This is a genomic window from Flavobacterium sp. Sr18 (genome assembly GCF_011064265.1).
Classification (GTDB): Bacteria; Bacteroidota; Bacteroidia; order Flavobacteriales; family Flavobacteriaceae; genus Flavobacterium; species Flavobacterium petrolei.
Genome location: NZ_CP049329.1, coordinates 1,614,797 through 1,672,467, shown reverse-complemented (window position 1 = coordinate 1,672,467; position 57,671 = coordinate 1,614,797). Strand labels below are relative to the sequence as shown.

37 protein-coding genes (2 of these 37 running past the window's edge) are annotated in these 57,671 nt (G+C 34.4%); 32 read left to right on the top strand and 5 right to left on the bottom strand.

Translation table 11 applies throughout. The annotated features are described in order from the left end of the window. From G7A72_RS07400 to queG, 9 genes are all read left to right on the top strand, one after another. Positions 1 to 1,832: the 3' portion of a TAT-variant-translocated molybdopterin oxidoreductase gene (locus tag G7A72_RS07400; RefSeq protein WP_165151998.1), read on the top strand. Its footprint begins 1,225 nt before the window's first position; only the last 1,832 of its 3,057 coding nucleotides appear in the window; its start codon lies off the left edge, out of view; it ends in the stop codon at positions 1,830 to 1,832. Between the two features lie 38 nt (positions 1,833 to 1,870). Further along, positions 1,871 to 3,274 (top strand): NrfD/PsrC family molybdoenzyme membrane anchor subunit, encoded by a 1,404-nt coding sequence (nrfD, locus tag G7A72_RS07395; protein WP_113665010.1) that lies wholly within the window; start codon positions 1,871 to 1,873, stop codon positions 3,272 to 3,274. Further along, entirely contained in the window at positions 3,267 to 3,791 is a 525-nt protein-coding gene (locus G7A72_RS07390) for a DUF3341 domain-containing protein (protein ID WP_091165797.1), read from the top strand. Before nrfD ends, G7A72_RS07390 begins: the two co-directional genes overlap by 8 nt. A gap of 8 nt (positions 3,792 to 3,799) precedes the next feature. After that, on the top strand, positions 3,800 to 4,345 hold the full coding sequence (locus tag G7A72_RS07385; protein WP_113665011.1) for a cytochrome c: 546 nt from the start codon (positions 3,800 to 3,802) through the stop codon (positions 4,343 to 4,345). A 27-nt stretch (positions 4,346 to 4,372) separates the two neighbouring features. Beyond that, a complete protein-coding gene (locus G7A72_RS07380) occupies positions 4,373 to 5,848 on the top strand; it encodes a quinol:cytochrome C oxidoreductase (protein WP_165151997.1) in 1,476 nt (491 codons plus the stop codon). 19 nt (positions 5,849 to 5,867) lie between these two features. Next, positions 5,868 to 7,025 (top strand): cytochrome c oxidase subunit II, encoded by a 1,158-nt coding sequence (locus G7A72_RS07375; protein ID WP_165151996.1) that lies wholly within the window; start codon positions 5,868 to 5,870, stop codon positions 7,023 to 7,025. Positions 7,026 to 7,053: 28 nt separating this feature from the next. Beyond that, positions 7,054 to 8,850 carry a cbb3-type cytochrome c oxidase subunit I gene (locus G7A72_RS07370; RefSeq protein WP_165151995.1) on the top strand — a complete coding sequence of 599 codons (1,797 nt, stop codon included), beginning with the start codon at positions 7,054 to 7,056 and terminating at the stop codon, positions 8,848 to 8,850. A gap of 156 nt (positions 8,851 to 9,006) precedes the next feature. Continuing rightward, complete coding sequence (ruvB, locus tag G7A72_RS07365) at positions 9,007 to 10,029, top strand: Holliday junction branch migration DNA helicase RuvB (RefSeq protein ID WP_113665015.1); 1,023 nt, start codon at positions 9,007 to 9,009, stop codon at positions 10,027 to 10,029. Positions 10,030 to 10,166: 137 nt separating this feature from the next. Then, positions 10,167 to 11,090 (top strand): tRNA epoxyqueuosine(34) reductase QueG, encoded by a 924-nt coding sequence (queG, locus tag G7A72_RS07360; RefSeq protein ID WP_165153699.1) that lies wholly within the window; start codon positions 10,167 to 10,169, stop codon positions 11,088 to 11,090. Between the two features lie 11 nt (positions 11,091 to 11,101). On the opposite strand, the gene G7A72_RS07355 is transcribed toward queG, so the two are convergent. From G7A72_RS07355 to G7A72_RS07335, 5 genes are all read right to left on the bottom strand, one after another. Next, positions 11,102 to 12,133 carry a LacI family DNA-binding transcriptional regulator gene (locus G7A72_RS07355; RefSeq protein WP_165151994.1) on the bottom strand — a complete coding sequence of 344 codons (1,032 nt, stop codon included), beginning with the start codon at positions 12,131 to 12,133 and terminating at the stop codon, positions 11,102 to 11,104. Positions 12,134 to 12,364: 231 nt separating this feature from the next. Further along, complete coding sequence (locus G7A72_RS07350; RefSeq protein WP_165151993.1) at positions 12,365 to 13,384, bottom strand: LacI family DNA-binding transcriptional regulator; 1,020 nt, start codon at positions 13,382 to 13,384, stop codon at positions 12,365 to 12,367. A gap of 209 nt (positions 13,385 to 13,593) precedes the next feature. After that, positions 13,594 to 14,478, bottom strand: a complete 885-nt coding sequence (locus G7A72_RS07345; protein WP_165151992.1) for a carbohydrate kinase — start codon at positions 14,476 to 14,478, stop codon at positions 13,594 to 13,596. A 2-nt stretch (positions 14,479 to 14,480) separates the two neighbouring features. Then, a complete protein-coding gene (locus G7A72_RS07340) occupies positions 14,481 to 15,809 on the bottom strand; it encodes a sugar porter family MFS transporter (RefSeq protein WP_165151991.1) in 1,329 nt (442 codons plus the stop codon). 48 nt (positions 15,810 to 15,857) lie between these two features. Next, positions 15,858 to 17,447, bottom strand: a complete 1,590-nt coding sequence (locus G7A72_RS07335) for a glycoside hydrolase family 32 protein (protein WP_165151990.1) — start codon at positions 17,445 to 17,447, stop codon at positions 15,858 to 15,860. A gap of 196 nt (positions 17,448 to 17,643) precedes the next feature. Here G7A72_RS07335 and G7A72_RS07330 point away from each other — a divergent pair, with 196 nt between their 5' ends. The 23 genes from G7A72_RS07330 to G7A72_RS07220 all read left to right on the top strand — a co-directional run. Further along, positions 17,644 to 19,650, top strand: coding sequence for a glycoside hydrolase family 65 protein (locus G7A72_RS07330; protein ID WP_241258596.1), 2,007 nt, complete (start codon positions 17,644 to 17,646; stop codon positions 19,648 to 19,650). A gap of 700 nt (positions 19,651 to 20,350) precedes the next feature. Beyond that, positions 20,351 to 23,320 carry a SusC/RagA family TonB-linked outer membrane protein gene (locus G7A72_RS07325; protein WP_241258595.1) on the top strand — a complete coding sequence of 990 codons (2,970 nt, stop codon included), beginning with the start codon at positions 20,351 to 20,353 and terminating at the stop codon, positions 23,318 to 23,320. Between the two features lie 11 nt (positions 23,321 to 23,331). Next, positions 23,332 to 24,915 carry a RagB/SusD family nutrient uptake outer membrane protein gene (locus tag G7A72_RS07320; protein ID WP_165151989.1) on the top strand — a complete coding sequence of 528 codons (1,584 nt, stop codon included), beginning with the start codon at positions 23,332 to 23,334 and terminating at the stop codon, positions 24,913 to 24,915. Positions 24,916 to 25,072: 157 nt separating this feature from the next. Then, the gene (locus G7A72_RS07315; protein WP_165151988.1) at positions 25,073 to 28,390 is read left to right on the top strand and encodes a VCBS repeat-containing protein; all 3,318 of its coding nucleotides are present in this window, start codon (positions 25,073 to 25,075) and stop codon (positions 28,388 to 28,390) included. After that, positions 28,383 to 31,643: a VCBS repeat-containing protein gene (locus tag G7A72_RS07310; protein WP_165151987.1), complete on the top strand. Its 3,261-nt coding sequence runs from the start codon at positions 28,383 to 28,385 to the stop codon at positions 31,641 to 31,643. The genes G7A72_RS07315 and G7A72_RS07310 overlap by 8 nt, the downstream gene beginning before the upstream one ends. 34 nt (positions 31,644 to 31,677) lie before the next feature. Continuing rightward, on the top strand, positions 31,678 to 33,033 hold the full coding sequence (locus tag G7A72_RS07305; RefSeq protein WP_165153693.1) for a vanadium-dependent haloperoxidase: 1,356 nt from the start codon (positions 31,678 to 31,680) through the stop codon (positions 33,031 to 33,033). A gap of 161 nt (positions 33,034 to 33,194) precedes the next feature. After that, complete coding sequence (locus G7A72_RS07300) at positions 33,195 to 33,950, top strand: GyrI-like domain-containing protein (RefSeq protein ID WP_241258594.1); 756 nt, start codon at positions 33,195 to 33,197, stop codon at positions 33,948 to 33,950. A gap of 134 nt (positions 33,951 to 34,084) precedes the next feature. Continuing rightward, complete coding sequence (locus G7A72_RS07295) at positions 34,085 to 35,389, top strand: MFS transporter (protein WP_113665027.1); 1,305 nt, start codon at positions 34,085 to 34,087, stop codon at positions 35,387 to 35,389. A gap of 16 nt (positions 35,390 to 35,405) precedes the next feature. Continuing rightward, positions 35,406 to 36,332 carry a carbohydrate kinase family protein gene (locus tag G7A72_RS07290; RefSeq protein WP_165151985.1) on the top strand — a complete coding sequence of 309 codons (927 nt, stop codon included), beginning with the start codon at positions 35,406 to 35,408 and terminating at the stop codon, positions 36,330 to 36,332. 6 nt (positions 36,333 to 36,338) lie between these two features. After that, positions 36,339 to 38,075 (top strand): alpha-amylase family glycosyl hydrolase, encoded by a 1,737-nt coding sequence (locus tag G7A72_RS07285; protein WP_165151984.1) that lies wholly within the window; start codon positions 36,339 to 36,341, stop codon positions 38,073 to 38,075. A gap of 95 nt (positions 38,076 to 38,170) precedes the next feature. Beyond that, positions 38,171 to 39,385 (top strand): sugar MFS transporter, encoded by a 1,215-nt coding sequence (locus G7A72_RS07280; protein ID WP_165151983.1) that lies wholly within the window; start codon positions 38,171 to 38,173, stop codon positions 39,383 to 39,385. Continuing rightward, on the top strand, positions 39,382 to 41,247 hold the full coding sequence (locus G7A72_RS07275) for a trehalase family glycosidase (protein WP_165151982.1): 1,866 nt from the start codon (positions 39,382 to 39,384) through the stop codon (positions 41,245 to 41,247). The genes G7A72_RS07280 and G7A72_RS07275 overlap by 4 nt, the downstream gene beginning before the upstream one ends. A 72-nt stretch (positions 41,248 to 41,319) precedes the next feature. Next, complete coding sequence (locus G7A72_RS07270; RefSeq protein WP_113665031.1) at positions 41,320 to 41,745, top strand: CBS domain-containing protein; 426 nt, start codon at positions 41,320 to 41,322, stop codon at positions 41,743 to 41,745. A gap of 156 nt (positions 41,746 to 41,901) precedes the next feature. Continuing rightward, positions 41,902 to 44,190 carry an NADP-dependent malic enzyme gene (locus G7A72_RS07265; protein WP_165151981.1) on the top strand — a complete coding sequence of 763 codons (2,289 nt, stop codon included), beginning with the start codon at positions 41,902 to 41,904 and terminating at the stop codon, positions 44,188 to 44,190. A gap of 89 nt (positions 44,191 to 44,279) precedes the next feature. Next, a complete protein-coding gene (gene ruvA / locus G7A72_RS07260) occupies positions 44,280 to 44,861 on the top strand; it encodes a Holliday junction branch migration protein RuvA (RefSeq protein ID WP_113634012.1) in 582 nt (193 codons plus the stop codon). A gap of 25 nt (positions 44,862 to 44,886) precedes the next feature. Continuing rightward, positions 44,887 to 52,032 carry a cell surface protein SprA gene (gene sprA, locus G7A72_RS07255; protein ID WP_165151980.1) on the top strand — a complete coding sequence of 2,382 codons (7,146 nt, stop codon included), beginning with the start codon at positions 44,887 to 44,889 and terminating at the stop codon, positions 52,030 to 52,032. 94 nt (positions 52,033 to 52,126) lie between these two features. Next, positions 52,127 to 52,507 (top strand): glycine cleavage system protein GcvH, encoded by a 381-nt coding sequence (gene gcvH / locus G7A72_RS07250; protein WP_113634010.1) that lies wholly within the window; start codon positions 52,127 to 52,129, stop codon positions 52,505 to 52,507. Positions 52,508 to 52,586: 79 nt separating this feature from the next. Further along, positions 52,587 to 52,877 (top strand): VanZ family protein, encoded by a 291-nt coding sequence (locus G7A72_RS07245; protein WP_241258593.1) that lies wholly within the window; start codon positions 52,587 to 52,589, stop codon positions 52,875 to 52,877. A 223-nt stretch (positions 52,878 to 53,100) separates the two neighbouring features. Beyond that, positions 53,101 to 53,844 carry a deoxyribose-phosphate aldolase gene (gene deoC / locus G7A72_RS07240; RefSeq protein ID WP_165151978.1) on the top strand — a complete coding sequence of 248 codons (744 nt, stop codon included), beginning with the start codon at positions 53,101 to 53,103 and terminating at the stop codon, positions 53,842 to 53,844. After that, positions 53,816 to 55,987, top strand: coding sequence for a gliding motility protein RemB (locus tag G7A72_RS07235; RefSeq protein WP_371807561.1), 2,172 nt, complete (start codon positions 53,816 to 53,818; stop codon positions 55,985 to 55,987). Before deoC ends, G7A72_RS07235 begins: the two co-directional genes overlap by 29 nt. A 105-nt stretch (positions 55,988 to 56,092) precedes the next feature. Further along, positions 56,093 to 56,995, top strand: coding sequence for a heme o synthase (gene cyoE / locus G7A72_RS07230; RefSeq protein WP_113665036.1), 903 nt, complete (start codon positions 56,093 to 56,095; stop codon positions 56,993 to 56,995). A 2-nt stretch (positions 56,996 to 56,997) separates the two neighbouring features. After that, the gene (locus G7A72_RS07225) at positions 56,998 to 57,585 is read left to right on the top strand and encodes a cytochrome c oxidase subunit 3 (protein ID WP_165151977.1); all 588 of its coding nucleotides are present in this window, start codon (positions 56,998 to 57,000) and stop codon (positions 57,583 to 57,585) included. Between the two features lie 42 nt (positions 57,586 to 57,627). Then, positions 57,628 to 57,671, top strand: the start of a protein-coding gene (locus G7A72_RS07220) for a cytochrome c oxidase subunit 3 (protein ID WP_113665038.1). It continues 934 nt past the right edge of the window; the window shows 44 of its 978 coding nt (coding positions 1–44); its start codon is at positions 57,628 to 57,630; the stop codon falls past the right edge of the window.

The window sequence follows — 57,671 nt, the reverse complement described above, 5'->3', positions numbered from 1 at the left end:
GAGTTAATCCAGTTTATACTTTATCCGATAGTACTTCTTTCCTTGAAGGACTTAAAAAGGTAAAAACATCAGTGTCGTTTTCTTTAAAAGAAGACGAGACTGCGTTAGTGAGTACTGTTGCTGCAGCTGTTCCTCATTATTTAGAATCGTGGAATGATGTAAGTATCACAAAAGGTACTTATGGAATCACTCAGCCTACAATTCGACCACTATTTAATACAAAACAATTTCAAGATGTATTGTTGTCGTTAAATGGATCAACAGGGACATTCTACGATTATATCAAAGCGAATTCATCAACAATAATAGCTGGTTCTTCTTGGAACAAGGTTTTACATGATGGTATTTATGTTGGAGCTATTCCGGCTGCGACTGGTGGTTCTGCCGATTTTAGTGCTGCTGCAAATGCTTTATCAAAATCAAAAGTTGCTCAAGGATTAGAACTTGTTTTATACACTAAAACGGGTATGGGAGATGGACAACAGGCTAATAATCCTTGGTTGCAAGAGTTTCCGGATCCAATTACAAGAGTATCGTGGGATAATTATGTTACTGTTTCGAATGCAGATGCTAAGAAATATGAACTTTCTAATGAAATCGTTGCAAATGGTGGTTTAAACGGAAGTTATGCTACTATTACTACTGCTGATGGACTAAAATTAGAAAATGTTCCGGTAATTGTTCAGCCAGGTCAAGCTGTGGGTACTATTGGTTTAGCATTAGGTTACGGTCGTAAAGCGGCTTTGAAAGAAGAAATGATGGTGGGTTTAAATGCCTACTCTTTATATAAAGGTTTTAATAATGTACAGTCTGTAACATTGGTGAAAGCTGGAGGAGAACATGAGTTTGCTTGTGTTCAAGGGCAGAAAACATTGATGGGAAGAGGCGATATCATAAAAGAAACTTCTTTAGAAATTTTCAATACAAAAGATGCTCAATTTTGGAATGAACAACCAATGGTTTCATTGGATCACAAAGAAGTTGAAGCAACTAAAGTAGATTTATGGGAGTCGTTTGATCGTTCAACAGGTCATCATTTTAATCTTTCGATTGACCTGAATGCTTGTACCGGTTGTGGTGCTTGTGTGATTGCTTGTCATGCTGAAAACAACGTTCCTGTTGTTGGAAAATCAGAAGTAAGAAGAAGCCGTGATATGCACTGGTTGCGTATTGACAGATATTATTCTTCTGAAAGTACTTTTGAAGGAGATAACGAAAGAAAAGAAAATATCGCAGGATTATCAAGTTCATTGTCTACATTTAATGAAATGGAAAAAGCGGGTGATAATCCACAAGTATCTTTTCAACCTGTAATGTGTCAACATTGTAATCATGCACCTTGTGAAACGGTTTGTCCAGTTGCTGCAACTTCACACTCTCGTCAAGGTCAAAACCATATGGCTTATAACAGATGTGTTGGAACGCGTTATTGCGCTAACAACTGTCCGTATAAAGTGCGTCGTTTTAACTGGTTCTTGTACAACAAAAACAGTGAATTCGACTATCATATGAATGACGATTTAGGACGTATGGTATTGAATCCAGATGTAAATGTTCGTTCTCGTGGAGTTATGGAGAAATGTTCAATGTGTATTCAAATGACACAAGCGACAATTTTGAAAGCAAAAAGAGAAGGAAGAGCAATCGTTGATGGTGAATTCCAAACCGCATGTTCAAATGCTTGTTCAACTGGAGCAATGAAATTTGGAGATGTAAATGATTCAGAAGCAGAAATAACTAAATTAGCTGCTGACGAAAGAATGTATCATTTATTGGAGCATGTTGGAACAAAACCTAATGTGATTTACCACGTTAAAGTTAGAAATACCTAGTACAAAAAATAATTAATTAAGAATCAATATAAAGGATTATGTCGTCTCACTACGAAGCAACCATTAGAAAACCCTTAGTTATAGGTGATAAATCTTATCACGATGTAACTGTAGATGTAGCTGCGCCTGTTGAAGGTAAAGCAAACAAACATTGGTGGATTGTGTTTTCAATCGCATTAATAGCCTTCCTTTGGGGACTTGGCTGTATATTTTACACCGTATCTACAGGTATTGGAACTTGGGGGTTAAATAAAACTGTAGGATGGGCTTGGGATATTACGAACTTTGTTTGGTGGGTTGGTATTGGTCACGCGGGAACACTTATTTCAGCGGTATTATTACTTTTCCGTCAACGTTGGAGAATGGCGATTAACCGTTCTGCAGAAGCAATGACAATTTTCTCTGTTATTCAAGCTGGTTTATTTCCAATCATCCACATGGGGCGTCCATGGTTAGCGTATTGGGTTTTACCAATTCCGAATCAATTTGGTTCTCTTTGGGTAAACTTTAACTCGCCATTACTTTGGGACGTATTTGCAATTTCAACATATCTTTCGGTTTCATTAGTATTCTGGTGGACTGGTTTATTACCTGATTTTGCGATGTTACGTGATAGAGCTATTACTCCTTTTAACAAAAGAGTTTATTCTATATTAAGTTTCGGATGGAGCGGTAGAGCAAAAGACTGGCAACGTTTTGAAGAAGTATCTTTGGTGCTTGCAGGTTTAGCTACGCCACTTGTACTTTCTGTACATACTATTGTATCTATGGACTTTGCTACCTCTGTTATTCCAGGATGGCATACTACAATTTTCCCTCCTTACTTTGTTGCTGGAGCTGTTTTCTCAGGATTTGCAATGGTAAACACTTTGCTTATCATTATGAGAAAAGTTTCTAATCTAGAAGCTTATATTACGGTTCAACACATTGAATTGATGAATATCGTTATTATGATTACTGGTTCTATTGTTGGGGTTGCCTACATAACTGAATTGTTTGTTGCATGGTATTCTGGTGTAGAATACGAACAATATGCTTTCTTGAACAGAGCTACTGGACCTTACTGGTGGGCATATTGGTCAATGATGACATGTAATGTTTTTTCTCCACAATTCATGTGGTTCAAAAAATTAAGAACAAGTATTATGTTCTCCTTTATAATTTCGATAGTTGTAAATATTGGAATGTGGTTTGAGAGATTTGTAATTATCGTAACTTCATTACATAGAGATTATTTACCATCTTCTTGGACAATGTTTTCACCTACATTTGTTGATATTGGAATTTTCATCGGAACAATAGGTTTCTTCTTTGTATTGTTCTTATTGTATTCAAGAACATTCCCTGTAATTGCACAAGCAGAGGTAAAAACGATTTTGAAAGGAACTGGAGATAATTACAAAAGAGAAAGAGAAGCAAATAAAGATTCACATCATGAGTAATAAAGTAATATACGCCATTTATAATGACGATGATATATTGATGGATGCGGTTAAAAAAACCAGAGCAGCTCATCATCATATTGAAGAAGTTTTTACTCCATTCCCGGTTCACGGTTTGGATAAAGCTATGGGTATCGCACCTACGAGATTAGCAATTTGTGCTTTTCTTTATGGATGTGTTGGAATCTCGGTAGCTACGGCTATGATGAATTACATAATGATTCAGGATTGGCCACAAGATATAGGGGGGAAGCCAAGTTTTAGTTATATTGAAAACATGCCGGCTTTCGTTCCAATTATGTTTGAACTTACTGTATTTTTTGCAGCTCACTTAATGGTTATTACTTTTTATATGAGAAGTAAATTATGGCCTTTTAAAGAAGCAGAGAATCCAGATGTAAGAACTACAGATGACCATTTTTTAATGGAAGTTGCTGTAAATGATAATGAAGAAGAATTGATTTCTTTTTTTCAAAGTACAGGAGCTGTAGAAGTTAAAGTAATAGATAAGCATTAATTATAGATATGAAAAGCGTATATAAAATAACACTTTTATTTGGTATAACTATTTTAGTTTCATCATGCCATAATAATGCGGCACCAAACTATCAATATTTTCCAAATATGTACGAATCAGTAGGGTATGAAACTTATGCTGAATCGAATGCATTTAAAAACGGTAAAGAAGGTCAACTTCCAGCTGAAGGAACCGTAAACAGAGGATTCGAACCTTTTGAATATGAAAATTCAACAGCGGGATATGAGTTAGCTAAAGCAAACCTTAAATCTCCTTTAGATTCTTTAAGTAGAAATCCTGAGAAAGGAAAAGAACTTTTTGAGATTTATTGTATCAGTTGCCATGGTGCTTCTGGAAATGGTAAAGGTAAACTGGTAGAGAGAGAAAAATTCTTAGGTGTCCCTAGTTATAAAGATAGAGTGATCACTGAAGGAAGTATTTTTCACGTAATCACGTATGGTTTGAATTCAATGGGTTCACATGCAAACCAATTGAGTGCCCAAGAACGTTGGTTAGTTACTGACTATGTTCTGAAACTAAAAAGCGAATTATAATTGTTGAACAAACTGATCGTAATAGATATGTATACATTTTCAAGTAAATTAAAAACTCTTTCTTTCATCTTAATGGCCGTAGGTGTATTAGGAATTGGATATGGTTTTTTAACTGCACCAAAAGATATTCAAGACGTTGAAAAACTTCTTGCAGCGGAAAGTCACGGTGGACATGGCGAAGCAAAACACGAAGCCTCAACTACCGCTGAGTCTGAGCATGAATCGGATGCTACTCATAACTTAGGTAGTGAAGAAAAAAATGTGGAGGGTTCGACAGCAGTTGTAACTCCAACTGGTGATTCATCTAAAGTTGATACAGCTAAGGTTGTTGAAGACGTTCAAGTTGAACCGGTAGTAAAAAAAGAAGCTCACGTGGTTAGTGAAGAAGCTGAACATACAGAACATTTAAATCATGTTTTACACCAATTACAAAACAAACCTTGGTCTGCCTTGTACGTTGCTTGTATTTTCTTTATGCTTGTTTCTTTAGGAGTTTTAGTTTTTTATGCGATTCAACAAGTAGCTCAAGCGGGATGGTCTCCAGTTTTATTTAGAGTTATGCAAGGTATAACGGCTTATTTGCCTGTTGGTTCATTTATATTTTTTATTGTATTATTGTTAAGTGGTTTTCATTTAAATCATCTTTTTATATGGTTAGATCCTGAAGTTGTAGCTTCTGATAAACTAATTGCTAATAAAGCAGGATATTTAAATTTTCCTTTTTGGATAATTAGAGCTGCTATATTTTTAATTGGTTGGAATCTTTACCGTTATTATTCGAGAAAAAATTGTTTAGCGCAAGATGAATCAAATGATAATCTTAATTACAAAAAGAACTTTAAGCTTTCAGCTATGTTTCTTGTGTTTTTTATTGTGTCTGAGTCTATAATGTCTTGGGACTGGATTATGTCTATTGATCCACATTGGTTTAGTACTTTGTTTGGGTGGTATGTTTTTGCAAGTTTCTTTGTGAGTTCAATTACTACAATTGCATTGGTAACTTTATATTTAAAAGCTAAAGGTGTTTTGGAGCATGTAAATACTAGTCATATCCATGATTTGGCAAAATTCATGTTCGGTTTTAGTATCTTTTGGACTTATTTATGGTTTTCACAGTACATGTTAATATGGTATGCTAATATTCCAGAAGAGGTTACTTATTATATTACAAGAATAGAGTTGTATAACCTTCCATTCTTTGGTGCTGTAGTGATGAATTTTGTTTTTCCTTTATTAATATTAATTAATACTGATTTCAAAAGAATTACGTGGGTTTTAGTGATGGCAGGAGTTGTAATACTTGGTGGACATTATATTGATTTCTTTAATATGATTATGCCAGGAACCGTTGGTGACAGATGGTTTATTGGAATTTCAGAAATAGCTTCTGTTCTTTTCTTCCTTGGATTATTTATTTATGTTGTTTTCACAGCAATGACTAAAGTTCCTTTATTGGCAAAAAGAAATCCTTTCATAGAAGAAAGTAAACATTTTCATTATTAATATTTAAAGAAAAAAACAGATGACAAGTTTGTTGGTAATTATAGTTTTAGTTTTATTAGCTGTTGCTTTATGGCAATTGACTAAAATATTCGACCTGACGCAAGTTGGTTCTAATACAGATAGTTCAGAAATCGCTACAGATAACGACAATAACGTTCAGGGTTATTTGATGTTTGGTTTTCTTGCTTTCATTTACATTTTTTCAATTTACGGATTGTTTAAATGGGGACCTCTTGTTCTTCACACACCAGCTTCTGCACATGGAGGTGAAGTTGATAATTTAATGAATATCACTTGGGTTCTTATTTTTATTGTTCAAGCTATAACTCAAGTATTATTGCACTATTTTGCCTTTAAATACAGAGGTAAAAAGGATCAAAAAGCGCTTTATTTCGCTGACAACAATAAGTTAGAAGCTATTTGGAGTGTTATACCAGCAGTAGTTTTAGCAGGTTTAATTTTATACGGACTCTACGCTTGGACTAACATCATGTTTGTTGATGAAGATGAAGATACAGTAGTAATTGAATTGTATGCGCAACAGTTTAACTGGAAAGCTAGATATTCAGGTGAAGATAATGTTCTTGGTAAAGCTAATGTAAGATATATTGAAGGTGCTAATGCCGTTGGTGTTGATTTAGCAGATCCTTATGCACAAGATGATATTGTTGTAACTGAATTACACATTCCAAAAGGGAAAAAGATTCTTTTCAAAATGCGTTCTCAGGATGTTTTACACTCAGCTTACATGCCGCATTTTAGAGCGCAAATGAACTGTGTTCCTGGTATGGTTACTCAATTTGCTTTCGAGCCAATTTACACTACAGCTGAATATAGAGAATTACCTTTTATGGTTGAGAAAGTAGCAAATATCAATGCTCTTAGAGCTAAGAAGAGTGCTGCATTGGTTGCTAAAGGTGAAACAGCTTTGGATCCTTACACTTTTGATTACTTATTGCTTTGTAACAAAATTTGTGGTGCTTCTCATTATAACATGCAAATGAAAATTATTGTAGATACTCCTGAGGACTACAAAGCTTGGTTAAAAGATAAGGCTACTGTTGTAAATGAAGTAAAAGCTGCTTTGGCTGAGCCAGCTGCTGTAGATGGAGCTTCAGGTTCAGACTCTATTAAAGCTAAAGATACTGTAGGAGTTGCTGTAATGGCAATGAAATAATTAATAAGAAAATTTAAAGTAAACATATATGTCAGCAGAAGGTCACGATCACGCAATAGATCACGAACACGAACATCATCATAAAGAAACTTTTATTACTAAATATATTTTTAGTATTGATCATAAAATGATTGCCAAACAATACCTTATTACTGGTATTTTTATGGGGATTATTGGGGTAGGAATGTCTATGCTTTTTAGAATGCAATTAGCATGGCCAGAAGAGTCTTTTAAAATTTTTAATATTTTATTAGGTGATAAATTTGCTCCAAACGGAGTTATGGCAAATGATATTTACCTGGCTTTAGTTACCATACATGGAACCATAATGGTATTCTTTGTGTTAACGGCTGCTCTTAGTGGAACATTTAGTAACTTATTGATACCGCTTCAAATTGGTGCTCGAGATATGGCATCTGGCTTTATGAATATGATTTCATACTGGTTGTTTTTCTTGTCAAGTGTTATTATGATTGGTTCGCTTTTTGTTGAAGCTGGACCAGCATCTTCAGGTTGGACAATTTATCCTCCATTAAGTGCTCTACCACAAGCTATTCCTGGTTCTGGAATGGGAATGACATTATGGTTAGTTTCTATGGCTATTTTTATCGCATCTTCATTAATGGGATCTTTAAACTATGTAGTTACAGTAATTAACCTTAGAACAAAAGGAATGTCTATGACAAGATTGCCTCTTACAATTTGGGCTTTCTTTGTAACAGCGATTATTGGTATTGTTTCGTTTCCGGTTCTTTTATCTGCTGCGTTATTACTTATTTTTGATAGAAGTTTTGGAACTTCATTTTTCTTATCTGATATTTATATTGCTGGAGAAGTTTTACATTACCAAGGTGGTTCGCCAGTATTGTTCGAACACTTATTTTGGTTCTTAGGACACCCTGAGGTTTATATCGTTTTATTACCTGCTTTGGGTATTACTTCCGAAGTTATCGCAACAAACTCACGTAAACCGATTTTTGGTTACAGAGCGATGATTATGTCAATTTTGGCTATTGCTTTCTTATCAACAATTGTTTGGGGTCACCATATGTTTATCTCGGGTATGAATCCATTTTTGGGATCCGTATTTACTTTTACAACGTTATTGATTGCCATCCCTTCTGCTGTGAAAGCGTTTAATTATATCACAACACTTTGGAAAGGTAACTTGCAGTTGAATCCGGCTATGTTATTTTCAATTGGTTTAGTTTCAACATTTATTACTGGTGGTTTGACAGGAATTATTCTTGGAGATAGTACGCTTGACATTAATGTTCATGATACTTATTTCGTTGTAGCTCACTTTCACTTAGTAATGGGTATTTCTGCCCTTTACGGAATGTTTGCTGGAATTTATCATTGGTTCCCAAGAATGTTCGGAAGAATGTTAAACAAGAATTTAGGATATGTACACTTTTGGGTAACTGCAATTTGTGCTTACGGTGTTTTCTTTCCAATGCATTTTATTGGATTAGCAGGTTTGCCAAGACGTTATTATACAAACACAAACTTCCCATTATTTGATGATTTACAAAACGTAAATGTTTTGATAACTACATTTGCATTAATTGGTGGAGCTTTTCAATTGGTTTTCTTATACAACTTTTTCGTTAGTATTTTCTACGGTAAAAAATCTGTTATGAATCCTTGGAAATCGAATACATTAGAATGGACAGCACCTGTTGAACATATTCACGGTAACTGGCCAGGTGAAATTCCTCACGTATATCGTTGGCCTTATGACTACAGTAATCCAGCTCACGATGTGGATTTTGTACCTCAAAACGTTCCAATGAAAGAAGGTGAAGAAGTTTTACACCACTAAAATATAATTTAAAGCCTCTGCGAAAGTAGAGGCTTTTTTTGTGTTTTTTATTTTGGTTTATCAAAATGATATTCTTTCACTTGGCGTCGTTTTCAATTTTTATTTCATTTTAAATTTAAAAATTATATTTCGAAATTGCTTTGCTATCTTTGTTACATGAATGAAAATTTAGACCCAACATCAAACGGTTACAATTCGGAAGAACTGGATCTTGAAAAAAAATTAAGACCACTTTCCTTTGACGATTTTGCTGGACAAGATCAGATTTTGGAAAACTTGAAAGTCTTTGTTCAAGCTGCTAATCAACGTAATGAAGCACTTGATCACACACTTTTTCATGGTCCTCCCGGTTTAGGAAAAACTACTTTGGCTAACATTCTTGCTAATGAACTTCAAGTCGGAATCAAGATTACTTCTGGTCCTGTATTGGATAAACCTGGAGATTTAGCTGGATTATTGACTAATCTTGAGGAAAGAGATGTTTTGTTTATTGATGAAATCCATCGCTTGAGTCCAATTGTCGAAGAATATTTGTATTCTGCCATGGAGGATTTTAAAATTGATATCATGATTGAATCAGGACCAAATGCAAGAACCGTCCAAATTAATTTGAATCCGTTCACCTTAATTGGTGCGACCACGCGTTCCGGTTTATTAACCGCTCCTATGCGAGCTCGTTTCGGAATATCTTCCCGTTTACAATATTATACGACAGAGTTGTTAACTACTATCGTGGAAAGAAGTGCTACAATCTTTAAAATGCCAATTTCCATGGAAGCAGCCATTGAAATTGCAGGAAGAAGTCGCGGAACACCTCGTATTGCTAACGCATTGTTGCGTCGTGTGCGTGATTTTGCTCAAATAAAAGGAAATGGTACAATTGACATTGAGATTGCCCGTTATGCCTTAAAAGCGCTTAATGTTGACGCTCATGGTTTGGATGAAATGGACAATAAAATCTTAACCACAATCATAGATAAGTTCAAAGGTGGACCGGTTGGATTGACTACTTTGGCGACAGCCGTATCCGAAAGCAGCGAGACAATTGAGGAAGTCTATGAACCGTTTTTGATTCAAGAAGGATTTATCATGAGAACGCCGCGAGGTCGTGAAGTTACCGATAAAGCTTACAAACATTTGGGCAAATTAAATACAAACATTCAAGGCGGTTTATTCTAATTTTTAGGAGCTATTTCCTGTTATCCGCTGTATTCCCCATTAACAAAAACTACAGCTAAAAAGCCTTGTTTTTCTAAATCGGGAGATGCCGCTTCTATCAGGGCTAACGTATTTCGTTTATTAACATCAATTTCTTAATTATCAACCTTAAGGCTACATACACGGAATTTATCAAAACCGAAGCAAGACGTCTCGGCTTCATTTCTTGTGGAATATCCAAAGCTGGTTTTTTGGAAGAAGAAGCGCCACGTTTAGAAAACTGGTTAAAGAACAACCGAAATGGACAAATGTCCTATATGGAAAACCATTTTGACAAGCGTTTAAATCCAACTTTACTAGTCGATGATGCTAAAAGTGTTGTGTCGCTTTTGCTAAATTATTACCCTGCAGAACTGCAATCCACGGATTCTTATAAAATTTCAAAATATGCATACGGACAGGATTATCATTTTGTAATCAAGGAAAAACTCAAAGAATTTTTATTCTCTATTCAGTCAACAATTGGAGAAGTTTCTGGTCGTGCCTTTGTAGATTCTGCACCTGTACTCGATAAAGCGTGGGCTGCAAAAAGTGGTTTGGGTTGGATAGGCAAAAACAGTAATTTATTGTCACAAAAAGTAGGTTCATTTTACTTTATAGCGGAACTCATTATCGACTTAGATTTAGATTACGATAATCCTACAACGGATCATTGTGGAACTTGTACCGCCTGCATCGATGCTTGTCCTACTGAGGCAATTGTTGCGCCTTACGTTGTTGATGGTAGCAGATGCATTTCTTATTTTACGATTGAATTAAAAGAAAATATTCCTCACGAAATGAAAGGGAAATTTGATGATTGGGCTTTTGGATGTGATGTATGTCAGGATGTTTGTCCTTGGAATAAGTTTTCAAAACCGCATAATGAACCATTATTTGATGCAAATCCTGAACTAATGTCAATGTCAAAAAAAGATTGGATTGAAATAACCGAAGAAACATTTAAAGCAGTTTTTAAAAATTCGCCACTCAAAAGAGCTAAGTTTCAAGGAATAAAAAGAAATATTAATTTTCTTGAATAAGTATTTAAATTCTAATTTTTCAATCGAATCGATGATTCTCTAATGATAACGGTAGTTTCTAATTCAAGTGTTTTTGGCGTAAAAGGAACTCCTTCTTTATGACAATTCATTTCTTCAAGTAATAGGTTGAAAGATGCAATTCCCATTTCGTGGCTCGGCTGATCAATGGTACTTAATTTCGGTGTCAGCACTTGTGACATAAACCAATTACTAAAACCAATTATTGCTACTTGCTCCGGAACATTAATTTTGTTTTCATTAAAATAAGCCAAAACACCTACAGCAACTAAATCCGTTATTGCAAATATCCCGTCCACATCAGCGTGTTCCTCAATAATTTGTTTGGCAAATGCTCTTCCTTCTTCAAAAGTCACATTTTCGCAACTATAAACTAATTTTGCGTCAAACGGAATGTTGTTTTTCTCCAGCGCTTTTTTATAACCAATGTAACGGTCTATTGAATTTTGAGGATTTAATGGGCCGCGAATATGAACTATTTTTTTGCACCCATTATCAATTAAATGCTGAACGGCATTGAAAGCTGCTTTTTGGTCGTCAATGATTACTTTGGAACATTTTGAAAGCTTGGCAATTTTGTCAAACATCACAAAAGGAATCTTCCTATTCATAATTTCCTTTATGTGATCATCATTATTAGATTCATTAGATAAGGACATGATGATACCATCTACTCTCTTGTTTATTAGTAATTCCACTTGCTTTTTTTCTAAAGCCAGCGTCTCATTTGACTGTAATATGATTACCAGGTATCCACTTTTTTCGGCCTGATCAATAATAGCATTTACTACATTTGAGAAAAAGTGATGAACTACTTCAGGAATTATTAAGCCTATAGTTTTAGATTCTTTAGTTCTTAAATTTACGGCAAAACTGTTTGGGGTATAATGTAAATGTTGCGCAAGTTCAATTACTGACTTTTTAGTTTTCTCACTAACATCTGGATAATTTTTAAGCGCTTTAGATACAGTAGTTATTGAAATCCCTAATTTTGTTGCAATTTCCTTAAGAGTGATGTCTTTCATGAATCGAATTTCTACGGATTTAATTTTAAGAAAATATTTTAGAAATAATGATATTCTACGATTTCGTTATTTAGTTTATGTCTTTAAAAAACGACTTAACATTAAAATATTCCTTACCAAGGTATTAATTTTTATCTTATATCTTTATTTTTTATCTAAATAAACAAATTAATATCGATTCGTTAAATTAAGTAAAGGTGTGCACGTATTTTGTTGAAAGATTCAAATTTTTTATGTTGATTCTCTTTCAATTATGTTTGTTTCCAGTTCAATGGATTGGAAAACTACTGGTAAGTTGTTCTTTTTTAGATTGATTTCATCAAAAAGAATAGCCGCTGACCTTCTTCCAATTTCAAAACCGGGTTGGTTAATCGTAGAAAGTTTTGGGGATATTACGCTTGACATAAACCAATTACTGAAACCTAAAACTGCAATTCGTTCTGGTATTGAAACCCCAATTTCATTAAAGTATTTAATGATTCCGATGGCAACTAAATCGGTAACGGCGAAAATAGCATCAATTTCTGGATGTTCATCCATCACTCTTTTAGCATTTTCGTAACCGTCTTGAAAATCCGCATTGTTTTCACATACAAAAACTAGAGAAGAATCGTATGTTAGATTGTTATCTTCTAATGCTTTTTTGTAGCCTAAAAATCGGTCAATAGAATTTTGGGGCATATAAGAACCTCTAAAATGGGCTATTTTTTTGTATCCCTTTTTTATAAGATAGCAAACGGCATCATAAGCCGCTTTTTTGTCATTAATAGTTACTTTAGAACAATTGACAAGTTTAGCAATTTTATCAAAAAGTACTAATGGAGTTTTATGGGAAATGATTGATTTCAAGTGATCAAAATCACCGGTTTCATTAGATAATGACATTAAAATACCATCTACTCTTTTGTTTAAAAGTAAATCGATTTGTTTTTTTTCAAACTCTAATTTTTCATTGGATTGTAAAATAATAACCAAATAATCTCTTTTTTCCGCTTCTTCAAGAATCCCTTTAATTACGTATGAAAAAAAATCATGAACTAGAGTGGGAATTATCAAACCTATGGTTTTTGATTCTTTGGTTCTCAGATTTACCGCAAAACTATTTGGAGTATAATGAAGTTTTTGAGCAAGTTCAATAACCGCATTTTTTGTTTTTTCACTGACATCAGAGTACCCTTTCAAAGCTTTTGAAGCGGTAGTTATCGAAATTCCTAATTGTGCGGCAATCTCTTTGAGAGTGGTGTTGTTCATGGTTCAATTCGCTGGTAGTGAAAGCAAAAAACTGCTTCTCGAAAACGAATTTACAATTTATTTATTGCAAATCAATTTTCAGGAAACAGTTTAGTCGTCTTTTGTGAATTTTAAAACAGATTGCAGAGTCCTTGCAAATTCACAGGTAAATAAAATATTTTTTGTGCTTTTTATAGCTGCGGAATCTCTGTAAAACCTTTAAATTTCTTTTAAGGATTCATAAAATCATTAATTTCTTTACTGGAAATTTTTGGATTTGCTCCTTCGTTTTTTGCTACAATCGCCCCTAAAGCACAAGCGAAATCAATGGCTTCTTGCGGATTTTCATCATATAATAGTTTAGAAAGTAAACCGGCTAAAAAGGAATCCCCAGAACCTACTGTGTCTACAACATCAATTTTATAACCGCTATTGTAGTACATTTTTTCATTGTAATACAAAACTGCACCATGACTTCCTTTGGTAACACAAATATGTTTTGTGTTGGTCTTTTCTGCGATAAAAAGTATGTTTTGTTCCAATGAATGATAGGGGGAATTCATGAAAGCACTTACTTCATATAATTCATCATCATTAAATTTTATAAAATCAGACTGCATCATCAAATTGATGAGTATTTCTTTGGTATAAAATGGAGCGCGTAAATTGACATCAAAAACAGCGTATTTTGCATAGTTTATTATTTCTAAAAGGGAATTTTGTGAAACTGAATCTCGACATACAAGACTCCCAAAAACAAGTGCATCTGCTTTTTTGACCATAATTTCGTCTTCCGGAATACAAATAATTTTGTCCCAGGCAACTGGGTAGTTAATCGTGTAAGAAGCAGAACCCTTCTCGTTTAATTGAACAATAACTTCTCCAGTTGATAAGTTTTCGTCTATTTGAATCGTATCGGTGTCAACTCCGTTTTTTTTAATGAAAGCAAGGAGTTCTCTTCCAATTTCATCATTTCCAACACGACTTATTATTTGGGCATTGATGTCAAGTGAAGCCAAACGCAGTGCCACGTTCAATGGTGCTCCTCCAATTTTTTTATGCGTTGGGAAAACGTCAAACAAAACTTCTCCGAAACAGATTATATTTTTAGTCATGGTTATTCGTTTTTTGATAGACTTTCAGATAGTTCTTCTAATGTTCTTCCTTTAGTTTCCGGCATTTTTGTAAATACCCAAAGCAATTGGAAAACCATCATTGTGCAGAAGATGGCAAAAACGGTTGTTGTTCCAATTTCTTTAAACAAAAACGGAATAAAAGAGGGAATTAACGCTGCTAAAATCCAGTGGACAGAAGTTCCAAAAGAAGTTCCGGCGGCTCTAAGTTTATTCGGGAATAATTCAGAGATGAATACCCAAATCACGGCTCCTTGTCCTATCGCATGTGAGGCTATAAACAAGAAGAAAAACAACGGGACAGCCATTCCTTTCCACTCAAAATAAAATGCAGTTGTTACTAATCCCAAAGAAATGATGTATCCTACAGAACCCAAATACATCAATGTTTTTCTTCCGTACTTATCGATTAGCGAGATTCCAATCATGGTAAATATCAAATTAATCACTCCAATTCCGATACTACTTAAAAAAGAAGCTGATTTTTCTAATCCTGCCAATTCGAAAATTCGAGGTGCATAATATAGAAAAGCATTAATCCCGGAGAGCTGATTGAAAAAGGCAATAAAAAAAGCCAATAGTAATGGTTTTCTGTATTTTGCCATGAAAATGGATTCGTTTTTATCTTCATGAGTAGTTTCTTTTTCGATAGCTGCAATTTCAGCTTCAACTTCGGCGTCACTGTTAATTTGTTTCAAAATAGAGACTGCTTTTGCTCTGTCTTTTTTATATTCTAAAATCCAACGTGGACTTTCCGGGATTCCAAATACTAGAATTGTGTAAATTAAAGATGGAAAAGCCTGTATTCCTAACATCCAACGCCAAGCATTTTCTCCAATATCCTGTAAATAATAGTTAGAGGTAAAGGCGATTAAAATTCCAAAAACAATATTGAATTGGTATAAAGCAACTAGTTTTCCGCGGTCTTTTGCAGGAGCAATTTCAGAAACGTAGGTTGGAGCCGCAATAGTGGATGCCCCAATACCAATTCCGCCAAGAAATCTAAAAATGGAAAAGAAAATAGGATCATTTGCGAATGCAGTTCCAATGGAAGAAACAAAAAACAGCAATCCTATGATTATTAAAGTCTTTTTCCGACCTAAAATATTCGTTGGAAAAGCCCCAAAAATAGCGCCAATAACCGTTCCCCATAATGCGGATGACATCACGACTAATCCATGGAACAAATCAGAAGAACCCCATAATTGCTGCAATTGTTTATCAGCTCCCGAAATTACTACAGTGTCAAATCCAAATAAAAATCCTGCAAATGCAACGACAATGGACCAATAAAGTATTTTTTTGTTATTCATTATTTTGTTTTTTGGTTGATTATTTTGGTTGTTATAAAAGAATTTTTTTTACCAGATTCCTTTTACTTTAGAAATGGTAAGGTTTTTAATTTCCTGATTTTCATTTGATTGAATGCTAAGTTTGGTGTATGGTTTGTTAGGGAAAATTTGTTCCGTAAAACTGTATACGCCACCGTTCAGAAAAATTTCAATTGAGGACCAATCTACTATGATTTGATAATCAATTGTTTCGGTAGTTATATTTGGAATTTTGGTGTTGTGAATTTTTTCTCCAAAACTTTTTTCGAAATTTACCATTCCGGAATGTCTTCGGTCTACAGAAAAAGTCTTTCCTTTCGCATCGTAATTGAGAACTAGAGAATCCTTAACTTCATTGGAAAAAACAAATTTTAAATTTTCATTTTTAGCATTCAATTGTACTGCTGACTGATTCAAGTATTGGTAATCAAATGTCGTTTTTTGATTCGCTTTTAGGATGATTTCATCTTTGGTAAAGGCATTAGTTCCTTGTTTTTTGAACTGTTCTACAGGAGTGTTTTTCAGAACATAATCACCATTTATTTTTGCAAGCGATAGTTCTCGGGGAAGTGTCATCGCACTTCTCCAGTTTTTTGTAGGCGTGTCTCTGGCGTATGACCAATTACTCATCCAGCCTATGAATATTCGTCTATTGTCAGGAGCATTATTGTACGTGACACCTGCGTAATTATCAGCGCCATTGTCAATCCATTTGATGTCTTTTTGTGAGGTTTTAAAGCTTTTTCCATCATAATCACCTACGAAATATTGGGTCCCTGAACCTCCATTTGGAGCGCCAGGATTGATGCTGATGAGTAAAACCCATTTTTCTTCATTGGAACCGGCAACTTTTAATTTAAAAATATCAGGACATTCCCAAACACCGCCGTGCGCTCCTCTATTTTTACCGAATTCACTTTCGAATCTCCAATTAATTAAATTTTCTGAAGTGTAAAATTGCGCATGATCACCTGCGACTAATACCATATTCCAAAGATTGGTTTCGGTATTCCAGAAAACTTTAGGGTCTCTAAAATCTTTTATACCGGAATTTTTAACAATTGGATTTCCATTATATTTCATCCAAGTTTCGCCTTCATCCAGACTATAAGCGAGCCCTTGTGTTTGATAATTTGTTGTTCCCGCTTTTTCACCGGCCATGTCGTGATAGGTGAAAATGGCAATCATTGGCGGGTTTTCTTTTGTTCCAAGACCAGAAGTGTTTTCTAAATCTACTACGGCGCTTCCTGAAAATATCATTCCTAATTTGTCAGGAAACAACGCGATTTTTTTATTTGTCCAATGAATTAAATCCGTACTTGTTGCGTGTCCCCAATGCATCGGTCCCCATACAATGTCGTCTGGATAATATTGGTAAAACAGATGATAAATTCCTTTGTAGAAAACCATTCCGTTTGGGTCATTCATCCATTTTTTTTCTGGAGAAAAATGAAATTGTGGTCTGTAATGTTCTTTGTATTGCACCGTGGAATCAGTTTTTATACTCTCGGAAGAAGCGATGGTAATAACTGCATTTTTCGCTTCTTCTTTACAGGAAAACAAGAATAAAGAGGCTCCTAATACTAAATAAAAGGGGAGTATTTTATTTGTGAACTTCATTAAAATAAGTTTTAATTATTATATTATCTTCATAAAAATAGAATTATATTTTTTAATTAAATATAATTGTGTTGTCGAAAACGTTTTTGATAAGTCGAAAACGTTTTCGTTTTGTATTCGACGTAGTATCTGAAATTATTCAATATTTTTACCTAAAAAAGGTATAAGTTTGAAAATATTATTAAAAAATTAATTTATGATTTCAACAGTTAAAAGTTTGTTTTTCATGCTCTTACTAAGTTCAGTCGCTTTTAGTCAAAGCAAATCAGATGAGTGGCATTTATACGCAAATTCAAGAGAAAATTATTTTGGTGTTGCTATGGCAAATGGTCAAATAGGAATTGTTACCGATGATACGCCTTTAAAAACAAAAGAAATTATTCTGAATGGCGTTTATGACGGAAGTCCAGAAAATGGAATCAGCAGAATAGTTCGCGGAATTGAATTTCTGAATCTGCATTTGGACATCAATAATCAGGAAATTAAATCAGACAATATTGATAACTGGAGTCAAGTAGTCTCTATGAAAGAAGGAACAAGCACTACTTCATTTTCGTTTAAAGATTATGCAAAGATTAACTACACTATTTTGGCGAATAGAGCAATTCCTTTCTCAGCGATGGCAATTCTCGAAATTACCCCTCTTCAAGATATCGAAATTACGGCTAATAATTATATGATTGTTCCTGATGAATTGAAAGACGCTAAAAGTCAGTTTAGGATTTTGAAAGATAATCAATATTTGATGCCAGTTTTTGGAACAACCGCTAAAACGTTAACGGGGAAATATACAGTTGCGGCTTCAACAACTTTTCTTTTTGATGGGGAAAGCGAAACCCTAAAACAAACGGGTAACGAAGTTGGGTTCACCAAAAAACTTTTGAAAGGAAAAAAATACCGTTTTGCAGTTGCAGGAGGGATTTGCACTTCAAAAGATGTTACAGATCCTTTGAACGAATCTGAGAGACAGCCAATTTATGCTTTACAGGAGGGAATTGACAAATTATTGAATCGTCACAAACAAGCTTGGGCTGAATTATGGAGTACAGGAGATATTCAAATTGAAGGCGATTTAGATGCGCAACAACGCGTTCGTTTTGCATTGTATAATTTATATTCATACATCCGTCCTGAAACCAGACAAAGTATTGCCCCGATGGGGTTGTCAGCACAAGGTTATAACGGACATATTTTTTGGGATACAGAACTTTGGATGTATCCAACACTTTTGGCATTACAGCCAGATATGGCAAAATCATGTTTAGATTACCGTTCAGATCGTTTGCAAAAAGCAAAACAAAAAGCATTTATTTATGGGTATAAAGGCGCAATGTATCCGTGGGAATCTGATGATACAGGGGAAGAAGCAACACCAACTTGGGCTTTGACTGGAATTTTTGAACAGCATATCACCGCGGATGTTTCAATCGCCTTTTGGAATTATTACGCTTACACGCAAGACAAATCTTGGTTGAGAAAAGAATGGGCAGTTCTAAAAGAAACAGCTGATTTTTGGGTAAGTCGTGTTGTGAAAAATCAGGATGGAAGTTTCTCTATTTTAAATGTGGTTGGAGCAGATGAATACGCGCAACATGTAGATGATAATGCTTTTACAAATGCATCCGCTATTGAGTCTTTAAAAAATACGATTAAAGCGGCAACTATTTTAGGGGAACCAATAAATCCTAAATGGATAGCAGTATCTGAAAAATTAGCAATACACACTGAAAAAGGAATTACACAAAATTATAAAGGATATCAAGGGCAAATGATTAAACAGGCTGATGTGAACTTATTAGCATATCCTTTACACGTAATCACAGACAAAGAACAAATAAAAAGAGATTTAGAATATTACGCTGAAAAAATTGATAAAAAAGATGGTCCGGCAATGGCTTCGGGAGTTTTATCGGTGCTGTATGCCCGTTTAGGTGACAAAGAAAAAGCGTATAGTTATTTTGTAAAATCCTATTTACCAAACAGTCGCCCACCTTTTGGAGTGTTTTCGGAATCAGCTAATAGTAACAATCCATATTTTGCTACGGGAGCCGGAGCGATGCTTCAGGCGATTATTTACGGTTTTGGCGGAGTAGAGCAAACGGACTTGGGATTGAAATATAATAAGGGATTGTTGCCAAAACAATGGAAATCACTTAAGATTATAGGTCTTGGAGTCGATAATAAAACGATAATAATAAAGTAATATTTCAATAAGTTTTTTAAGCCACGAATAGTAGTTGCATTCCTTTTTTAGGATTGTAATTCGTATTCGTGGTTTTTTTATGTCAGATGAGATTATTTATTTTAAATGTTAGTTTTTTAAATACACACTAAACAACTGTTGAAAGGATAAAGGTAAATACCTCTTTCAAAATTTAAATAAATCTAATATGCAATAGCAATAAATTAATTTTAGGACATTTCTTCCAAATTTTTAATTTTAAAAGTGTTAAATTTTAATAACAATACGTTTTGTAAATGTGATATTTGTAACAGTCAAAACACGTCTAAATAAATGAATATGATATTTTTAGATCAATAATATTCGTTTTTTAATGGAACTCAATCTAGATTATTGATTAATCGAAAAAAACTCCATTATGATGAATAATTCGTAATCTTATTTTGTAAAAAGCTTTTTTGTTGACAAAAATGTAATATGTTTTTTGCATAAAAGCCTTTAAAGTACAATTATATCTTTTTTATTGTCTTTTTTTTATGTTTAATATAATTTTACTATTAATTTTTTAAAGTATTAATTTTAAAATCGAAAACGTTTTCGATACAACGAAAACGTTATAGTTTGTTAATGTCTTAAATTTATCATAAATTTATAATTATGTTTGATGTTAATATTTAAACAAACCATTTAAACAAATTATTAACCAACTTATTTATTACGTATGAAAAATAGTCTAATTAAAGGCTTGATGGTGTTTCTAACGGTACTTTGTACAAGTTTGACTTATTCGCAAGATGTGTCCGGTACAGTATCTGATGGTAGCGGTCCGCTTCCAGGGGCTTCTGTCTTAGTTAAAGGAACAACAAATGGAGCACAAACTGATTTCGATGGAAAGTTTACTATCAAAAACGTTGGCTCAAATGCAGTTTTAATTTTTAGTTACATTGGTCTTAAATCTCAAGAGGTAAATGTAGCAGGGAAAAGCGCAGTTAATGTAGTGTTAAAAGAAGATTCAGCGGAATTAAAAGAAGTTGTAGTTATAGGCTACGGTTCAGTTCGAAAGAAAGATGCAACTGGTGCAGTTGATCAAATTAGTGCAAAAGATTTTGACAATGTATCTTCTCCTTCACCTGCTCAATTATTAAGAGGTAAGGTTGCCGGAGTACAAGTTACGCAATCAAGTGGAGAGCCAGGTGCCGGAGTTGCAATTAGAGTGCGTGGGAACTCGTCTATTCGTTCAGGAAATGGACCGTTAATCGTTGTCGATGGTGTGCCATTGGATGGAGGAAATGTTTCAGGAGGTGGAGCTGATTTATTAGGGACATCATCTGCAAGAAATCCATTGAACTTTATCAACCAAAATGATATCGAAAGTATGTCTGTGTTGAAAGATGCTTCTTCTACAGCTATTTACGGTTCTCGTGGAGCTAACGGAGTTATTGTAATAACAACAAAAAAAGGTAAATCTAAAGAACCACAGTTAACGTACAGTACTTCATTTCAATTTAGTAAATTATCAGGGAAACTAGATGTAATGTCTGGTGATCAATTTGCTGCAGCTGGTGGCGATGATAAAGGGTCTAGATCTTACAATTGGAAAGATGCAGTTTTAAGAAATGGATTCTCTATGAACCATGATTTATCTTTTAGCAAGACTACAGAAAACTCGAATACAAGAATATCTTTTGGAGCTTCTAATACAGATGGTATTGTTAAAAACACAGGTTTAGACAAATACAATGCGTCATTTTATAACTCTAATGACTTTTTTGGTGGAGCTGTAAAAGTTGAGTCAAGAATCATTTATGCTTCTTTGAAAGATCAAGCTACTCTTTTGTCAAATAATGCAGGTTTCATTGGTAATGTAATTGGTACTGCTTTGTATTGGAATCCAACTTTGCCAATAAGAAATGCAAATGGTTCGTATAATGTTGTAGGTGATGATTATTTGAATCCTGTTCAGTTATTAGATTCTTACACAGATTTCACGAATACTAATAAATTATTGGGAAGCATAAATACTACCTGGAAAATCAACAGTAAGCTGAAATACCAATTCTTATTTGGTGTTGAAAGTTCTACCTCAAGTAGAAAAAGTCAATTGTTGCCAACGATGGAAATTTCTGGTGCAGCATTCCAAGCAACAGTTCCTGGTTCAAGCGAAGTTAAATTTGGAACAGCTTCAATCAACAATCAAAATAAATTTAATAAAACTTTCGAACACACTTTGAATTATAACAATGATTTTGGTGATAACTTTAATTTAGATGCATTAGTTGGTTATTCGTATTATGATTATACTGCTGATGGAAATTTTGCAAGTGGTAAAGGTTATGATGTTAATCAAACGAATTTAATTGACAACATTGAAGGAGGTCTTCAAAATGAGTACCGAGTATCTTCTTATAGAAACAGAGTGGAATTACAATCTTATTTTGGTAGAATAAATGCTACTTTGTACAAAAAATTGATTCTTACTGCTACATTAAGATCTGATGGTTCTACTAAATTAGGTATAAATAACAAATACGATTATTTTCCTTCAGCGGGTATTGCTTATAAAGTGATAGAAGATAAAGAAGGTTTGTTCAATAGCTTCAAAATTAGAGGGAATTACGGTATCACTGGAAACCAGGAATTTGCACCAAACTCAGCAATTGCTAGAGCTTCTTATGGTAACAATGGTAATTTAAATGTTGATACAAACTCAAATGCTGACTTGAAATGGGAAACGACAACTTCTTATGGAGTTGGAGCGGATTTTGAATTGATAAACAACAGATTATCAGGTTCAGTAGATTATTTTCAAAGAGATACTAAGGATTTAATTTTCCCAGTACCGGCAGCGGCAACTCAACCAGGTCCACCATCACCAAGGTTCAAAAACTTGCCAGGAAATTTAATAAATAAAGGTGTCGAAGTATCTTTAAATTATAAAGTTATAAATACTGAAGACTTAACTTGGGATATTTCAGGAAATGCTTCTTTCTTAACAAATGAAGTGAAGAACTTTGCCGGTTTTATTGCTACAGGAGGCTTAAATGGTCAAGGACTATCTGATGCTTATGCACAAGTAATTACAAACAACCAACCTGCATATACTTATTTTTTATATGAATGGAGAGGATATGACGCATCAGGAAATTCTATTTATGCGGATGCAGCAGGAAATGATACTGGCTTAGGTACAGCAGCTAAACAATTGTTAGACAAACAGCCTTTACCGAAAATCAATGTTGGATTTACTACTTCATTAGCGTACAAAGGTTTTGATGCAAGTGCCTCTTTTTATGGAGCTTTTGGTCACTATATTTATAACAATACTACAAATGCCTATTTCTTTAAAGGTGCTTTCCTAGGAGGAAGAAACACAACTCTAGAAGCAGCGACTTCTCCTCAAGCACAAGGAGATCCTAACTCTCCATCTACTAAATACTTAGAGAAAGGAGATTTCTTAAGGATGGGTAACTTAACATTTGGATATACAGTAAACTCTTTAGAAAAGTTTAGAATTAAATCGGCTCGATTCTTTGTAAATGCTTCTAATTTATTTATTATTACTAGTTATTCAGGAACTGACCCAGAAGTAGATACTGATAAATCACTAAATGGAGTGCCTTCAGCAGGGATGGAATATTTATCGTATCCTAGAGACAAAAGTGTATCACTTGGACTTAACGTAACATTTTAATTAAAAAAACAATGAAAAGAATAAATATTATAAAAAGCATCTTATTTACTAGTACCATTATTCTAGGAGTAAGTTGTACTAATCTAGATGAGGAAGTATTAGATGGTGTAGTCCTTGATAATGCTGGGGGCGGAACAGTGAATTCTGCTTCATTATTGGTTAGTGCTTATGAAGGCTTAAGAGGTTTTCAAGATCAAGACAAAATGTTTGCCTTAGATGAAATGTCTACGGATGCATTAGTGGGACCTACAAGAGGTGGTGACTGGGACGATAATGCTAAATGGAGACAATTGCATACTCATACTTGGGCGCCGGATAATATAGAAATAAGAAATGCTTGGAACTCTTTGTTGTCACAAGTATACAACTGTAACTTAGTTATAGAAAATGGTACTGCTACACAAATATCTCAAGCTCGTTTTTTAAGAGCATTTTATTACTACAATGTAATTGATTTATATGGACAGGCGCCATATAGAGAAGCAGGTAGTTCTCTAGAAGCAGATCCTAAAGTTTGGACAAGACAAGAAGCTACGGCTTTTGTTATTAGTGAACTTGAAGCAATTATTGGAAGCTTACCATCTCGTGTGGCAGGTGACGCTAGCATTGTTAATGTTGATGCAGCGCACTTTTTATTGGCTAAATTATACTTGAACAAAGGGGTTTTTAATGCTGCTGATGCTGCAGGACCTTATACTTTTGAGGCTGCTGATATGACTAAAGTTGTAACTCATGTAGATGCAATTAATAGCTCTTTAGCTACTGATTATTGGGATAATTTCAAACCAACAAATAATACTTCTCCGGAAATTATTTTCTCTTCTAAAAACATTAGAGGTGGTCAAGGTGGAGGTATTCAGTCACGATGGAGAATGGGTATGCATTACCAACAAACACCAGATGGTTGGAATGGTTTTGCAACTGTAGCTGAATACTACAACAAGTTTAATCCTAATGATAGACGTATCAAAAATTCAGATCAATATATTATCGACGCTTTTGGTAATAATGTTGGATTTCAAGTAGGTCAAATGAAAAATGGTAAAAACCGTGATGAATTTGGTAGAGATAAAGATGCGAGTGGAGCATTATATACTAACATACCTGCTGGTACTGTAAATCTAAAAGATAGAAAAGGTAATCCTTTAGTGTTTACTGCAGCCTTAACATTGATTACTGGAGGTGCTACACTTGAAACAGCAGGGATTAGAAGTCAAAAATACATTCCGGATGAAGCTAATGTTGGTACTCCTGAAAATGATTATGCATTGATGCGTTATTCAGATGCTTTATTGATGAAAGCAGAAGCAATTCTAAGAGGTGGTACTGGAGTTAATGACTTAACAAAATTTGCTCAATTAGTATCTAGAACTAATGTAGCAGGTACAGTTCCAACTACTTTAGATGCTATTTACACAGAAAGAGGTAAAGAATTATGGTATGAAGGATGGAGAAGAAATGACATGATTCGTTTTGGTAAATTTTTGGAACAAAGAGAGTTGAAACCGTATGTTTCAGATGCTAGATATATTTTGTTTCCTATTCCAGCGGATGCTTTGTTTAATTCAAATTTAAAACAAAACCCAGGTTACTAAAAATTTGTTTCTATTAATTGTTTTTTGAGTTAGTTATAAAGAGGGTATTTAGTACCCTCTTTATTTTATATTTATTTTATTCTTTTTTTATATCAATATTATATATATTAGGCAATTCTAAACAAGCAATTACCTAACTAAAATGCCGCAATATAATATGTCAAATCGTTTTGTCTTATTACCCCTAATTATTCTACTTTTTTCCAACTGTTCCAAAGAAAATTCAGAGAATAAAGACGCTTTGTTTTCCAAATTAGATGCTTCCCAAACTGGAATTGATTTTATCAATGAAGTGAAAAATGATGCGGATATGAATATATTCAAGTACCGAAATTTTTATAATGGTGGGGGTGTAGCTATTGGAGACATTAATAATGATGGTCTTTCGGATGTTTATTTTACTTCAAATCTTGGAACCAATAAACTCTACTTAAATAAAGGAAATTTTAAATTCGAGGATATTTCTAAAAAAGCTGGTGTTGAAGGAACCAAAACCTGGTCAACCGGTGTTGTAATGGTTGATTTAAATGCGGATGGTTTACTTGATATTTATGTATGTAATGCAGGAAATAGTTTGGGTAATCAACAAAAAAATGAACTTTTTATAAATAATGGCAATAATACTTTTACCGAAAAAGCAGATGAATACAATCTAGCTGACACAGGTATAACTACACATGCTGCTTTTTTTGATTATGATAAAGATGGTGATTTAGATGTTTATATTCTAAATAACAGTTTTATCCCGGTAAGCAGTCTTAATTATTCCAACAAAAGAGACTTAAGAGATAAAGATTGGGATGTAGCGGAAATTCTGAAAGGTGGAGGTGATAAACTATTGCGCAATGACAACGGAAAATTTGTTGATGTAAGTGAGAAATCAGGAATATATGGTAGTCTGATAGGCTTTGGTCTTGGAGTTACAGTAGGAGATGTAAATGGAGATTTGTATCCGGATATTTATGTTTCAAATGATTTTTATGAAAGAGATTATTTATATATAAATAATAAAAACGGAACCTTTACCGAACAAATTCAGGGATGGACATCACACATTAGTCAATCTTCAATGGGAGCTGATATGGCCGATGTAAACAATGACGGGAAAGCCGATATTTTTGTAACAGATATGTTACCTGAACCGGACGAACGCTTAAAAACGACTACAAATTTTGAAAACTATGATTTATTTACTAGAAAAGTAAATCTGGATTTCTACTATCAATACATGCAAAATACATTGCAAATAAACAATGGTGATAATCAATTCCTTGAAATAGCTAATTATGCCGGAGTTGCTAAAACTGACTGGAGTTGGGGCGCTTTATTATTTGATATGGACAATGATGGTTACAAAGATATCTACGTTTGTAACGGTATTTATAACGATTTAACTAATCAGGATTTTGTTGATTTTTTTGCAAATGAGTTTATGCAGAAAATGGTGGTTACAGGTAAAAAAGAAGAAATTCAAACCATTATCAGTAAAATGCCAAGCACGCCGATACCAAATTACGCTTTCAAGAATAATAAAAACCTGACTTTTAGCAATGAAGCTGTTAAATGGGGATTAGACACTCCAAGTTTTTCTAACGGTGCCGCGTATGGGGATTTAGATAATGACGGGGATTTAGATTTGATTGTTAATAATGTCAACATGGAATCTTTTGTATATCGAAATAATTCAGAGAAAAACAAGAAAAATCATTACGTTAAGGTAAAACTAAAAGGAGACAATCAAAACAAGTTTGCTGTTGGAAGTGTTGTGGAATTATTCTCTGGTAAAGAAATTCTTAGACAAGAATTAATTCCTTCAAGAGGCTTTCAATCTTCTATCGATTATGTAATGACTTTTGGTATTGGAACCAAAAAAATGGATTCATTGCAAGTAGTTTGGCCAAATGGTAAAACTCAAACAATTAAAAAAATCACCAATAATAGCACTTTAAATTTGGATATTACCAATGCTAAAGTAGATTATGTTCCTAAAAATGGCAAGCCAAAACCATTGTTTGCTGAAAAGAAAACAATTTTCTCAGCACACAAAGAAAATAATTATGTCGATTTTGATCATGAAGGATTAATCTCCAAAATGCTTTCGCAAGAAGGACCTTCACTCGCAGTTGCTGATTTAAATGGTGATGGGAATGAGGATGTTTTTATTGGCGGAGCCAAAGGACAATCTGGTAAAATATATTTAAATAAAGGGAATGGTAATTATTCAGTTACAGACCAAAAAGACTTAGAGGCAGATGCAACTTTTGAAGATACTGCTGCCAGTTTTTTTGATGCTGATAATGATGGAGATATCGATTTACTAGTAGGTTCTGGTGGAAACGAAAAAGCGGATCAGGCTAATTATAAAAACCGTCTGTATTTGAATAACGGAAAAGGAGTTTTTGTGAAAAGCAAAACCAATATGCCAAAAACCAATAACAACGTCTCGGTAATAGCACCAAATGATTTCGATAATGATGGTGATATTGATGTGTTTATAGGAAGCCGAAGCGTTCCGGGTGTTTATGGAATTGATCCTAAACATTTGTTATTGGAAAATGATGGAAAAGGAAATTTTACCAATGTTACTGATAAAAAAGCATTTAAAATTAATGCAGTTGGAATGATAACAGATGCGGTTTGGGAAGATATTGATAACGATTCAAAAAAAGATTTAATATTAGTGGGAGATTGGACGGCACCTATGATTTTTAAAAATAATGGACGCCGATTAGTAGAATTTAAATCGAATCTTTCTGGTTATCTAGGTTTTTGGAATGCTGTAACTTGTGTAGATTTGAATAATGACGGTAAAAAAGATTTGATTCTGGGGAATAAAGGAACTAATACAACCTACAAAGCAACAAGTACAAATCCAATGAAATTGTTTACCAATGATTTTGATAATAATGGAACTATTGAACAAATTGCAACCCGTTCTATTGAAGGCAAAGATTTACCAATAAACCTAAAACAAGAATTGGCCAAACAAATTCCTTCGATTAAGAAAAAAAACTTGAGCTATGCAGATTATTCCAAGAAAACATTTCAGGAATTATTTGCGAAGGAAGTAGTTGATAATTCGATTCAAAGGATAGTGAACATTCAAGAAAGTGTTATTGCAATCAACAAAGGAAATGGTAAGTTTGAGATAAAAGCACTTCCAAAAGAAGTTCAGTTTTCTAGTGTAAACACCATTACTACAATGGACGTGAATAATGATGGAATTTTGGATTTAATCTTGGGTGGAAATCAATATGAATTCAAGCCACAATTCTCCAGATTGGATGCAAATTATGGCAGCTTACTTTTAGGAAGCAAAAACGGAACTTTTTCATGGTTGCCCTATAATAAATCAGGTTTCTTCATAAAAGGGGAAGTGAAACAACTGAAAATAGTAAAAGACAAAAATAAAACGGTTTCAATTATAGCTGTAGTTAATGATAATACTCCTAAAATATTTACACGCTATGAATAATTTTTTCAGAATAGGACTGTCTTTATTGCTGTTTATAGGTTGTTCCAAAAAAGAAGGACAATTGTTTGAAAAATTGTCTTCTGATGAAAGCAATATTACTTTCAATAACGAATTGGTTGACTCCAAAAACATCTCTATTTTAGATTATCTCTATTATTATAATGGCGGAGGTGTAGCTCTTGGTGACATCAATAATGATGGTTTGGTGGATATTTATTTTACTTCTAATCAAGGAAAAAATAAATTGTACTTGAATAAAGGGAAAAATAAATTTGAAGACATTTCAGCAAAAGCCGGAGTAGAAGGACAAAGTGATTGGAACGCCGGTACCGTTATGGCTGACGTAAATGGAGATGGATATCTTGATATTTATGTTTGTGCGGTAGTTGGGATTAATGGATTTGAAGGTCAAAATGAATTGTTTATCAATAACAAGGATAACACGTTTACCGAAAGCGCAGCTGAATACGGTTTAGACTTAGATAATTATAGCTCCTCGGTAGCGTTTTTTGATTATGATTTAGATGGGGATTTAGATATGTATTTATTGAATCACGCCGTACACTCTGAGTCATCTTTTGGAAATGCGGACATTAGAAATAAAAGAAGCTACGAATGTGGGGATAAATTATTTCGAAATGATAACGGAAAATTTGTAGATGTAAGTGAGCAGGCAGGAATCTTTGGTGGTGCCAATGGCTACGGTTTAGGATTAGCAGTTTCTGATTTTAATCTAGATGGTTATCCTGATATTTATGTGGGAAATGATTTTCACGAAGATGATTATTACTATTTAAATAATGGGGACGGAACTTTTACGGAAAGTTTGAAACAGTATTTTGGTCACACCAGTCGTTTTTCAATGGGGGTTGATGTTGCGGATGTTAATCATGACGGTTTTCCTGATATTTTGAGTTTAGATATGTTGCCTGAAGATGAAAAAGTTTTGAAATCCTCTTTAGGTGATGATAACGTGCAAATGCTAAAAATGAGAACCGAAAAACTAGGCTATCATTATCAGTACTCCAGAAATATGTTACAGCTTAATCAAGCGGGAGGCGGTTTCACTGAAACAGCTTTGTTGAGCGGTGTAGCAGCGACGGATTGGAGTTGGAGCACTTTATTTGGTGATTATGATCAAGATGGAGAGCAGGATATTTTTGTAAGTAACGGAATTCCAAAACGTCCTAACGATTTAGATTATGTTAAGTACTATTCAAATGATCAAATAAAAAGTAAAATCAGTACGACGAAGTTATTGGATAAAGAAGCGTTGAAGCGAATGCCAAAGGGAAATGTGACGAATTATGTTTTTCAAGGTGCAGCTGATTTGCAATTTAAAAACCGTTCAAGTGATTGGATAGAAAATGATTCTATAATTTCAAATGGTAGTGGCTATGCAGATATTGATAATGATGGAGATTTAGACGTAATTACCAATAATACAAATGCTACGGCTTCAGTTCACATTAATAAAACAGATACAAAATCAAACTATTTAAAATTAAAACTTAGGTTTACCGGAAAAAACACTTTTGGGATTGGAGCCAAAGTAATTTCTTATTCAAAAGGGAAAAAACAATTCAAGGAACTGCAAACTACAAGAGGATTTCAGTCTTCATCAGAACCAATGATTCATTTTGGTTATGGAAAAATAACTAAGATAGATTCGTTAGTGGTGATTTGGCCAGATAAAACGTATCAAACAATAAAGAATGTTAAAACGTGCCAAACGCTTACCATAAAAGCCAATCAGAACAGAAAAGCTTTTGATTATAAAAAATTGCATCCAAGTGTTTTGCCAATTTTCAAAAAGCTTGAAACGGGTTTAGGAATTGACTTTGTGCATCAGGAAAATGATTTTATTGATATTTTAAGCCAAAAATTAATTCCATACCAACGCTCTGATCGTGGTGCAGCTACTGCAATTGGTGACTTGAATGGTGATGGTAAAGAGGATATTTTCTTTGGTGGCTCTAAAGGTAAAAAAGCTGCAATTTATTTTCAAAATGCTGCCGGATTTTCTAAAAAAGGGCTAGCTGAAATTGAAAAGGATTCTGTTTTTGAAGACGCTTCCGCTGTCATAGGCGATTTTAATAACGATAAAAAGAACGACATTTACGTTGCTTCCGGTGGAGGTGAAAATGCATCTAATTTGCAAGACCGTCTGTATACAAATACCAACAATCAATTCCTAAATGCGACTTTGCCTAAATTGACTCAAAATGCATCGGTTGTAAAAGCTTTTGATTATGACAACGACGGAGACCTGGATGTTTTTGTAGGCAATAATTCAATCAATAATAGATTTGGAAGCATGCCGGATTGTTATTTATTGAACAACAATAAAGGAGTTTTCACTATTGTTCAAAATAAAACTTTTGAGAAAATAGGAATGGTGACGGATGCCATTTTCAGTGATTTTAATAAAGATGGAAAAATAGATTTAATTGTAGTGGGTGAGTGGATGAAACCTACTTTTTTTGCAAATAAAAACGGTAAATTTACGGATGTAACAGCAACCATTTTTCCAGAAAAAAGCAATGGATTGTGGCAATCAGTACTTTCTTTTGATATAGATCATGATGGTGACCAAGATTATTTGGTAGGAAACTGGGGAATGAATTCTAAATTTAAAGCTTCACAGGATTTTCCAATGAAAATGTATTTTGATGATTTTGATACTAACGGATCTTTTGAAACAATTGTGGCAATAGAAAAGAAAGGACAATATTACACTACATTAGGTCTTGATGAACTTGCGGAACAATTCAGCGGGATGCTAAAAAAGAAATTCAATAGTTACAAATCCTTTGCAGGAAAAACACTTGAAGAAGTTTTTGATCTAAAAATGCTGGAGAAAGGAAAGTTGTTCGAAGTTCATAATTTGAAATCGGGCTATTTGAGAAATGATAAAGGGAAGTTTACTTTTGTTCCTTTTTCGAATAAAATGCAAGTCGCTCCTATTACTAGTTTTCTGAAATCTAATTTCGATTCAGATGCGAAAGAAGAAGTTTTTGCAGCAGGAAATTACTTTGGGGTTTCTCCTTATCACAGTAGGTTTGACGGATTTTCAGGAGCTTTAATCAAGAATGATAAAACCATATTTTTAGGTAATCAAATAGGAATTGATTTGACCCAAAAAGCAGTTAGACACCTGGATATTGTCAATTTCAATGGAAAGAAATATATGTTGATTACTATCAATAATAAGAAGGCGGAATTGTATGAAATGCCTTCAGTTAAAAAATAATTTAATGACAAACAAAATAAGTAAATCCAATAACATGAATTCTAAAATTTTTCTTTTAGGACTTGTGATGCTTTTTTTAACTTCATGTAAAAAAGAGACTCCAATTAAAGTGACGACGGATGACTTCTGTGCTGCAGTTGATACTGTAACAGGAATTATGGTTCATGATATATTTTCGCCTCCGGTTGCCAGTAGAATTTATGTTTATCCTAATGTTGCCGCTTATGAGATTATGGCTCAAAACAACACTAAATATGAAAGTTTACAAGGGCAGTTAAAAGGATTAGATTCTATTCCTAAACTAGATCCGAAAAGTGGAGTGAATAAAAATTTAGCAGCACTTATTGCCCATATTGAAGTGAGTAAACAATTGATTTTTTCGGAGGAAGCTTTGGAAAAATACAGAGATAGTTTATATGAAAAGTGGGGTGCTGAAAATCAAAAAGAATTTGATGTGTCTAAAGAATACGCTTTAAAAGTGGTAGACAGAATCAAAAAGTGGATGGGAAAAGACAATTATAAACAAACTCGAACTTCTTCTAAATTTTCAGTTTATTCAGATCAACCAGGAAGATGGCAGCCAACTCCGCCATCTTATATGGATGGTGTGGAACCGCATTGGGGAGAAATAAGGACTTTAGTAATGGATTCGGCATCTCAATTTAAACCCAAAGCACCTTATCCTTTTTCTACTGATAAAAATTCTGCTTTTTATAAAGAGGCAAAAGAAACCTACGATGTCGGAAATTTGATTTCTGAAAAATTAATTGAAGTAGAGAAAAATCAAAGTAAACCAATTCCAGAAGAATCAGCAATTGCCTCATTTTGGGATTGTAATCCATATGCGACAGTGATACAGGGTCATATGATGTTTGCAAAGAAAAAAAATACACCTGATGCGCATTGGATTAATATTACTAAAATTGCTTTAAAAAAATCAAAATCAGATTTTGAAACTACTGTTTTTGCTTACACTATAACATCAATTGGAATTTTTGACTGCTTCATTAGTTGCTGGGACGAAAAGTATAGAAGTAATGTTGTACGTCCTGAAACGTATATTAATCAAAACATAGATGAGAACTGGAGACCACAATTACAAACACCTCCTTTTCCGGAATATGTAAGCGGACATTCAGTGGTGTCTTCGTGTTCGGCAATTATTCTAACCTCTATTTTTGGAGATAATTTTAGTTATATCGATGATTCAGAAGTTCCTTTTGGGTTGCCTAAAAGAACTTTTAAATCATTTAAACAAGCTGCCGCGGAAGCATCAATTAGCAGGCTTTACGGAGGAATTCACTACAGAGCAGCTATTGAGAATGGTGTTGTGCAGGGTAATACTATTGGAGATTATATTGTTAATAAATTAAAGATGATTAAAGAATAATGACAGTCAGAAAGAAAATCATAATAACTTGTAGTGCTTTTTTATCCTTATTTTTAATTTGGTATTTGCTCGTAAAGAAGACTGATTATTGTATTTCGTTCAAAGTAAGTGCGGCTACCGGGACCGTTTTTCAAGGAATTCAAGAGTGGTCTGTCATTCAGTTGGAAAAAGAAAAAGAAAATTATACTGTTTTAGAAAAGAGAAATTTTGATTTCATTAGACAAAAAATGAAAAAAGGTGATGCTCAAATGGAATACATCTGGGATATTACATATATAAATGATTCAGTTACAAAAGTGAATGTTGGTATAAAAGATTTAAATCATAGTATATACAACAAGTTAACGGTTCCGTTTTTTAGTACCCTTTTCAAAGAGTCTCAAATAAAAAAAATAACTGATTTTAAGAAAGGATTGGGTGAGCATTTAAAAAATTTTAAAGTAAGAATTGAAGGTGAAGGTGTTTCAGAAGAAACATTCGTTGCCTATATTAATCTGAAAAGTGTTTTACAGGAAAAGGGCCAAACTATGATTGCAAACGATGCTATTATTACTGGTTTTTTGTTTGAAAATAAGATAAAAATAATAGGTCGTCCTTACTTAGAAATTATGAATTGGGATCTTGATAAAGAAACAATTGATTTTAATTATTGTTTTCCAGTTGAAAAGCCAGCAAAGAATGTTATAAATAATGCTGTAAAATTTAAAACTCTACCTGCTATCAAAGGATTGAAAGCTACTTATTACGGCAATTTCAGGACTTCAGATAGGGCTTGGTTTGCCTTGATGGATTATGCAAAAAAGCACAATCTTAAATTGGAAAATAAACCATTGGAACATTTTCTGGCAAATCCTTTTAATGGAGGAAATGAATTAGAATGGGAAACTAAAATAATTATTCCTTTTACTTCTAAATAAATTAATTTTTTTAGGTGATTTTAAATTATCGAAAACGTTTTCGGGACTTCCGAAAACGTTTTTGTTTTTATTCTGTTTTTAATTGGCAATATTAAAATTAAATTTAGAAAAAATTAACAAATTAACCACGTAGAATGAATTTAAAAGTAAAATTGAGCTTTTGGCAGATAATCAATATGAATGTTGGTTTTTTTGGAATACAGTACAGCTTTGGTTTACAACAAAGTGCCGTAAATCCTATTTATGATTTTTTACATGCAAGTCCAGATCAAATTCCGATACTGAATCTTGCGGGACCTTTAACCGGCTTATTGATTCAACCTATTATTGGTGCGATGAGTGATAAAACTTGGCATCCACGATGGGGAAGGCGTAAACCCTACTTTTTTATTGGAGCTATAATTTGTAGTATCGCTTTATTTTTATTTCCATTTAGCAGTTCCTTGTGGATGGCCGCTGGTTTGCTTTGGATTTTAGATATTGGAAATAATACTGCAATGGAGCCGTATCGCGCTTTTATTGCGGATACATTGGACGAAGAGCAGCAGCCAACAGGTTTTCAGGCGCAGAGTTTCTTTACTGGTTTCGGGCAGTTTCTCGCTTATATTTCCCTTTTTCTGTTTCCAATTGTTTTTGTTGGTTATACTGGGTCGTTACCCACATGGATTTACGCTTCCTTCTTTTTAGGTGCAATCCTTTCGATCTCTTCTATATGGTGGAGTATGAGCAAAACGAAAGAAATCCCGCCAACAGCAGAAGAAATTGCCATTTTAAAAGCAGAACCCTTAAAGATTTTTTCGCCCTTTATTGATATTTACCAGGCCGTTTTAGAAATGCCTACAGTGATGTGGCAACTGTTTCTAGTGTATCTTTTTCAGTGGTATGCCATGATGTGCTATTGGCAAAACAATTCAAAAAGTATTGCCTTATCCGTGTGGAATGTAACTCCAAAGAACGTGATGGGTTATGAAAAAGCGGTAGAGTGGAATGGATTAATTGGTGCTTTTGGATTTATAGTTACATTTTCAATTGCTTTTTATTTGGCAAAATTAGCCAAGAAATATGGTGCTAAAATGATTCATTTTGTATGTCTGTTGTTTGGAGCATTTTCTTTTTTATGGTTTCCAATAGTGCAAAATCAATATGTATTTTTTGCGGTGATCATTGGTTACGGAATTGCTTGGGCAAGCATGATGGGAATACCGTATTTGATGGTTGTTGCTGTTGTTCCAAAAGAGCGTTATGGAGTTTACATGGGAATTATTAATATGATGATTGTTATTCCGATGATTATTCAAAATCTCTCATTTGGTTATATTTTAAAAAACTTCTTAGATAACGATCCTCGTCAAGCAATTACTTTTGCCGGAGTATTATTAGTGCTTGCTGCGCTCTGTACCTTATTAATCAAAATCAAAAAAACTAACGTAAGTGAATAATACAATAAATAATAAGATGGAAACTATAGACATTCTTTGTGTGGGTGAAGTATTGGTTGATTTTATCGGGCATCAAGAGGGTGTGCTGATAAATGAAACTAGAGATTATCATAGGTATTTAGGAGGTTCGCCTACTAATGTTGCTATGAATTCCACTCGGTTAGGTTTGAATACGATTATGGTTGCTACAGTTGGGAATGATGGTTTTGGTTCTTATATCACGGAACGCTTAACAAGCGTTGGAGTAAATACAGAACATCTTAACGTTCTAGACGACAAGTCGACTAGCGTAATTTTTGTTTCAAGATCTGAGGGTACGCCTGATTTTATACCGTATCGTTCGGCAGATTGTTGTATTTATGAAGAGCAAATCTCAGCGGAAATACTATCTAATACAAAGATATTCCATACCACTTGCTTCGCATTGAGTAAGAATCCGGCGCAAAAAACAATCCTGAAGAAGGCTCAAGAGGCGCACGATTTAGGTTGTAAGCTAAGTATTGATCTTAACTATGCAAGAAAGCTGTGGAAAAGCCAAAAAAAGGCTTTCAAAGTTATCAAAACCTATTGCCAGTTCAATCCACTAATAAAAATTAGTGAGGATGATATGTTGCGTCTTTTTGAGGAAGAACTTCCACATGAAGAGATATTCGAATTTTTTCACCAGCAAGGAGTGGATTTGGTTTGCTTAACCTTAGGAAGTAATGGCGTGAAACTATCTCTAAAGGGTAAAGAAATAATACAAATGCCAGCAATAAAAATTGACAAAGTGATGGATTCCACGGGAGCGGGCGATGCTTTTTGGTCTGGATTTTTATTTGCTTACATAAAAGAAAAATCAATTCATGAATGTTTGGACATTGCTTTAAAGTTAGCCGCTTTAAAACTTCAAAATGTAGGTCGACTTCCAGATAATATCAATATCCTTTCTAAACTTCTTTAAAATACAATGATACAAGACAATAAAAATATCAGCAATGGTGTAATGCTTAATGTTTATCCAGATAGCATTGGAGAAAAATTTAGGGATTCAATAGCCATGCTTAAAATGGAAGAATTTAAAGATGTGTTTTCTCTAATATACGTTTTGCCCACCTTTTTTAACAGTGATTTAGATAGAGGTTTTTCTATTATTGATTATGATATAAACAAGGAGTTAGTAGATGAAAAAGATTTAAAGGACTTGAATGAACTCCAAATAAAACTGAAATTTGATATTGTATTAAATCATCTCTCTGTTGCTTCTCCTCAGTTTAAAGACATGCTGCAACATGGGGATAAATCTAAATTCAAAGATTTTTTTATCAATTGGAATGAATTCTGGGAAGGAAACGGGACGAAAAACGAAGATGGAATTATTATACCAAAACCAGAATTTCTCAATAAATTATTCATGAGAAAGTCAGGTTTACCCATATTAAAAGTACGTTTCCCGGATGGGACAGAACAACCCTATTGGAACACCTTTTATCAGCAAATAACCTACAATCCAATTGGCGTGGCTGATTTGCAGTCTATTGCAGGGTTGACTGAGGCACAAAGACAATCTGTTGTTACCCTTGTGAACGCAGCTATAAATAACAATCAAGATTTTGCTACGCTAAATTTTGATGATTGTGCTCTGTTTAAATCAGAAATTTTACAAATTGTAGAACAAAAAAGATCTTATTTAGGACAAATGGACGTCAATGCCGCTTCGCCATTAGTATGGGAATTTTACGAGGAGACTCTGAAAAAATTAAGTGGATATGGTTGTACGATACTTAGATTAGATGCTTTTGCCTATCTGCATAAACAAGTGGGTGAATCTAATTTTTTTAATATACCAGGAACTTGGGAATATTTAGAGCGTATTAAGAAAATAGCACAACAAAATAATTTGATGCTTTTGCCAGAAATTCATGCAGAATATGGTTTGCATTTGCATGATGAGGTCGCCAATGAAGGGTATTATATCTATGATTTTTTCTTGCCAGGCTTAACCATTCACACTATCGAAAGTCAAACTAGCAGCGCTTTAATTCGATGGGCTAAGGAAATTATAGCCAAAGGATATAAAACGGTCAATATGCTGGGTTGCCATGATGGGATACCAGTTTTAGACTTGAAAGGCAAGGAGGTAAATGGCGTTTATAATAAAGGATTGTTAGAAGATGCTGAGATTGAAAGTATCATGAATACTATCATGGAAAGAGGTGGTCGTGTCAAAAATCTATATGACCCATCCGGAAACAAAATTTCTTATTATCAAATAAATGCCACGTTTTTTAGTGCATTAGGTGAAAATGAACAAAAGTTACTGCTTGCGAGAGTCATCCAAATGTTTATGCCCGGAATACCGCAGGTTTGGTATCTGGATATTTTTGCAGGTAAAAATAATTATGAGGCGGCTGATAATGGCGGAAGTGCCGGACATAAAGAAATTAATCGCACTGCATTGTCAATGAATGATATTGAAGAAGGTTTGAAAAGAGAAGTTGTCAAGAAACAGCTTGAAATCATTCGCTTAAGAAATACTTCTGATGCATTTTCTGGTGAAGTAGAAATAAATGATTTAACAGATGATATATTAGATATCAAGTGGACTAATGGTACAAGCATTGCGCACCTAATAGCAAACCTTAATAACAAAGGTTTTACAATTAAACTTACTGAGAATAAAATAACAACCACTAAGAGTTATTGATTCTTCTATAGCCAAAATAACATGTAAAAAGTTATAGTAAGTCGGATAATTACCTGAAAGCGCTAAAATCTAATAATTATTCAAATAAGTAAAAAATGAAAAAAAGTACGGTTAAAATTGCCATGTATCTCAATTACTTTGTATTTGCGATTCTGCTGAACAGCGTGGGAATTGTGATATTAAAGGCGCAAAAAAATTATGGTGTAGATGAATTGCAAGCTAGTGTTTTGGAGGCTTTCAAAGATTTACCCATTGCCATAGTTTCGTTTTTGATCGCTTCTTTTTTGCCTAGAATAGGATATAAAAGAGCCATGCTTATTGGTTTAGCTCTGGTTTCTGTAGCTTGTATTAGTATGTATTTTGGCAATTCTTTTGGAACGGCAAAATTGCTTTTTGCTACCGTTGGTGTTTCTTTTGCATTGATAAAAGTATCAGTGTATTCGCTAATCGGAACAATAACAGAAAATCAGCAGGAACACAATAGTTTGATGAGCAGCATTGAAGGCGTATTTATGATAGGAATTGCTTTAGCGTATTTCTTGTTCCCTGCTTTTAATTCAGATGCGAATCCAGATGCTTGGCTCAATGTTTATTGGCTGTTGGCTGCGATTTCGTTAGTCTCTTTTGGTTTTTTATTTTTTACTAAATTCGAAAATCAAACGGATATTCTTGGCGTAGATTTAGTAGATGACTTTAAACAAATGTTCAAATTATTCGCAAAATTGTTAACCATAGTTTTTGTAATCAGTGCGTTCTTATTTGTAATGATTGAGCAGGGAATCATGTCTTGGTTGCCAACTTTTAATAGTAAAGTATTACATCTTCCAGAGAATATTAGTATAATGATGGCGAGTATTTTGGCAATTTCATTAGCTGTAGGAAGACTTTTAGCAGGTGTAATAACTAAAAGAGTCAATTGGATTTGGGTACTTAGTTTTTGTATCGTAGCAGCTATGCTTATTGTGATTTTTGTACTTCCTAAAACAGTTGGTTTGGAGGTCAAAGAAATCAATTCGCTTGGTGATATTCCATTGATAGGATTTGCATTTCCATTAGTAGGACTTTTTATTGCGCCAATTTATCCCCTTTTAAATTCTGTGGTTTTAAGTGCTTTGCCAAAAAAAATGCACAGTTCAATGACCGGTTTAATCGTCGTTTTCTCTGCTCTTGGCGGAACTTTGGGCTCTAGAGTTATTGGTTATTTATTTAAAAACAAAGGTCCGGAAAATGCCTTTTATTATACCCTAATTCCAATGTCATTTTTGCTTGTTTCTTTCTTTATCTTAAAAAAACTTACCGCTAAACAATGAAATTTGTACTCAACATAGACAAAGTATTCCAGGAACTATTGCTTCAAGAGGATACCGATCAGGATAAAAAAATTACGAAAGACGATAATGGACCTAAAAAATTTGTTTTGGTCGACGAAGTTACCAAGAAAAAGGAAACTATTGTTGGGACCTATCATTTGTCTAATTTATTACAGGAATTAGCCCAGCAAAAAGGTTTAAAATCAGTATTAGGAGAAGTCGATTTGAGTCGCATTCAAGAGAATCCTGTACACCGAATTTCAAGAAAAATCAAAGATGATTATTGGGAGGAACTTACACGTACCATAGATAAAAAAGGATTGACACGAATTGTTGAAGATGAAAAAACCTCCAGTGATGTGGCTACGCTTTATGTTGCTACCAAAGACAAACAAGGAGTTGCTTATTTTCAGGCATTAGAACAAGAATTGCCAAATTTTAAAGTTGAAATTCTGCCTGAAAACTATTCGGTGGAATATGTGGAAACTTTAAATGACAAACCGGGAATTCTGGCTTTGGCTTTGGAACAAAAAATTTACAGTCTACAAGGTGTTCCTTTTGTAGTTCCTGGCGGAAGATTTAACGAAATGTATGGTTGGGACAGTTATTTTATTGGTGTAGGCTTATTAATTGACGGTCAAATTGGAAAAGCAATTGCGATTGCTGAAAATTTTAAATACCAAATCATTCACTACGGAAAAATTCTGAATGCGAATAGAAGTTATTATTTGACACGAACGCAACCACCTTTATATTCCTCTTTGCTAATCGAAATTGCAAAAAAGGAAATGCCAAGTTTAGAGTGGTTAAGAAGCCATTTGGAAACGGTTATTTTGGAATACAAGACGGTTTGGATGGTTCAAGGAAACCGATTGACACCAACTGGTTTAAACCGATACAAAGCGGACGGAATTGGAATGCCATTTGAAGTGGAGCCTGGACATTTTGATGATGTTTTAGAACCGTATGCTAAAAAATATAATTTACCTATTCGAGAATTCGAAAAACAATATTTACAGCGAACTCTTGTGGATGCGGAACTGGATGAGTATTTCGTTCATGACAGAAGCATGAGAGAAAGCGGGCACGACACCACTAACAGATTGATTAATACGTGTGCCAATTTGAATTCAGTGGATGTGAACAGTTTTCTTTATAAGTATGAAAAAGACGTTGCCTATCTAATTAGAACCTATTTCGGGAACGCTTTTCAAGTTGGCGATATCATTTATACTTCGGAGGAATGGGAACAAAAAGCACTTTTTCGTAAAGATAAAATGAATGAATTGTGTTGGAACGAGGATGCAAGTATGTATTTCGATTATGATTTTGTGAACCATAAGCAGTTTCCGTTTGAAGCTGCAACAACATTTTTTCCTTTGTGGGCTGGGCTGTGTGATGAACATCAGGCCAAAAAATTAGTAGAAGTTGCCTTGCCGCAATTTGTAAAAACTGGTGGTATAACCGGAAGTACAAAGGCGAGTATCGCAAATGCTCCAAAAGAAGCGCCGCAACGACAATGGGATTATCCATTTGGTTGGGCACCGCACCAAATGTTGCTTTGGGAAGGATTAATCAACTACAATTATTTAGATAAAGCACAAGAAATGGTGTACCGATGGTTGTGGTTAATTACTAAAAATGCGGTGGATTATAATGGAACGATTCCGGAAAAATTTGATTTAGAAATTAGTTCTCATAAAGTTTTTGCCGAATATGGAAATGTAGGAACTGAATTTGATTACATCGCGAAGGAAGGTTTTGGCTGGGTGAATGCGTCTTATCAGTATGGATTACAAATTTTGAACGACGAATTGAAACAGAAATTAGGAGAGTTGATTTCTCCAGATGATATATTTTAGAGGTTAAAAAATGTTTTTTGTTGTTTGAATGTTTATTTTTTTTAACTTTATGATTCACTAAATGAATCAATTATGACAGTTAATCAAATTTTAAGCACTAAAGGAAAGGAAGTTTATTCCATACTTTCCACTAACACTGTATACGAAGCATTGACAGTGATGAGCGAAAAAAACATCGGAGCAATTCTTATCATTGAAGATACCGTTCTGAAAGGAGTTTTATCCGAGAGAGATTATGCTCGAAAAATTGTTTTGAAAGCAAAATCCTCAAAGAAAGCCTTTGTTCATGAAATTATGGAGACGGATGTGGTTACGGTAAGTCCATCAGATAATTTAGAATTTTGTATGGAATTAATGAGTACCAAAAGAGTTCGTCATCTTCCCGTTTTAGAAAATAATATTGTTATTGGGATTATCTCCATCAGTGATGTTGTAAAGGCTATAATCGAAATACAGAAAGATACTATTCAACATTTAAACACGTACATTACACAATAAAAATATTGGTATAAATTTTAAATAGCTGCATTTACATGCGGCTATTTTTATTGGAGAATGGCTGTAATAGTGTATTTTTCATAAAAGAATAGGATAAAAGCTGACTTTTTAAGCCAAGTCTTCTATCTTTGTCAACTAGAATAAAATCTAAAAACAATGGAAAAGAATAGCAAAAGAAGAGAAGCATTATTATACCACGCAAAGCCAACTCCTGGTAAAATTCAAGTAGTTCCCACTAAGAAATATGCAACACAAAGAGATTTGTCTTTGGCGTATTCTCCTGGTGTAGCTGAGCCGTGTTTAGAAATTGCAAAAGACGTAAACAACGTTTATAAATATACCGCTAAAGGAAATTTAGTTGCCGTAATCACTAATGGAACTGCAGTTTTAGGATTGGGTGACATAGGTCCGGAAGCATCAAAACCAGTAATGGAAGGTAAAGGATTATTGTTTAAAATTTTTGCTGATATTGATGTGTTTGACATCGAAATTGGAACTAAAGATATTGAAGAATTCATCCAGACAGTTAAAAATATAGCGCCAACTTTTGGTGGTATAAACTTGGAGGATATTAAAGCGCCGGAATCTTTTGAAATTGAAAGAAGATTAGTAGAAGAGTTAGATATTCCTGTGATGCACGATGATCAGCATGGAACAGCTATCATATCATCTGCAGCATTGTTGAATGCTTTAGAATTAGCGGATAAAAAAGCAGAAGATGTAAAAATGGTCGTTTCGGGAGCAGGTTCTGCTGCTTTGGCTTGTGCCGATTTATATGTTTTATTAGGAGTGAAAATTGAAAATATTTTCATGTTCAATAGCAAAGGATTATTGACAAAAGACAATCCGAAATTATCGGAATTACAGTTAAAGTATGCAAAAGATATACCTTCTATGAATTTAGAAGAAGCTTTAGTTGGGGCAGATATCTTTCTAGGATTGTCCACCGGAGGAATTATGTCTCCGCAAATGCTGCTTGGAATGGCTGATAATCCTATCGTTTTTGCGATGGCAAATCCTGATCCGGAAATAGATTACAATTTAGCCATAGCCACGCGTAAAGATGTTATCATGGCAACAGGTCGTTCTGATTTTCCTAATCAGGTAAATAATGTTCTTGGATTTCCTTATATTTTCAGAGGAGCATTAGATGTTCGTGCCACGAAGATAAATGAAGCTATGAAAATGGCAGCCGTTAAAGCACTTGCTTCATTGACTAAAGAATCAGTTCCAGAACAAGTGAACGTTGCTTATGGAGCTACAAAATTAAATTTTGGTAGAGAATATATCATCCCAAAACCATTTGATCCAAGATTAATAACGATTGTTGCGCCTGCTGTTGCAAAAGCTGCAATGGATTCTGGTGTGGCATTGAATCCTATTACTGATTGGAAAAAGTACGAAGAAGAATTATTAGACCGCTTAGGGAATGATAATAAAATGGTTCGTCTGATTGCAAACAGAGCGAAAATGGATCCAAAAAGAATAGTTTTTGCTGAAGCAGATCATTTAGATGTTCTTAAAGCAGCTCAAATTGTGTGGGAAGAAGGTATCGGTTTTCCAATTTTATTAGGGAACAAAGAAATTATTTTAGAGTTAAAAGAAGAAATTGGTTTTGATGCCGATGTTCAAATTATAGATCCTAAAATTGACGAGGAAGAAGCCAGAAGAAATAAGTTTGCCAATACGTATTGGTCATCAAGACAAAGACGTGGTATTTCATTTTTGGATGCACAGAAGTTAATGCGTGAAAGAAACTATTTTGCGGCAATGATGGTTAATGAAGGAGAAGCAGATGCACTGGTAACAGGGCATTCCAGAAGTTATCCTTCAGTGGTTAAACCAATGTTACAGCTTATTGACAAAGCACCGGGAGCTTCTATTGTAGCTACTACTAACATGATGATGACGGCTCGTGGGCCAATGTTTTTATCGGATACCGCAATAAATATTAATCCATCCGCTGACGATTTAGCTAAAATTGCAATCATGACGGCTAAAACGGCCAAAATGTTTGGGGTAGAACCGGTTATAGCAATGATCTCATTTTCTAATTTTGGATCTTCAACAAGTGAAAGTGCAAACAAAGTAAGAGAAGCAGTTTCTTATTTGCATAAAAATCATCCTGATATGATTATTGATGGAGAAATTCAAGCGGATTTCGCCTTGAATCCAGAAATGTTGAAAGCTAAGTTTCCTTTTTCTAAACTAGCCGGTAAAAAAGTAAACACGTTGATTTTTCCAAATCTGGAATCAGCGAATATTACCTATAAACTGTTGAAAGAATTAAACAAGGTAGATTCTATTGGACCTATCATGTTAGGAATGGGAAAACCAGTTCACATATTTCAATTAGGTGCCAGCGTTGAGGAAATGGTCAATATGGCGGCAATTGCTGTGATTGATGCTCAGGAAAAGGAAATGAAAAAAGTAAAACAAGTTTAATAGTCTGTAGACAAGAAGCATAGTTAAAATTTTAAATTTAATTTAAGCGTATGCTAATTTTGTTATATTTGGAAATATATTAAGACTTCATGATAGCACATTTACAAGGTAAACTAGTAGAAAAATCGCCAACACAAATAATTATTGATTGTGGAGGCGTTGGCTACCATGTTAATATTTCTTTACATACGTATTCTTTGCTTCCAAGTACAGATTTCATAAAAGTGTATACGCATCTTCAGATAAAGGAGGATGCGCATACACTTTTTGGTTTTATGGAAAAGTCAGAAAGAGAGATTTTCAGACTCTTATTGTCCGTTTCTGGAATAGGAGCAAGTATAGCTCGGACGATGCTTTCTTCATTAGATCCAAAACAAATTACCAATGCAATAGCATCTGCGGATGTAGTTACAATTCAGTCCATTAAAGGTATAGGAAGTAAAACAGCACAAAGAGTAATACTGGATTTGAAAGAAAAAGTATTAAAATTGTATGATTTAGACGAAGTTTCTATGTCACAAAGCAATACAAATCGAGATGAAGCGTTATCAGCTTTGGAAGTTTTAGGATTTGTACGAAAAACTTCTGAAAAAATTATAGAAAAAATTGTTAAAGAAGATCCGGATGCTTCTGTGGAAACAATTATCAAAAAAGCTTTAAAAAACCTTTAAAAGGTATTCAAGAAACACGAGTTGTATGCATAAAATTTGTATTTTTTTGCTTGTTTTATTTTGTGGTTTTGTGTCGCAGGCTCAGGTGAAACAGGAGGCTCAGGATACCGTTAAAACTGGATTTTCTATTGGAAAGCTTCAACTAAAAAACCCTCAGAGTATTCTTTCTGCTTACACGTATGATCCCGTTACGGATCGGTACGTTTATACTAATTCAGTCGATGGGTTTTCGATTAATTATCCTATTATTTTAACGCCAAAAGAATACGAAAGTCTTGTTTTGAAAGAATCCATGCGCGATTATTTCAAGCAAAAAGTAGACGCAATTGACGGTAAAAAAGAAGGAAGCGAACTCGCAAAAAGAGATTTGTTACCTAGATATTACATAAAATCAGGGCTTTTTGAATCCATTTTTGGTAGTAATACAATTGATGTGAAGCCTACCGGTTCTATTGAAATGGATTTGGGAATGCGGTACACGAAACAAGATAATCCATCTTTTTCGCCAAGAAACCGATCTAATCTTTCTTTCGATTTTGATCAAAGAATCAGCATGAGTTTGATGGGGAAAGTGGGGACGCGACTTAATGTGAATGCCAATTATGATACGCAGTCTACATTTGCTTTTCAAAATTTAATCAAATTAGATTACGCTCCTACTGAGGATGATATTATTCAAAAAATAGAAGTGGGTAATGTAAGCATGCCGTTGAACAGTTCTTTGATTCGGGGTGCGCAGAGTTTATTTGGTGTGAAAACCCAACTGCAATTTGGAAAAACAACAATTACAGGAGTTTTTTCGGAACAAAAATCACAAACTAAAAGTCTAATTGCGCAAGGCGGAGGAACAATTGAGGATTTCGAAATGTTTGCTTTGGATTATGATAGTGATCGACACTTTTTCTTATCCCAATATTTTAGAAATCGTTACGATAAGTCACTCGCAAATTATCCTTTTATTGATAGTAGAGTCCAAATTTCCAGAATCGAAATCTGGGTTACAAACAAGCAAAACCGTGTAACTACAACCAATAATAATCTAAGAAATATTATTGCGATTCAGGATTTAGGAGAAGGTCAATTATCCAGTATTCCTGATAATGAAGTGGTTGTTTTAGATCCTTCAACAGGAATTTTTAATAATCCTTTCGATTCTCCTGCTGATAATACTAATAACGATTATGATCCTGCTCAAATACTTACGGGAACAGGATTGCTTAACGCTAATATTCGGGAAATTGTTACTTCAAATTCTGGGTTTAATACCACGGTAAGCGAAGGTCAGGATTACTCTAAACTAGAAAATGCGAGAAAACTGAATCCTAATGAATATACGTTCAACCCACAATTAGGATATATTTCATTGCAACAACGACTGGCAAATGATGAGGTTTTAGCAGTGGCGTACCAATATACGATTGGTGATAAAGTGTATCAAGTTGGAGAATTTGGTAACGATGGCGTAGATGCCACTGTGGTTACAGGTAACAGTCCGTCCAATCAAGCCATCATCTCACAAAGTTTGGTATTAAAAATGCTGAAAAGCAACTTGACCAATGTTAAAAATCCGGTTTGGAACCTGATGATGAAAAATATCTATCAGATTCAGGGCGGGTATCAATTGAAACAAGAAGATTTTAGATTCAATATACTTTACACGGATCCTTCGCCATTAAATTATATTACGGAGGTTCCGGGAAGTCCTTTTCCTCCAAATCCAACTCCTGAAAATAAAGTTGCTGAAACTCCTTTACTTAAAGTATTCAACTTAGATAAATTGAACTACAACAACGACCCTCAAACTGGCGGTGATGGTTTTTTTGATTTTATGCCAGGATTGACAATCGATGCTCAAAACGGAAGAATAATTTTTACCACCAAAGAGCCTTTTGGAGAATTGTTGTTCTCTAAATTATCTAATACAGGTTCTACCGAAAATTATAATGTAGTTAGTTCTTATAATGAAAATCAGAAGAAATATGTGTTCCGTAATATGTACCGAAATACACAATCGGGCGCGTTGCAAGACAGTGAAAAAAATAAATTTTTATTAAGAGGAAAATATAAATCAACAGGTAGTGACGGGATTCCTATTGGCGCATTCAATGTTCCGCAAGGTTCTGTGGTTGTTACCGCAGCGGGAAGAGTTTTAGTAGAAGGGGTTGATTATAGTGTGAATTATCAGTTAGGCCGCGTTCAAATTTTGGATCCATCCCTACAAGCCTCTAATACACCAATCGAAGTGTCATTGGAAAACAACTCGGTTTTTGGTCAGCAAACCAGAAGATTCATGGGCTTAAATGTAGAGCATAAAATTTCTGATAATTTCGTAGTCGGTGGTACATTCTTGAAAATGTCTGAAAGACCATTTACCCAAAAATCTAGCTTTGGACAAGAATCCGTTAATAATACTATTTTTGGATTCAACACTAACTTCTCTACCGAAGTTCCTTTCTTTACCCGTTTGGTAAATAAATTACCAAATATTGATACTGATGTGCCTTCTAATCTTTCGGTACGAGGTGAAATTGCATTTTTGAAACCGGATACGCCAAAAGCAGATCAGTTTCAGGGAGAATCCACTATTTATGTTGATGATTTTGAGGGTTCGCAATCTACCATTGATATGCGGTCTCCGTATTCTTGGAGTTTGGCATCCACTCCGGAGCGAAACGCTACAAGTACGTATGATTTCAATGCAAATGCCAATGATTTGAGCTATGGTTTCAAAAGAGCCAAATTAGCTTGGTATTCCATAGATCCTATTTTTTATGCTCAAAAACCGGCTGGAATCTTAAATGAAGACTTGTCTTTCAATAAAACCAGAAGAATTTTTAGCGAGGAATTGTATCCTTTGACTGATATTGCACAAGGACAATCACAAGTTGTAAATACATTAGATTTAAGTTACTATCCATCGGATAGAGGACCATATAACAACAGTCCAAATGGAGCTTCAAACCCGGCCGAAAACTTTGGGGGAATTATGCGATCGCTGAATTCCACAAATTTCGAGCAAGGAAATGTGGAGTATATTCAGTTTTGGGTGTTAGATCCGTACGTTGGAAATGGTCAGGCTCTACAATCAAACACTGGAAAAATCTATTTCAATTTAGGAGAAATAGCAGAAGATGTTTTGAAAGACGGGAGGAAGCAATATGAAAATGGACTTGGGCCAGATCAAATATTGGTAAATCCCCGACCGTTATGGGGAGATGTTCCTGCTTCTCAATCGTTGATTTATGCTTTTGATACCAATGCTGATAATAGAAAGAATCAAGATATTGGTCTGGATGGTTTGTCCAATGACAATGAAGGATCTGTATATACGAATTTCGCATCGGAACTGGATCCGGCTGCAGATGATTATACTTTTTATCTCAATACAGATGGAGGGATTTTGGAACGATATAAAAATTATAATGGTACCGATGGTAACTCAGCGGTGGATATTACGGATCCTAATAGAGGTTCGTCTACGTTTCCCGATGTAGAGGATATAAACAGAGACAATACGATGAACACTATCAATGCGTATTATGAATACAGTATTGATGTCCAGCCTGGGATGACTGTAGGACAAAATTACATCACCGATATAAGAAATACACAGGTGACGCTGCCAGATGGATCGACTACCGAGGCCAGATGGTTGCAATTTAAAATTCCAGTTTCTCAACCTGAAAACACGATTGGAAATATTTCTGATTTCAGATCCATACGTTTTATGAGAATGTTCATGACGGGTTTTAATGAGGAAGTTACGCTGCGTTTTGGAGCCTTGGATTTAGTGCGTGGCGAATGGAGAAGGTATACTAATACGCTTGATTTTAATGATACAAATATTTTAGATGACAATACTAATTTAGATGTTTTGGCAGTAAACGTTCAGGAAAATAACGAAAGATGTCCGGTAAATTATATTACTCCTCCAGGTGTTCAAAGAGAGCAATTGTTCAATAATAATACGGTAATCAATCAAAATGAGCAATCGTTGGCATTAAGAGTTTCTGGCGACGGATTAGAGCCGGAAGATTCCAGAGCAGTTTTTAAAAATGTGAGTATTGATATGCGTCAATTCAAGAAATTGAAAATGTTTTTACACGCGGAATCTTTGACTGGCGAAATTGCACTTCAAGACAATCAGATGGTTGGTTTTATTCGTTTTGGAAATGATTTTACCCAAAATTTCTATCAAGTTGAGATTCCTTTAAAAGTAACTGTTGCTTCGTCTGCTTCAAATGCTGATTGTGGTCCTTTGAGTGCAGAAGCGGTTTGGCCAGAAGAGAATGAAATTGATTTGTCTTTGGCATTACTGACTAAATTGAAGATTTTAGCAATGGGTGTTGATCCAACCACGCTGCCATTGGACGGGATTTATTATCCAGATTCAGATCCCAGCAAACCAGACGGAGATGGAAGCAGTTCATTGAAGTTAGGGATAAAAGGAAATCCTAATTTTGGATTAGTGCGTACGCTTATGGTAGGTGTGAAAAACAGTGATCTTCGTAACGATATAAAAGGAGAAGTTTGGTTCAATGAACTTCGTTTGGCAGATATGGACAACCAAGGTGGAATGGCTGCGGTATTGAATGTGGATTCAAATTTAGCTGATTTCGCCACGATTTCAGCTTCGGGAAGAAAAAGCACTATCGGTTTTGGAGCATTGGAACAAGGCCCTAATGAAAGAAGTCGAGAAGATACTGAGCAATATAGTATTGTGACCAATTTAAATCTTGGAAAATTATTGCCTCAAAAATGGGGTGTCAATTTGCCGTTCAATTACGCTATAGGAGAAGAAACAATAACTCCGGAATACGATCCTTTCAATCAAGATATCAAATTAAAACAGTTGCTTGATAATACTGCTGACCAAAATAAAAAAGACAATATTACCAGCAGAGCGGTTGATTATACAAAACGTAAAAGTATCAACTTTATCGGAGTGAGAAAAGAACGCCAGCCGGAGCAAAAGCAACGTGTTTATGATCCGGAAAACTTCACGTTTTCTCAGTCTTTTAACGAAGTAGAAAGACATGATTTTGAAATCGAGGACTATGTAGATCAGCAGGCAAATTCATCTGTTGATTATGCGTACAGTTTTCAGCCTAAGTCTGTAGAGCCTTTTAAGAAGACCAAATTCTTGAAAAAAAGTAATTATTGGAAGCTCTTAAGCGATTTCAATTTTAATTATTTGCCTGCTAATATTTCGTTTAATACCAATATAAACAGAAAGTATAATCGTCAGCAATTTAGACAAGTGGAAGTGGAAGGAATTGGTATTGATCCATTGTACCGCAGAAACTTTGCTTTTAATTATCAATACGGGTTCAATTATAATCTGACAAAATCGTTGAAATTAAATTATACGGCATCTTCAAGCAATATCGTAAAAAATTATTTGAATGAAGATAATGAGCCTATTGACAGTTTTACTATTTGGGACAGTTATTGGGATATTGGGGATCCAAACCAGCACATGCAACAATTAGTTGTGAATTACGAAATACCAATTAATAAAATACCATTATTCAGTTTCGTTAAAGCAAATTATTCCTATACAGGAGACTATAGCTGGCAAAGAACTTCTAATGCGTTGTCACAAATTCAAATTGACGGTCAAGATTATAATTTAGGGAATACAATCCAGAATGCGAGTTCCAATAATTTGAATGCTACATTCAATATGGAAATGTTGTACAAATATTTAGGAGTGACAAAAAACACGAACAAAGCACTTCCAAAACCTAAAGCGGCAGCGCCAAAACCGGGTGAAAAAATAGTGAATACTAATGCGAATCAAATTCCAAAAAACAATGCATTTGTTGATGGTCTAATTGGAGTTTTGACCAGTGTAAAGAATATTCAAATGAATTATACCCACAACAGCGGTACAATTTTACCTGGTTATACGCCGGGTGTTGGATTCCTGGGATCTTCAAGACCTTCATTAGGATTTATTTTTGGAAGTCAAGATGATGTTCGTTATGAAGCTGCTAAAAATGGTTGGTTGACTAATTATCCAGACTTTAACCAAAATTTCGCTCAAGTAACTAATAAATTATTTAAGGCTACAGCCAATGTAGATTTGTTCCCAGATTTAAAGATTGATTTGACATTAGATAGGGCTTTTTCTGAAAATTCTTCGGAACAATATGATGTAACTAATGGCATTTACAATCCGAGATCGCCATATAGTACAGGAATTTTCTCTATATCAGCAGTTTTAATAAAGACCTCGTTTTCTACCAGTAATGAAATTTCATCAGAGGCTTTTGATGATTTCAGAATGAATCGACTAACGGTAGCAAATCGTTTAGCCACAGAAAGAGGAATTGATATCAATAATCCTGTCAATATCGATGCTGAAGGATTTCCTTTAGGATATGGAAAAAATAATCAAGCTGTTTTGTTACCGGCCTTTTTAGCAGCGTATTCCGGAGGTGATGCATCAAATGTTTCGCTTGGAATTTTTAGAAGTTTTCCAATACCAAACTGGGCTATAAAATATAATGGATTGATGCGTTATGGTATTTTCAAAAAGAATTTCAAACGCTTCTCTTTGCAACATAATTATCGCGCTTCGTACACTATAAATGCATTCAGATCGAATTTTGAATATGATAATGAACCAAATGGAGTTGATGCAAGCGGTAATTTTTTCAACCAGACGATTATGTCTAATATCAACTTGGTAGAGCAATTCAGCCCACTTTTAAGAATGGATTTTGAATTGAAAAGTTCTTTAAAAGTACTGACTGAAATTAAAAAAGATAGAGCTTTATCAATGAGTTTTGATAATAATTTATTGACCGAGGTAAAAGGAATTGAATATGTAGTAGGATTGGGGTACCGATTTAAAGATGTAATTTTCTCCTCAAGATTGGCGGACAATCCAACTGGAATTATAAAAAGCGACATCAATTTGAAAGGGGATTTATCCTATCGAAACAATCAGACCATTGTACGTTATTTAGATTATGACAACAATCAATTGGCAGGTGGACAAAATATTTGGTCCATAAAATTAACGGCGGATTACGCATTCAGCAAAAACCTAACTGCCATTTTTTATTACGATCATGCTTTTTCTAAAGCGGTAATTTCGACTTCTTTTCCGTTGACGAATATTCGTTCCGGATTTACGCTTCGTTATAATTTTGGAAATTAATTTTTCAAAATCTAAAGCAGATTTGAATAGAAGATTGTTACATTTGTCACAGAAAATTTCAATTATCAATTAATAATTATCAATTACAATTTAGATGAACATACCAGCAAATTTAAAGTACACAAAAGATCACGAATGGATTAGTATTGAGGGCGATATCGCAACAGTTGGAATCACTGATTTTGCTCAAAAAGAATTAGGAGATATCGTTTATGTTGAGGTAGAAACTTTAGATCAAACATTAGAAAAAGATGAGGTTTTTGGAACGGTTGAAGCGGTTAAAACGGTTTCAGATTTGTTTCTTCCTATAGCAGGAGAAATCATTGCTTTCAATGACGCTTTAGAGAATACTCCGGAAAGTGTAAATGCAGATCCTTATGGAGCTGGATGGATGATCAAGGTGAAAATAGCTAATATGGCTGAAGTTGATGGATTGCTTTCCAGCGAGTCATACAAAGAATTAATAGGTGCTTAAACACCTCTATTTTTGGGCTGCTTTGCTGTGGACAGGAACAATTGCTTTTTTCTGTTTGGTACAATTGAATAATGTTCCATTGGGAACTGTTTCCAATTTAGATAAGTTGGTACATGCCTTTTTTCATTTTGTGCTCACATTCTTTTGTTTCTTGTTTTTAAAAAGCCGTGCAAAGGATCCGAATAGTTTGAAACCTTTGATTGCTTCGTTTCTTTTTTCTGTTTTTTTTGGAATAGGAATAGAAATAGCTCAGGAATTATTTACTACAACCCGTCATGCAGAGGTGTTTGATGTTTTAGCAAATCTGTCTGGAGCAACTTTAATGGTGGCAGTGGTTATTTTATTTGGTTTAAATACAAAGCTCAGATAATTTTCAAAATAAAATGAGTCCCACTTCGGTGGGATTTTTTTGTTTACAGGTTTTCGTAAAATAAGAAATTATCTTTTCAAGAAGTTGTTTATGAATTCTATTTTAAAAATGCCTACAAATAGTAGTTTTGAGTTTATAAAAATACAAATAGAAGAATCTTATGTGCAGATAAAATGTATTTTTGTGAGTTCGAATTAGTTATCATCAAGAAATTAGTAACGCTATGAATATCAAGCAATATTTAGATTCCACCTATTTAAAAACTGCAGAGCAAGCGGGAATCAGTGAAGAAAAAAATAACCTAGTGGCTCAGGAATTTATTCAGGAGGCTATCGAGGAGCATTTTAAACTTATAATGATTAGACCAGAAATGGTTTCTTTGGCTAAAAAGATGATTACGGAATCGAATTCGTTAGTGCAAATAGGGACTGTAATTGATTTTCCCGAAGGAACATCTTCATTAGAAGATAAACTTCAAGAGGCAATTCATGCGATACAAGATGGTGCGGATGATTTGGATTTTGTATGCAATTACCAGGCTTTTAAAAATGGAGAAATAGATTTGGTTAAAGAGGAAATCTTAAGATGTACCCAATTAGGTCTGGCTCATAATAAAGTAGTAAAATGGATTATTGAAGTGGCTGCACTCACCGAAAAAGAATTTATCCAATTGTCAAGTTTGATAAAAAATGTAATTGTTTCTAATTTCGAGCAAGAGCTGATTCCAAAGGTTTTTGTAAAATCTTCTACGGGATTTTATAAAACAGAAAATAATTTACCTAATGGCGCCACTATTCCTGCTATAATGATGATGCTTGAAAATGCTTCGCCTCTTCCGGTAAAAGCTGCTGGTGGAGTGAGGACATACGAGGAAGCAGTTGCGATGATTGAATTAGGGGTGAAAAGAATAGGGACTTCCGGCGCAAAAATGATAGCGAATGGTCAAAATTCAAATAATGAATATTAAATTCAAAAAGAAAATAAGCATGAACAAAGGGTTGTTGGGATTACTTTTACTATTAAATTCCTTTACTATTTCTGCTCAAGATATTAAAAGTGTTACGGTACAGTCCGGCAACACAGCGGAGCGTTTTCCAGTTTTTGCGAATTGCGTAAACTTACAATCGAATGCTTTAGAGACTTGTTTTTACAATCAGGTGCAGGATCTTGTATTTGCGAATTTTGAAATTCCGGAGAATTTGAAACTAAGTAATTTTCTAGGAAATGTAAAAGTTCTTTTTGAAGTTGATGGCAATGGTGTCTTTAAAGTAATTTATGTAGATGCCACGGAGGAAAAATTGATTGAAGAAGTGAAAAGAGTTTTCGGTAAATTTCCAAAAATTCAGCCCTCAACGTATAATGGAAAACCAACGTATGCTAAGTTTACCATGACGATTTCGATTCCCTTGAAAAGTAGGGAAGAAGCAGCTGCTACAACTTTGGCGCAAGCCGATATTGTTTCAAACAATACTAATAAGTTAACGGAACTGGATAGTATTGTTTATAAAAAATTTAGTAGTCCGGAGTTTGAAAGTCATTTGAATATCCCGTTTTCACATAGCTATTATGCGCAATTTGATGCTTCGTTAAATCAAATGGGAAGTAACAACCACACCGCTTCAAAACCTTACACCTATGCGGAAGTGTCTAAATATTATGACCTGAAAGCAGTGAATGAGAAGCTGAAAAAGACTGCTTCCAGTTGGTGGGCAAGAAAGTTGTGGAATGAAAATATGGTTGAAATTCAGGGCGAGGATTACTGGTTTACACTGAATCCTATTCTTGATTTACAAGTTGGGAAAGCGTCAAAAAGTGATGTGTCGTATACTTATGTAAATACACGTGGAATCAATTTTCGCGGTGGTTTGGGTAAAACATTGAATTTTACCACTACTGTTTTTGAAAGTCAAGGACGTTTCGCAGATTATTTCAATACTTATGCGGAATCTATTAAACCGGCGGGGGGAAATCCAGCAATTATTCCGGGTATTGGTATTGCAAAAGATTTCAAAACCGATGCGTACGATTTTCCTTCGGCAGAAGCCAATTTAACTTTTGCGCCAAGTAAACATATCGATTTGCAGTTGGGTTACGGTAGAAATTTTATTGGGGATGGATACCGATCATTATTAGAAAGTGATGGTGCCAGCCCATATCCTTATTTTAAACTAAATACTAATTTTTGGAAAATAAAATACACCAATACTTACATGTGGCTCAAAGACGTTCGTCCAGATGTTACAATAGAAAGAACGTATGCAACCAAGTTTATGGCAAACCATTATTTGAGTTGGAATGTTTCGAATAAATTGAATCTTGGTTTTTTCGAATCCGTGATTTGGACTAATACAAATAATAGAGGATTCGATGTGAGCTTTGTGAATCCTATTATATTCTATCGTTCGGTTGAATTTGCATCTTCGGCGAGGAGTGGAAATGCAATATTAGGGTTGACCTACAAATACAAATGGAGCAATCAAATTAACTTTTACGGACAGTTTATTCTGGACGAATTTTCTCTTGGAGACATCAAAGAAGGGGATAATAGCTGGAGAAATAAATACGGATACCAATTGGGGGCGAAGTATTACAATGCTTTTGAAATTGACAATTTGTTGCTTCAATTGGAGTACAATCACGTTCGTCCTTATGTTTATTCGCATAGTATGCCAATTACTAATTACGGACATAATAATCAAAGTATTGGGCATCAATGGGGTGGAAATTTCAAGGAATTAATTGCTATTGCCCGATATCATAAAGGCAGGTACTTTGCTGATGCAAAAATTACTATAGGAACTCGGGGATTGGATTTTGATACTACCGAAGACAATTTTAATTACGGTGGGAATATCTATAAAGATTACGATGAAAACAGACCGTTTGATAGTGGTGTAAAAGTGGGTCAGGGAAACAAAACAGCTGTTTTTATTGCTGATTTTCAAGGAGGTTATTTAGTGAATCCGGCAACAAATCTAAAGCTCTTTGGAAGTTATATTTACAGGAGTTTTGATCCAACAAAAAATACGGCAACTACTTTCAGTCAGAGCACAAATTGGTTGACTTTAGGGGTAAGAGCGGATATTTTTAATTGGTATTTTGATTATTAATCTTTATTTTACTGATTAATAATCTTTTTATGAATTGTTTTTTGTCAAATCCCTTTTGATAGCCTACTTTTGCAAAAGTTTTTACAAAGCAAATAATCTTTAGCATTGAACGCAACACAAAATCCCTTTTCATTAAAATCTGTTTACATTGATTTCCGCGAGATCACCAAAGCACGTTTAGCAATTAGTGTCGTTTTTTCGTCGATTGCAGGATTTATGCTTGGAATTTATGATTTGCATTCGTTAGATTGGATGGTTTTATTAAAGTTAGCTGTTGGTGGTTATTGCATGGTTGGAGCATCAAATGCTTTTAATCAGGTAATCGAAAAAGACCTAGATGCTTTGATGGATAGAACTAAAAACCGTCCTGTGCCGGCTGGAAGGATGTCGCAAGCTACGGCTTTGATTATTGCAAGTCTTTTAACAGTTGTTGGAATTGCGTTGTTGTATACAATCAATCCTAAAACAGCAATGTTTGGTGCTATTTCTATATTTTTGTATACAAGTGTTTATACTCCTTTGAAAACCATGACTTCTTTGTCTGTTTTTGTTGGAGCTTTTCCTGGAGCAATTCCATTTATGTTGGGTTGGGTTGCGGCCACAGGAGAATTTGGAATAGAAGCAGGGACTTTGTTTTTAATTCAGTTTTTTTGGCAATTCCCACATTTTTGGGCTATTGGATGGTTTTTGTATGAAGATTATGAAAAAGCAGGTTTCTTTATGTTGCCTACTGGTAAAAAAGATAAAGGTACAGCCTTGCAAATTATTTTATATACAGTTTGGTTGATTTTAGCCTCGCTTTTACCTGTTTTGGGTTATACAGGGCGTTTGTATATTACGCCTATTGCAGCGGTTATTGTATTTTTGTTGGGACTATGGATGTTATTTTACGCCGTACGATTGTATCAGTTGAGAACCGCAAAAGCAGCCCGTACCTTAATGTTGGTGAGTGTTTCTTATATTACATTATTACAGTTAGTTTATATATTTGATAAATTTTTAAGATAGTTATGGAGATGATAATGACAGCAGCCGAGCAAAAATCGAGAACGGCAAGATCCTACAAGTTGATTTTGTTGTTTGCAATGGTGAGTATGACCATGATGTTCGCAGGACTTACGAGTGCTTTTGTGGTAAGTAAATCCAGAGCCGACTGGTTGAAAGATTTTCAGTTGCCACCGGCATTTTATTACAGCACTGTAGCAATTATCGCATGCAGTGTGATGTTTCATTTGGCGAAAAAGTCCATTCAAAAAAACGATCAAAGTAAAACAACAATTTTTCTTTTGAGCACATTAGTTCTAGGAATATTGTTTGTAATTTTACAGTTCGTAGGATTTGGTCAAATAGTGGAAAACGGTTATTATTTCACCGGAAGCGGAAGCTCAATAACCACTACTTTTTTATATGTTGTTACGGTTGTGCACTTGATTCACCTTGCTGGTGGCGTGATTTCACTGCTAATTATAATTTATAATCATTTTAAACAAAAATACAATTCATCTCAAACCCTTGGAATTGAACTTGGTGCAATGTACTGGCACTTTCTTGACTTATTATGGGTTTATTTGTTTTTGTTTTTATATTTCTTTAAATAAGAAAAAAACGTAAATTTGGGAACTTTTTAACGAATAACTTTTATGGAAGCGACAGTTACTACTGCTAATAGTGAAGAAAAAACTTG

Coding starts and splice junctions, on each gene's coding strand:
- G7A72_RS07275 (WP_165151982.1), top strand. CDS start 39,382: ATGAAATTTGTACTCAACATAGACAAAGTATTCCAGGAACTATTGCTT.
- G7A72_RS07325 (WP_241258595.1), top strand. CDS start 20,351: ATGAAAAATAGTCTAATTAAAGGCTTGATGGTGTTTCTAACGGTACTT.
- G7A72_RS07345 (WP_165151992.1), bottom strand. CDS start 14,478: ATGACTAAAAATATAATCTGTTTCGGAGAAGTTTTGTTTGACGTTTTC.
- G7A72_RS07320 (WP_165151989.1), top strand. CDS start 23,332: ATGAAAAGAATAAATATTATAAAAAGCATCTTATTTACTAGTACCATT.
- G7A72_RS07225 (WP_165151977.1), top strand. CDS start 56,998: ATGGAGATGATAATGACAGCAGCCGAGCAAAAATCGAGAACGGCAAGA.
- G7A72_RS07270 (WP_113665031.1), top strand. CDS start 41,320: ATGACAGTTAATCAAATTTTAAGCACTAAAGGAAAGGAAGTTTATTCC.
- G7A72_RS07310 (WP_165151987.1), top strand. CDS start 28,383: ATGAATAATTTTTTCAGAATAGGACTGTCTTTATTGCTGTTTATAGGT.
- sprA (WP_165151980.1), top strand. CDS start 44,887: ATGCATAAAATTTGTATTTTTTTGCTTGTTTTATTTTGTGGTTTTGTG.
- G7A72_RS07370 (WP_165151995.1), top strand. CDS start 7,054: ATGTCAGCAGAAGGTCACGATCACGCAATAGATCACGAACACGAACAT.
- G7A72_RS07350 (WP_165151993.1), bottom strand. CDS start 13,384: ATGAACAACACCACTCTCAAAGAGATTGCCGCACAATTAGGAATTTCG.
- G7A72_RS07375 (WP_165151996.1), top strand. CDS start 5,868: ATGACAAGTTTGTTGGTAATTATAGTTTTAGTTTTATTAGCTGTTGCT.
- G7A72_RS07285 (WP_165151984.1), top strand. CDS start 36,339: ATGATACAAGACAATAAAAATATCAGCAATGGTGTAATGCTTAATGTT.
- gcvH (WP_113634010.1), top strand. CDS start 52,127: ATGAACATACCAGCAAATTTAAAGTACACAAAAGATCACGAATGGATT.
- G7A72_RS07265 (WP_165151981.1), top strand. CDS start 41,902: ATGGAAAAGAATAGCAAAAGAAGAGAAGCATTATTATACCACGCAAAG.
- G7A72_RS07235 (WP_371807561.1), top strand. CDS start 53,816: ATGGTCAAAATTCAAATAATGAATATTAAATTCAAAAAGAAAATAAGC.
- G7A72_RS07315 (WP_165151988.1), top strand. CDS start 25,073: ATGTCAAATCGTTTTGTCTTATTACCCCTAATTATTCTACTTTTTTCC.
- G7A72_RS07305 (WP_165153693.1), top strand. CDS start 31,678: ATGAATTCTAAAATTTTTCTTTTAGGACTTGTGATGCTTTTTTTAACT.
- G7A72_RS07355 (WP_165151994.1), bottom strand. CDS start 12,133: ATGAAAGACATCACTCTTAAGGAAATTGCAACAAAATTAGGGATTTCA.
- G7A72_RS07390 (WP_091165797.1), top strand. CDS start 3,267: ATGAGTAATAAAGTAATATACGCCATTTATAATGACGATGATATATTG.
- deoC (WP_165151978.1), top strand. CDS start 53,101: ATGAATATCAAGCAATATTTAGATTCCACCTATTTAAAAACTGCAGAG.
- G7A72_RS07330 (WP_241258596.1), top strand. CDS start 17,644: ATGATTTCAACAGTTAAAAGTTTGTTTTTCATGCTCTTACTAAGTTCA.
- G7A72_RS07295 (WP_113665027.1), top strand. CDS start 34,085: ATGAATTTAAAAGTAAAATTGAGCTTTTGGCAGATAATCAATATGAAT.
- G7A72_RS07335 (WP_165151990.1), bottom strand. CDS start 17,447: ATGAAGTTCACAAATAAAATACTCCCCTTTTATTTAGTATTAGGAGCC.
- G7A72_RS07280 (WP_165151983.1), top strand. CDS start 38,171: ATGAAAAAAAGTACGGTTAAAATTGCCATGTATCTCAATTACTTTGTA.
- nrfD (WP_113665010.1), top strand. CDS start 1,871: ATGTCGTCTCACTACGAAGCAACCATTAGAAAACCCTTAGTTATAGGT.
- G7A72_RS07340 (WP_165151991.1), bottom strand. CDS start 15,809: ATGAATAACAAAAAAATACTTTATTGGTCCATTGTCGTTGCATTTGCA.
- ruvA (WP_113634012.1), top strand. CDS start 44,280: ATGATAGCACATTTACAAGGTAAACTAGTAGAAAAATCGCCAACACAA.
- G7A72_RS07290 (WP_165151985.1), top strand. CDS start 35,406: ATGGAAACTATAGACATTCTTTGTGTGGGTGAAGTATTGGTTGATTTT.
- G7A72_RS07380 (WP_165151997.1), top strand. CDS start 4,373: ATGTATACATTTTCAAGTAAATTAAAAACTCTTTCTTTCATCTTAATG.
- G7A72_RS07385 (WP_113665011.1), top strand. CDS start 3,800: ATGAAAAGCGTATATAAAATAACACTTTTATTTGGTATAACTATTTTA.
- ruvB (WP_113665015.1), top strand. CDS start 9,007: ATGAATGAAAATTTAGACCCAACATCAAACGGTTACAATTCGGAAGAA.